Below are 57671 nucleotides of genomic sequence, written 5' to 3' on the forward strand. Positions count from 1 at the left end.
CATCTGAACAAATAAAAATCCCACTCACTTCATCTATATGTAATTCACCGTGTTGTAAATAATGGATGGCTTCTTTCATTCCGTTTGCAACGGAATACCCGCCCTCCATATTTGCAAGATAACGGTTGTATTTTAACTGTTCTCGAACATCTTGAAAAACATGTTCTTCTGGCACAAATAAACCTTTTTTACGATCTTCTTCTCTCTTCTTTTTAGCTCGTTTACTAATTCCTTTAACTGTGTCTTTCGTTACTACTTGCATCGTTCCATTTTGAAGAATTGCAACGATCATACAGTCCCCTAACTGCGCATATTCAATTTTCTCACCATTTATTTGAACTGCTGCAATACATGTACACCACAAATGCTCTTTTTTTCTCGTATCAACCTTATATTCTAGCATCTTGTTCTGCAATAACTCATTTGCTCTTGCAACTGCGACTTGTAAACTAAGATTTTCCCGTAATGAAGTAAAATGTCTTGCAAATAAATGTGAAGCGATGTATGCTCCATTATGTTCCTTTTCGTCACGAAACGGAACGAGCGGTGTTGCACCATCACATACACCATAAATATTTTTGTCTTCATTACAAAAATAAGAATCCTCACACTCTTGCTTCAACGGGCTTTTTTGTTGATAAGTCGTTATCCTCATTTCTGTATCCCCTTTCAAATTACAAAACAATCAAATTGTTTCGATTAATCTAATTTTCCGAAATAAACTGTTTTTACCCAAAACTTTCAATATCATATATAATCTTGAAATAATATGAATTTTTTAGTGAAGGACGGGAAAAAGATGATCAGATTTCTCGGTGTTATTATTGGTTCTTTTATTATTGCGATTGCCTTTAATCTTTTCCTTATCCCCCACAAAATTTTAAGTAGTGGAATTGGCGGAATTGCTATTATTTTAGGGATTGTAACTCCTGTAAACACAGGTATTATTAACTTCGTATTAAACTTACCTATCCTTATTTTAGGATACATAGGTCTTGGAAAAAAAGTAATTTTTAACACAGTTATCTCTGTAATTGTATTATCTGTTGCATTATACTACGTTCCAGTAAAAATCGTAGCAACAGATCCACTTTTATCATCTATCTTCGGAGGTGTTATTGCCGGAGCTGGTATTGGTCTTGTTTTTAATTGTAATGGATCCACTGGTGGATTTGATATTATCGGTATGTTGTTATCTCGTAAACGTGACATTAAACTTGGTGGATTCCTTATTGTTTTAAATGCAGTCGTTGTAGTAATTGCAGGATTCTTCTTCACTTGGGATGTTGCACTTACAAGTTTACTTTCAATTTATGTAACTGGTAAAGTAATTGATGCTGTTCATACGAAACATCGTAAAGTTACACTTATGATTGTAACAAATGAAGCGGAAAAAATGAAAAAACAGCTTCTTTCAACTGTTGTACGTGGTATTACATTACTTGATGGAGAAGGTGCTTATTCAAGCGAGAAAAAACGTGTACTTATGACAGTCGTTTCTCGTGAAGAATTAGCAAGTATGAAACTAACAATTTCTGAAATTGATCCGCATGCGTTCGTTAATATTACAGAAACTGTAGAAGTATTAGGGCTTTTCAGAAGAGGTTAAAGACTAGGTGGGAAGCCACCTAGTCTTTATTTTGCATAAATTCAATTCTATTTCCAAATGGATCAGACACATAAAATCTAATCACATCTGGCCGGGCATGATCATCAATCACTTCAATCCCTTGTTCTATAAGCATTTGCTTAAATTCATTAATTTGAGTCACATAAAAAGCTGGATGTGCCTTTTTAGCTGGTGTAAAATTCTGTTCCACACCAATATGGATTTCTTGATTCCCACACTTAAACCAACATCCACCTCGTTTTTTTAACTCTTCTGGCTTTGGAATTTCTTCCATACCAATTTTTTTACCATAGAATGCACGTGCCTCTTCTTCACACCCTACAGGTGCAGCTACTTGTACATGATCGATTCCTTGAATATAACTTTTCATTTTCTCTCCCCCTCTTCTATTCTAATATTATAAAGAAAACACACCCCTGTAACTTACAAAAACTTTATAAAACAATATAAGCTTCCCTTATTACCACCTTATATTCCTTTTGCAAAAAATAAAGAAAATAAATTTTTTTCTGTAACTTCCATTTTTTATAGAAATACACATTACATCTATATTATAGTTATTATTAGACAAATCTTTTAGATGCTAGTTGTACGGAGGAAATATTATGAGTCGTAAAAAATATTCATCAACTCTAAGAAAACGTCATCCGAACATTTCTGGACGTTTGCGAAACCATATACAAGATCGTTCTTTAGCAGAAATGTACGCATCTCTGTTCGAACATAATCCTGATAGTATTATTTCATTGAATTTAGAGGGAATTATTCTACATATCAATCCTTCTGCAGAAAGAATACTAGGCTACACTTCTTTAGAATTAGAACGGAAAAACATTATCTCTATTTTAGAAGCTCATATTTCTGAGCAAGTATTACAATATATAAAGAATACCGAAGCAGACAATCAGCAAGAGTATATCCTATCTATTTATCATAAAGATGGCTACTTATTAGACGTCGTAACAAAACTAGTTCCTATTTTTGTCCAACATCGTCTAACAGGTGTCTATGCGATTATGAAACCTCTTGAAAAATCAGAAAGAATCGAAAAAATGTTACAAGAAAGCGAGAAAAGATTACGTACATTAATGAATGCAATGCCTGCGTTTGTTATATTTAAAGATCATGAAGGTCGCTGGCTTGAAGCAAATGACTATGCACTTTCCTGCTTTAATTTCCATCATGTACCTTATCATGGGAAAAAGGACAGTGAACTCATCCAATATAATGCAGCGTACCGAGAAGCTTTTTTACACTGTGAAGAAGTAGATGAACTAGCATGGCAACAAAGACAAATTCTTCACGGGGAGGAATTTATTATACACAGAGATGATTTCGACCTCATCTTAAGTATATCAAAAGTCCCTCTTTATCATCCTGACGGTTCCCGTAAAGGCCTTATCGTGATGGGAAGGGACGTTACCGAGCTAAAAGAGACTGAAAAATTATTACGGAAATCAGAAAAGCTCGCCGTAGTTGGACAACTGACAGCTGGAATTGCCCATGAAATTCGAAATCCACTCACTTCTCTAAAAGGTTTTTTAACATTGCTACTTCCTGAAATAAATGAGGAGAATAAATGGTATGTAGATGTTATGCTAAGTGAAATATCACAAATGGAATCCATTACGAGTCAATTTATGGCGATGTCTAAACCTCAAGTTTTATCCGTTCAAACTTACAACATACAAACTTTAATTGAAGAGGTAGTCACATTTCTTTTACCGACTGCCATCATGCATAGCGTCCATATTATTATGGATCATTTTAACCATAAACATGACATTCAATGCGACGGTAATCAATTAAAACAAGTTTTTATTAACATATTAAAAAACGCAATAGAAGCGATGCCAAATGGCGGTAATATTTTCATTCAAATCAAATCGTTAGACAATAATTTCATCGTAATTCGTATAATTGACGAAGGCTGTGGCATTCCAGAAGATCGTATATCACGTTTAGGTGAACCATTTTATAGTTTAAAAGAAAAAGGTACCGGCCTAGGACTCATGATGTGTTACAAAATAATTGAAGAGCACCATGGTAAATTACACATTTCAAGTGAACTAAACAAAGGTACCATCGTTGATATTCAATTACCACTTTCTTCATCCCATCTTGCAATCCAGTCTTAAATAAAAAAGAAGCATCTGCTAACGATTAGCAAATGCTTCTTTTTTATTTCCTTCTATAATACTGTATTGTCATACCATTCTTTTGCTTTTTCTACTTCACCCATTGTTAATTGATGCCCTCTATTTTCCCAATGCATTGTTACATTAGCGTTTGCATTTTCTAATAACGTCTTCAATTCTTCTGACTCAGAAGGCGCACAAATTGGATCATTTGTCCCAGCTGCGATAAATACCGCTGTTTCTGCTAAATTAGGCAATTGGATTCCTCTTCTAGGCACCATTGGATGATGAAGAACAGCAGCTTTTAACGCATCTTCATAATGGAATAATAAGCTCGCTGCAATGTTCGCTCCATTTGAATAACCGATAGCTATAATGTTATTTCTATCAAATTCATATGTTTTTGCCGCTTCGTTTAAAAATTCATTTAACTCCTTCGTACGGAAAATTAAATCTTCTTCATCAAAAATACCTTCTGCTAATCTACGGAAGAAACGTGGCATCCCATTCTCTAATACATTTCCACGAACACTTAATACCGAAGCTCCCGGATCAATTATTTCTGCAAGTGGTAATAAATCTAGTTCATTACCGCCCGTACCATGAAGTAATAACAACACTGGTTTTGAAGTATCTTTTCCTTTTTGAAAAACATGTTTCATCATAATCCTTTTCCCCTTTCAATTACTTTAATCTAAATTTCTCACTTCAAATGGTAAAAGTGTTTGTTCAATCTGTTTTCTATTTGGTTCATATCGCTCCGGTAACTTTAATTCCTCACCCATCGTCTCTAACGATTCGTCATGAGCAAAACCAGGAGGATCTGTTGCAATTTCAAATAAAATTTCACCGTGTTCTCTAAAATAAATTGCATTAAAATAATTTCGATCTTGTACAGGAGTTACACCGTACCCAAAGCGAGATACATGTTCTCTCCAATCTAGTTGATCAGCATCGTCGCTCGCTCTCCAAGCAATATGATGAACTGTACCAACGCCCATCTGACCGCGTCCAATTGTTGATAATTTTAAATCAATAATATTTCCAATATCAGCAGAAGAACGGAATCGGACAAATTCACCCTCTTCTCCAATTTTCTCAAGACCCATAACGTGTTCTAACAATTCAGCTGTTTTTTGAGGTTGTGCAGATAAAAGAACAGCACCGCCAAATCCTTTAATTGCTACTTCTGGCGTAACTTCTCCAAAAGTCCAATTATTTAATTCGTCTTCTTCTCTTTCAACTAATTCTATATGCAAACCATGTGGATCATCAAATTCTAAATATTGCTCCCCAAATCGAGTCATCTTTGTATATGAAACATCAAACTTTTCTAGTCTACTTTCCCAAAACTCCATTGCACCTTTTGGTACGACATATGAAGTAATGCCTACTTGACCGTCTCCAATAATTCCTTGGCGAGCACCTGCCCATGGGAAAAACGTAATAATTGTTCCAGGTTTTCCTCCTTCATTACCAAAATAAAGATGGTATGTACCTGGATCATCAAAATTCACTGTTTGTTTCACTAAACGTAATCCTAATACACCAGCATAAAAGTCTACATTTTCTTGTGGATGCCCTACAATTGCTGTAATATGATGAATCCCCATTGTTTTCTTTTCCATTTCTGCCACTCCTTTTTATTTCATTATAAAAATTTGTTTTACATTCAAATTCATTATTCATTTTGTCCATACTGCAAAGTAAAATCCGCTATTATAATTTTATCTCGAATCCGAGATAAACACTTTAAAATTACACATTAACATTCGATCCACTGGAATTATCTCGAATTCGAGATAATTCACAAAAATATATTTGTTCGATTTATAATCATAATAAGTCTTTATTTAGAATACGATTTATCTCGAACTCAAGATTTATTATAAGTTACTTATTTTTCATTGTCAATCAGTTCCTTATTTAAATTATTGTTCTCTTGATTAACTTTATTATCGAATAAAAAAGTCATACAAATGTATGACTTTTAACACATATATTTTATCTCCTATTTACTATAGGGAACAATTCTGACAGCGGTACAATTCCTCCTCTTTCATCCTTAAATATAATATGCTCCCTCGTTAAATGGCGCGGGCTTTTCACCCCCGCTGCTGCCGCTAATGAAAACAGACTATATCTCATACTAATAATGTAATTCATCACTCGCCATTTCTTCTCATACGGATCTAACGCTTTTTGGTAGTGCGGATTCGTCGTTGCAACCCCAGATGGACACTGTCCGGAATTACATTGAAGCGCCATAATACAGCCGCTCGCCATCATAAATCCGCGGGCTGAATTTACAGCATCCGCTCCAATTGCTAAAGCAATTGCCACCTTATCCGGTGTTATTAACTTCCCAGAAGCAAACACTTTGAATTTATCACGGACACTATAATGATTCGCTGTATCAATAAATGTAAGTAATGCTGGAATAAGCGGCAGTCCCATACTATCTGCCATCGATTTATACGTTGCCCCTGATCCGCCTTCTGAACCGTCTATTGTAATAAAATCTGGATAAATGTTTAATTCTTTCATTGTTTTTATTAAATCTTCCAAAGGCTCCTGCTGACCAATTACAATTTTCATCCCGACTGGTTTACCACCACTTTCTTGCAACTGCTGAATAAAAGAAAGTGTATCCACTGCATTATTTAAAAATGAAAATCGATTCGGCGAATTAATTGTCTCTCCTTCTCGTACATTCCTAACAGAGGCAATTTTCTCATTTACTTTTTGTCCCTCTAGATGACCACCACGTATTTTCGCACCTTGCCCAAATTTTAATTCGAATGCCTTGATATTATTTTCTTTCGCTTTCTCCATAAATTTCTCCATTGAAAAATTGCCATTCTCATCACGGTATCCAAATAATCCAGGGCCAATTTGTGCAACGATATTCGCACCTGTATGTAAATGTTCTGGAATTACGCCACCTTCTCCAGTATTAATCCACGATCCGCCTGCCATTTTCGCACCAAAACCGCTCGCTAAAATATAATTCTCTCCAATCGCACCGTAAGATGTTGCTGATGCTCCAAACATTCCATGTAATTCCCATTGGTATTTGCGATTTTCACCGACTATAATTGCATCGTCATCTTCATATAACCAAAGATTTGTTGTATCCGCTGTCAATTTCTCTCTTCTTGAAAATAACCCTTCTTTATGAATCACATATTTTTTCCCCTCACGTTCTTGCCTAAGATTCACACTTAATTCATCTGTTAAAATTGGAAACAATGTATTCGCAATATAATAGCCCGATGCATCAAAATCTCGTTTCGATCCAAAACCAAGTATTTCAGAACGATATTTCGCTAAAAACATAACACTTTGAAAATCGTAACGTGAAAAAGGTTTTCCATCCGTATCATGATCAAACCAATATTGCCGAAATTCCGGCCCTATCTTTTCAAGTAAATAGCGCATTCTCCCTAAGTATGGATGAAGTTTTAATATAGAGTGATGCGTTCTTTTTTTTATAAAAAATGTAATAATAAAAAATACGATTAAAAGCAACATCAAAAAAAGCAATATACTAATAATAACGAGTAGCGTTTCACTCATCCCGCTTCCCCCTATGAAATTCCATAATAAAAGGAGAACACTTTATATGTTCTCCTTTTATCTTTATTCACACTAATGTAGCAAGATGCTCTTTCGCGTCATATTCAACTAAACTTTCAGCATGTTTAATTCGATGAACAAAATCTGGATTAGCGATTAATGGTCTTCCGAATGCCACTACATCAATCGTTCCTTCTTGCAACGCTTCTTCAGCCTCTTTCGGATTTAAATTACCAACCCCAACAATCGTACCATCCCAATATTTTCTTACTAATTGATGAAAATTTTTGCCATCAGCAATCACTTGCGTATAATTCATCGTTGAAGGGTGAATCATCGTTAATCCAACTTCTTTGAACATATTTACAAACGTTTCAATTGCAAGTTCTGGATTTCCCCACATATAAGTAGGATTATCACCTTTGAAAGCAGAGAAGCGCAGAAGTGTTTTATCAGCTCCAACTGCTTCTATTACAGCCTCAGTTACTTCTTTCATAAATGTTAACCTTTGCTTTAAATCGCCACCATATTTATCTGTTCGCTTATTCGCAAATTCATAAGTAAATTGATCTATTAAATATCCGTGCGCACCGTGAATCTCTACACCATCGAATCCTGCTTCAATCGCATTTTTCGCTGCTTGTGCGTATTGACCAATAACCTCTTTTATTTCTTCTATTGTCATTGCTTCTGGTGTATCAAACGGTTTACGGAAACGCGGAACATTTCCCTCTGCAGCGATTGCTGACGGTGCTTGTGGTAATTGACCACCAATTATTTCGTGATGGCTCATACGTCCAACATGCCATATTTGAGCAATAATAGTCCCGCCTTCTTTATGTACTGCTTCCGTAACAGGTTTCCAAGAATCTATTTGTGCTTGTGTATACATACCTGGTACCCCTGGGTTCCCTTTTGCTCTTGGGCTAATGACAATTCCTTCTGTAATAATTAACCCGATGCTATCAGCAGCACGCTTGCGATAATACTCAACTACGTCAGCACCAACTACACCCGTTTCACTGTCTGCAAAGCATCTCGTCATCGGTGCCATCGCTATGCGATTACGAAGAGACCAAGACCCAATTTGTATCGGATTAAATAACTTCATTTCTTCAACGTTTTCAAAAGTTCCACCAGCGTTTATATTCGTTCCTTCATAAATACTTGCCGTTTTATTATTTGAACTTGTCATTTTTCTTCCCCCTAAAAAAATCTTACTATAATTGCATCATACTTACTTTTAAATAGTAGCGTCAATTTATACGACTTTGCCATAAAACATTCGAATATCATAAAAATAGAATGCTATAAATAAAATGAAAAAGGTTTCCTTAGTAGGAAACCTTTTTAGTTGACCATATATGGCTGTCAATTCGTCTATCTCTTTAACATAAAGAATCCCTTATCAATAGAAGTGAAAATGGTTCCGTATTCTTCTAAAAATAATAACTCATATACCTAAAACAATGAAAGCCCTACCTCTCTTTCATCCTTACGGCTCCTCGTCCGTGCCAGTGTGAATCAGGATTGCAAAAATCAAGTAACTATTTTATCGAAGTATTGAATTAAACTTCGAACATTCGTAAAAGAAATTTAAAATAAAAATGGATTTGATTGTAGTAATAACAAAAGAGGTTAATGCTTTAAAAGTGGTTTGAAAGAGTTGAATGTCTTTGAAATGATTAATTGCCTATAATTATGTTCCCAAAAAATTCAAGATCTTTTTTGGGATGCAATACATTATTTGTAATGAACCTTAACAAAAGCTTTTTATTTGATTTTCTGTGATACCTTCAATTAATCCAAGTTCACTAATCAAAAATTCATGTGCGTTATCTAACATTTTCTTTTCGCTTGCATTAAGTGCTTTTTCTTTCTGTATACGCATTAAATCACGCACAACTTCAGCACCTTCTTGCATTTTACCCGTTTTTATTTTATCAGTGTTCACTTTATACCTTTGTTTCCACGTAAGTAATCTATCTGATTCCCCATGCTGAAAAATATCTATTATGTGTATTAATGCCGTGATATCCGTAACTGGTCGTATATTTGAATTCAATATTTTCCCTTCAGGAATCATTATTTCCATATTATTAGCCGACATTTTTATAACATAATATTGTTGTTTTTTTCCTGCGATTTCTTTCTCTTCTATGGCTTTAATTATACCTGCTCCCTGCATTGGATACACAATGTTATCGCCAATTTGAAACAAATAATCCACCTCCATATATGGTAACCTTCTCAAGTTTAACATATATTCATTTTTTTAGCAAAATTTTTATTTTATCATAAAATTATTTCCTGTGTCAATTCATTCAAAACAATTTAATTAATCCACAAAATAACACTGCAAAACCGCAATTCCTCCAACTTTTTCATAAGCACCCATTTTAATTTTACAAACCTCTTACAATACAAAAACACATTACTACAATATAAGTAGTAATGTGTTTTTATAAGACATAGCTAAAAATTCACTTTTAATTTCCAACCTATATACTAACTTGCTTACGAATCGTTTCTCGCGCTAAAAGAAAACTCATAATTACTTGCGCAGCTACTCTGCTCGTCATATCCCTGAAATCAAGAGTTGGATCAATTTCTACTATATCCATCCCTTGCACGAGGGGTTCTTTGCCAAGAAATTCAATCGCATCAAGTAAAGTTGAGCTATCCATTCCTCCAGGGCCAATTGCTGGACAACCTGGCGCGAATGCTTGATCTAGTACATCCATATCAAGAGAAATGTAAATAGAAGTCACACCTTGTTTTCTTAATACTTCAATGCTTTCTGTCATAATATCTTTTATTTCTCTCTCTCGTACATCTTTCATTGTATACACTGTCACACCGTGCTCTTTTGCATATTCATGGTACGCACGTGCATTAGAAAAATTACGAATACCGATTTGAACGAGTTGTTTTCCTGTAATGACACCATTTTCTAGTAAACTACGGAACGGTGTACCATTTGATGGACCACCATCATCTAAATTACGCAAATCATGATGAGCATCAAATTGAATAATACCGACCTTTCCTTTACTATTTGCAAATCCTGTTATACTCGGAAAACTAATCGAATGGTCCCCGCCAAGAACGATTGGTATCATGTTCGGATTTACTTTCGTTAGATGCCCAACTGTTTTCGCAATTCGGTTATGACTTTCTTTTATATCTGTCACATGCATTGTAATATCACCGCAATCATATAAGACACTTTCTTTCATATCGTGTTCTTCTGTAATTGCATACGTGCTATATGCATCTAACATCGCACGAATTGTTTTTGGAGCAAAACTTGCTCCTGAATGACTAATAGATGGTTTAGAAAGGGGTGCTCCAATTAAGGCAGCACCGAATATTTCCACGCCTTCCTCCCAATCTTTAATCATCTCACTCCATTTCGTCACTTCACGATCAATAAACTTTGCATTTTTCTTTAAATAGTGGCCGTGCTCCACGATTGTTCACCTCTTGTATATGCGATATTACCATTCTTCCATACTGTATTCACATGACTTACGCCGTAATGATACGGTACGTAAGCATAATTGTAAGCATCCCATAAAACCAAATCTGCCTTGCGACCAATTCTAATTTTCCCAGCTACATCGCCTCGATTAATGGCATAAGAAGAGTTAACGGTTACGGCATTCCAAACTTCTTCTGGTGTCATTTTCAGCTTCAGCATTGCGATGCTCATAATAAGCTGAATGTTTTCAGTTGGACAGCTACCTGGGTTAAAGTCTGTAGCTAACGCAACTGCAACACCTTCATCAATCATTTTACGACCGCGAGCAAAGCTTTCTTTATTTAAATAGAAAGTTGTTCCTGGTAATAGCGTTGCTACTGTATTAGAGTTTGCAAGCATTTCAATTCCTTTATCAGAAGCGCCAACTAAATGGTCCGCTGATGCTGCACCAATTTCAGCTGCTGCTTCCGCACCACCAAGAGGGTCGATTTCATCTGCATGAATTTTCACGTCAAAGCCAAGTTCTTTCGCTTTTAATAAAAACTCTTTTGATTCTTCTACAGAGAACACACCTGTTTCGCAGAAAATATCAACGAATTCCGCTAATTGCTTCTCTTTCATTTCTGGCAGTAGGTCTAGCATCCATTGTAAAAATTCTTTTGATCTTCCTTTATACTCTTTCGGAACTGCATGGGCACCTAAAAATGTTGAAACTAAATCGATTGGGTGCTCTTTTTGTAATTGTGCAGTTGCCTCTAATTGTTTCCATTCCGTCTCATCATCTAATCCGTAACCACTCTTCGCTTCTACAGTTGTCACACCGAAAGATAGCATACGGTCTAAATGGAATTTCGCTTTTTGAACAAGTTCTTCTTTCGATGCTTGTTTCGTTGCGTTTACAGTCGAAAGAATGCCTCCACCTTGTTCTAAAATTTCTAAGTACGGAACTCCTTGTAATTTTAGCGCGATTTCATTTTCACGAGATCCACCAAATACAAGATGAGTATGCGGGTCAACAAGACCAGGAGAAACCATTTTACCGCCGCAATCAATAACTTCTTTCGCTTGTATTCCTTTTGCTTCTTCCGCTGTTCCAACGAAAGTGATTACGCCATTTTCAATTCCAACCACACCGTTTTCAATAACAGGAAGCGTGTTCATCGCTTCCCGTCTTAACAAGCCATCTTCTTGATCCATTGTTAGTAATTGACCGATATTTATTAGTAAAGTGTCCAGCATGTTTTCTCCTCCTTATTTCATCATTGGAATGTTAACGCCTTTTTCTTTCGCTGTTTCAACAGCTAAGTCATATCCAGCATCTACGTGACGAACAACACCCATTCCAGGGTCAGAAGTTAATACGCGCTCAATACGTTTTGCTGCCGCTTCTGTTCCATCTGCAACGATAACCATTCCAGCGTGAAGTGAATACCCCATGCCAACGCCACCACCGTGGTGAACAGATACCCAGCTTGCACCGTTTACACTATTAATTAATGCATTTAAAATTGGCCAATCTGCTACTGCATCACTACCGTCTTTCATAGATTCCGTTTCACGGTTTGGAGATGCTACTGATCCGCAATCTAAATGGTCACGGCCGATAACGATCGGTGCTGATAATTCACCATTCGCCACCATTTCATTAATAATGCGGCCAAACTTCGCACGCTCACCGTAACCTAACCAACAAATACGTGATGGAAGTCCTTGGAACTCAACTTGTTGACGTGCCATACGAATCCAGTTACATAAATGTTCATTATCAGCGAACTCACGTAAAATTACTTCGTCTGTTTTATAAATATCTTCTGGATCACCAGAAAGTGCTACCCAGCGGAATGGTCCCTTTCCTTCACAGAATAATGGACGAATAAATGCTGGAACGAATCCTGGGAAATCGAAAGCATTTTTCAAACCTTCATCAAAAGCAACTTGGCGAATGTTATTTCCATAATCAAATGTAATTGCGCCTTTTTCTTGCATCGCAAGCATTGCTTCCACATGTTTTGTCATGCTTTCTTTTGATAATTGTACGTAACGTTCTGGATCTTCTTCACGAAGTTTTGCTGCTTCTTCTAATGTGTAGCCTACTGGAATATAACCGTTTAGTGGATCATGAGCAGATGTTTGATCCGTAACTAAATCTGGCGTAATATTACGCTTCACTAGTTCTGGTAAAATCTCCGCTGCATTTCCTAATAAGCCAATAGAAATCGGTTCTTTCTTCTCTTTATACTCGTTCGCAACAGTTAATGCTTCTTCTAATGATTCTGTATACATGTCACAATATCTCTTTTCAATACGACGATCGATGCTGCGCTTATCAACATCAATAGCAATGATAACACCGCCGTTCATCGTTACAGCAAGAGGTTGTGCACCACCCATCCCACCTAAACCGGCAGTAAGTGTTAATGTACCTTTTAATGAACCACCGAAATGTTGACGAGCCGCTTCACCAAACGTTTCATATGTTCCTTGTAAAATACCTTGTGTCCCAATGTAAATCCAGCTACCTGCTGTCATTTGTCCGTACATCATAAGACCTTTTTTCTCTAGTTCACGGAAGTGATCCCAGTTCGCCCACTTCGGTACTAAGTTTGAGTTCGCTAACAGTACGCGAGGTGCATCTTCATGTGATTTAAAAATGGCAACTGGTTTTCCTGATTGAACAAGTAATGTTTCATCGCTTTCTAACGTTTTTAATGAATCTACAATCGCCTGATAGCTTTCCCAGTTACGAGCCGCACGGCCAATTCCGCCATATACAACTAATTCTTCTGGCTTTTCAGCAACTTCAGGATCTAAATTGTTCATTAACATACGAAGTGCAGCTTCTTGAACCCACCCTTTCGTTTGTAACTCCGTACCTCTTGGCGCGCGAATTGTTTGTTTTACTTTTTCCATTTCAATCTCTCCCTTTTCTCATTTTATAGTGCTGCTTTTACATCTAATCTTTCTTTTATCGAATCATTCGTTTTTAACCAATGCGTAATATTTTCAATATCTGTTGAGAATATACGGTCATTTGTAATAGAAGGTACTTGCTGACGGCCTTGATGGTAGAAGCTCTTCGTCACTGTACTCATGTTTTCAATTCCGCGATATTCCGCTGCTTGCATCGCACAAATCATCTCAATTGAAAGAACACGTCTTACATTTTGAATAATTTGATGTGCATGGCGTGAAGCGATTGTTCCCATACTTACGTGATCTTCTTGGTTAGCTGATGACGGGATTGAATCAACACTCGCCGGATGTGCTAACGTTTTATTTTCAGAAACAAGTGAAGCAGCTGCGTATTGCATAATCATTGCACCAGACTGCAGTCCTGGTTCTGGACTTAAAAATGGAGGTAAATCATTTAATTGCGGATTTACTAAACGCTCAATACGACGCTCTGAAATATTTGCAAGTTCCGCCATTCCTACTTTTAAGAAGTCCATCGCAAACGCAATCGGTTGACCATGGAAATTACCACCCGAAATTACTTTTTCTCCGCCATCAAAGATAAGTGGATTATCTGTTGCTGCATTCATTTCAATTTCTAATTTTTCTTTCACATAATTTAAAACTTGCCAAGAAGCACCGTGTACTTGCGGGATACAGCGAAGTGAATATGCATCCTGTACACGTAGTTCTCCTTGTTTTGTTGTTAACTTACTATCTTGAAGGATGTCACGAATTCTGCTCGCGACTTCCACTTGCTCTTTATAACCACGTGCTTTATGAACATTTTCATCAAATGCATCAATAATGCCTTGTAATCCTTCAATTGTCATCGAAGCAATTAATTCCGCTTGATATGCAGTTGCTTCTGCTTCTATATAAGAAAGAACTCCTTGCGCTGTCATCGCCTGCGTACCATTGATTAATGCAAGCCCTTCTTTCGCTTCAAGTTCAATCGGTTCAAGACCTTCTTCTGTAAGAGCAACCATCGCATGAACGCGTTTCCCCTTATAGAACACTTCACCTTCGCCTAATAATACAAGCGCAAGATGAGATAAAGGTGCTAAGTCTCCACTCGCACCAAGTGAACCTTGTTGCGGAACGACTGGGTGAATTTTGCGATTTACAAACTCAAGAAGCATATTTACAACAAGCGGTCTAACGCCAGATACTCCTTTAAGCATCGTGTTCGCTCGTAAAATTAACATACCGCGAGATACTTCTTCCGGGAATGGATCACCTATCCCGCATGCATGTGACTGAATTAAATTATGTTGAAGTGCCTTTACATCCTCTTTTTGAATAAGCACATCACTAAACTTTCCAAATCCAGTTGTAATACCGTAAACAACTTTTCCGTCTTCTACGATTTTCTCAACTACTTCGCGGCACTCCGCCACCTTTTGCATACTAGTTGGGCAAGCTGTTACACCTTCCCCTTCAAGTAATAACTTCTTCATTTCTTCAACTGTCAATGTATGTCCTGTTAACGTAATCATTCTTTTTTCCTCCTTAAAAAGGCAAAAGGGGACCTTATCTTTTTAAGACAGACTTCTGTCCTAAAAAGTAAGGCCCCCTTCTAACTAATAGACTATGGGCAAATCATATGTGATTAATTCCTAAACCAATCGCCTCATGCTCAGATCCTTTTACAGGTGCACCAATCGTTCCATAAAGTGCAACAGCAACCCATTCGCCTTCTTTTTTTCCGTCGTATGGTGTACCGCGCACAATTGCAAAACGAAGTCCTACTGTACGAAGAACGTCTGCTAACTGAATTTGACCTCTCGTCACTCCGTACAAAGCTTCCATTATTGCATGATAAAGTGCATGTGTTTCTCTGTAAACATCCGTTTCAATAACTCGGTTGCTTTTAGCCGCTGTTTCCATTGCCGCTACGACCTTTTGCGAATTCATAGAACCCACTTTCCCTGTACAATATTTCCAACCTTTTGGAATAGATAATACAGGGCTTTCATTCTCATCCGCAAGTGCCAACAGCATGGCCATACGACCAATTCGATGTGTTCCTTGAAGAAGCATGTGACTCTCTCATTTCTTTTAATTATTTGAATATTTCTTAATTTAAGAATAAATGAAAACGGTTAAATCGTCAATAGTTTAAACTCATATTCAAACATTTTTTCACCTCCCCTAATTTTATGTACACAAATTATTTACACAAAATTTCCAGGCATGCTATATTTTCACTAACAGATGAAAAGGGGCGAAATTTCAGTGGCGAAACGAAAAGATATTCATTTTCGAATTGAAGAAAATTTACTTGAAAGGTTTGAGGCAGCACTCCATTACGAAGGCTTAAAGAAGACAGATGCATTAACACATGCGATTCAGCAATTTTGCACGAAGGTGGAATCCGAAAAAATGAATGATGTAAAACGCCAATACAGCGTCAGCAACCATTTACAAACACGTATCCATACGCATAAACGTTTCGAAGAGAAACAAGTGAATTTAGATGAAGTCGTCCTTGAACATTTACAACTTCAAGGAAAAGAAAACATATTAGAAGTTGGGTGCGCGAGCGGAAAATTCCTTTCCCTTTTACAAACTAACGGTCATAAAGGCCAATTAACCGGATTTGATCAATCGAAAGCCACGCTTTCTGAAGCCGCTAAAAAAAGTACTAGAATTGAATGGAAACAGGGTGATGCTAGTAAACTTCCATTCGAAGATAATTGTTATGACTGGATAATCGCAAGACATATGTTATACCACGTGAAAGATGTAAAAAGAACCATTCAAGACTTTTATAAAGTCATTCGTCCTGGCGGTACACTTTTAGCTACAACAAATTCTAACGTTTCATTACCTCGTATAGTTGAAATGTGTAACAAGATGTTAGCCGCATTTGATTTACCGCAAACATCAGCAGCGGTTTCTCCATTTTGTTTAGACAATGGTAAGGAGATATTACAATCTGTTTTTCCAACTGTTGCAGAAACAGTTATTCATAATGCACTCGTTTTTCATCACGCTACTCCGATCGTAAACTATTTTCTAGCATGTTCCCATCACTGAATATACCAGACAATATGTATCTTCACGCCGAAATGAAGGAATGGCTACAAAAAGAAATAGAAAATGAATTATCACTTCATAACGGTATATGGCATGATCCGAAAACGGTAGCGATTTATCGATGTAAAAAAGAAAAAAGCTAGCAAATGCTAGCTTTTACACGTTTTCTCATAAAAGTTTCTCCATCACTACATTGCCTTTACCACAATAAAAATTTGTATTATGTTCGTCTGCTACTCCAAAATAAGAAGCAATCGCTATTCCGAATGGTACAAATGCATGCCCTTGTGCTGTAATGATATTTGAGTGCTGCACAACTTCTTTATACACGAAATTTTCTACTGGAAAACAATCGAATCTTTTATAATCTATGGTCGCTGTATAAGATCCCCCTTTCAATAAGCCTGCCTTTGCCAATGCATACGGTCCAGCACAAATTGCTGCCACTAATTTTTCCTGTTCATAAAATTGCTGAATGATTGAAAAAAGAGGTTTTGCATCTTTCAACTGTACTTCTTCTCCACCTGGAATAAGTATCCCCTCATACTCATCTACACGCACTTCACTTAATTCTATATGCGGCTGCACTTGCAACCCCGTTTCACTTATAACCAGTTCCTTAGTTAAACCTGCTGTAATGATTTCATATTTATTTTTCAGCAATGCCGTTGCTACCGTTATTTCAAACTCGGCAAATGTTGGGTACACAAATAAAAGTATTTTTTTCATAACCCTCTCTCCTTCAACCATTTCATAAAATATGCCTCTAATTCGTCCACTGTTAATCTATTCGTGTCCACATAAGTTACAGGAAATTGTTTATACCATTCTTTTTCAGTTTCTACTAATTTAAGTTGTTCTTCAAATGTACTTCGGTTTCTTACCCTATCATTATTTTTTCTATCATATACATTCTCTTTCGAAACGTCTAAATAAAAAATTGCATCCGAACGGCATTTTCTTAGTTCACATAAATCATCTTGCAATTCTGTTTCTATATCCCACTCTTTCCCTATTAATTTCGGATAAAAAAGTGTATAGAACTCAATATCTTCTGGCCCACGATCAAAAATCACCGTTGATTCCTGGATATTTTGAAACTCTTTTATTTTTGCTTCAATGAACATTTTTTGATTTGTTATAAAACCATCTTTTGAATTCATATCTAAATTTAATTCTTTTCGCTTTTCTACAATTCGATATGGATTTTCATATATAACCGATAACCCATGTTGCTCTAGCCTTTTAGCTACTGTTGTTTTCCCACTTGCCATCGGTCCTTGTAGTGAAATTACATATGCCATCCCACTCATTCCCTTTCCATATAATATATTGATAATATACAGAATTTTGAAAACTATCAACAAAATATATATCATCTTGTTTCTTATTCTTATGTAACTTATAATAAAAGATAGAGATTATGACGAACGCAAAAATAATGTAAGCTTGGAAATCCAAGCTTACATTATTTTTTGCTTTCCCTTTTCTAATAAAAAGAGTATACTAGATTAGAACGTATGTTCTTAACGATTACATACAGTAAGGAGATAGAACAATGGTATACGACACAAAAGCAATTTCTTGGAATGAATCTTTAAAACAACTTCAACGCCGCTATACAAACAAACAAGTTGACCGAAAAGAATTTGAAGATATTGAACTAATGGAATTCTTCCGCGATAACGACTACATTTCTTTACCTACACATATAAGCGGCCTATCAACAGCACGTTTTACTTCTTACTCTATTTTCACAACTGAAGATAAAGATCGTAAAGTTGGCACACTTATTATTGAGTATGTTGAAGACGATAATAATAATTTATGTGTTGAACAACTATACTTTGTTTAAATGATTACGCTTGGTCAAAATGACCAAGCGTTCTTGCTTTCTATGAATCTCAATGTTTATAATATGAATAAAAGAAAATCGAAATCATTTAAGGGGGGATATACTTGCTCGAAGGATGGTTCAGTTGGTTCATTGTATTATGGACTGTCATTTTATTAGGACTTATGTCTATCGGTGGATACTTTATGTTCAGAAAATTTTTAAAACGATTACCAAAAGAAGATGGTATGTCCATTTTAGATTGGGAAGAACACTACATAAATAAAACGAGACATTTATGGGCTGACGAACAAAAACAATTGCTAGAAGAGCTTGTAAGTCCTGTTCCAGAACTATTTCGCGACGTTGCCAAATCCAAAATCGCTGGTAAAATTGGAGAACTTGCATTACAAGAAAATGCCTCTCAAATTACACAAGACTTAATTATTAAAGGATATATTATTGCCACACCAAAGCGTGATCATAAATTTTTAGTAAAAAAGCTACAAGAAAAAGAGATTGATTATTCAAACTACAAGTCTTTACTCGCAAAATAACTTCACATTATTTTCGATAAAAAAGACAGCGCCTTTGACGCTGTCTTTTTTATTTTATACATATACAGTTTTAAGTTAGCTTCATATCTTTTTCATTATAAAAACCATCTTCTTTTTCCATTTCCTTCTGTAATTTCGTAAAGGAACGGTACATCGCAATTCTCCATGATACAATCATCGCAAACGCAAGTAAGAAGAACATGCCGCTAAGTTGTCCTAAATCAAGAGATTGACTTAAGTATGTTTTAAATACAATCCGTACTACAAGTAATCCAATTAATATAAAAACAAATGCTTTTGAACGCTTCAAGTAAATCTCTTGTCCTCTAATTTCAAATTTAGATGTTTTAATAAGAAAAATAGAGAAAATCAAACCAACACCAATTGCTTCTAACATTTCTGCTGGAGTTAATCGAAATTCAGGAAAAACATACATCAATGCTCCCGTACTCATAAAAAATGGCGGAAGTATAATTTTTTTCAATGTTGCAGGTTTCTTAGCTGCTTTTAAACGAATAAACATCGCACCGACAGCCATACAAACAGCAACGATACTTGATAAAAGAACTATGTTCATATTTTCTCATCCTTTTTTGTGGCTATATGCAAAATATACTTTCATTATATGCTTTTCCGTTAGTATTTCCAACATTTTCACAGAATAATACTAAAAACCGGTAAAACCACCAAATAAACTTGAGAAATATACGATAATTTTCGTCATCCAATTAAAGTATAAGAAGATACCCATGACAATCATAATGTATCCTCCGACTTTCATAAAGGCCATACTATTTCTTTTAATCCAAGACATTTTCGTAATAAAGAATGAAAGTACGAAAAATGGGATAGCAAATCCAAGTATGTAAGCAATCATATAAATCATTGCTGATTCTGGGTTTGTTGCTGCTAATCCAATTACGGACACTAAAATAGGTCCAGTACATGGCGTCCATCCTGCAGCAAAGGCCAATCCAATTAGAACTGATCCAAAATAGCCACTCGGACGATTTTTAAATGTAAATTTACGATCTTGCATTAAAAACTTCGGCTTAAATACCCCAACAATAATAAGACCGAACACGATGATAAATATACCACCTAGCTGTCTAATTAAATCTTTATAATCTGTAAAGATTCCTCCGATAAAACTTGTACCAAATCCAATTGCAATAAATATAATTGAAAATCCAAGTAAGAAAAACGCTGTATGTATCATACTTCTTTTGCGAAGCATTGCATTTTCTTCTTTCAATTCAGAAACCGACATACCTGTTATGTACGATAAAAATGCCGGATAAAGCGGTAAGCAACATGGGGAAATAAATGATAAGAACCCAGCGCCAAACGCTAAAAAAATACTAATATCTTGCATAATTCCACTCCTCTCCTTACATATTGTAGCAAAAACACATAAAAATACTATGAACAATTCGTGAACTCACTTTTACAACGTGGTAATAAGAAAAACCACTCTTTCTCACAGTTTCTAATAAAACGTTTTCATTTCCTTCTATTATATAGAAAAATCTCAATTGGATTAGGAAACTCCTTTAATTGTTATTAACATAACAAAGGTAACATAGTTTCTCAAATGATTAGCACGTATACGTACGTTTATATGCATATTGATTTAAAAAATTTTTTTCAAATGCTGTCTTTATACAATACAAAGCTGATTTTACAATACTTTTATAATTAACAATTTCAAGATTATGCATAAATATCATACTTTTATTATTATTCTATAAAATGTCGCACTTTTCTTTTATTTGACCCTACATTTTTAATTTTGTATACTTCCCTCTAGATATATTTTCGTTACGGAACAACTTCACATAGATGGGAGGAATTTTTCATGCTTCGTTATTCTCTTTTAGTTTTATTAGGAGCGTGTAGTTATGGAATTTTAGCTATTTTTGTTAAACTTGCATATGCAGAAGGATTTTCACTTGGAGAGGTAATTGGCAGCCAATATTTGTTCGGTTGGATTATTTTGCTGGCTATTACACTTCTATTTTCTAGACACCGCGTTCCATTAAAACAAGCATTAATTTTATTCGTTGCAGGAACATCTGCAAGTTTTACTGGAATTTTTTATTATGCTTCATTAAAAACTGTACCAGCTTCTATCGCAATTATTCTTTTGTTCCAATTCGTTTGGGTCGGTATTATTATTGAAGCTATTGTAACAAAAACATTACCTTCAAGGGAAAAAGTTATTTCGGTTATTTTCTTACTTGTAGGTACATTTTTATCAAGTGGTTTACTGGAAAAATCGGCAGGTACTTTCGATACAACAGGAATCATTTTAGGGCTATTATCTGCTATTACATTTGCAACATACATTTTTGTGAGCGGAAAAGTTGCTGTTGAAGTACCTTCATTACCACGTGGTGTCCTGTTAATGGCTGGCGCTTTAACTTTAGTTATGATCGTATTCCCGCCAACATTTATTATGAACGGTGCCATTTCTCAAGGACTTTGGAAATACGGCTTAGGATTAGGAATATTTAGTATCGTTATTCCGTCTATTGCCTTTACAATTGGTATTCCAAAAATCGGTTCTGGCTTAGCGACTATTCTTGGTGCAGCAGAGCTACCAGTTACAACAATTATGTCTGTATTCGTTTTAAAAGAAGCTGTACTATCTTCACAGTGGATAGGTGTATCACTTATTTTAATCGGTATTGCAATTCCGCAAATTGCATATGCAATGCGTGGACGTTATCAAAAACATCATACACATAAAAAAGTGGCAGCATAAAGTGAAACTTTAATTAGTGGGGATTTTGTTCATCCCCACTAATTATTAGCTCACATCACTCGGGCATTAACGAGAGAGGATTTTCATTTGAGAATCCTCTCTTTTATTGTTGTATACTTATAGTAAATACTTCGCTTAAGAAAGAGGGCATAATACGTGGCATCTATTCCAAATCAACTAACAGAAAAACTTATTTCCATTCGCCGACATTTACATGAGTATCCAGAACTATCATATGAAGAGTTTGAAACAACAAAAGCGATAAAAAATTGGTTAGAAGAAGCAAATATTGCTATTATTGATTCCAATTTAGAAACAGGAATTATCGCTGAAATTTCTGGTAATCAAAATGGTCCAATTATAGCAATTCGTGCTGATATTGATGCCCTTCCTATTCAAGAAGAAACAAACTTACCATACACTTCAAAAATTCAAGGTAAAATGCATGCTTGCGGACATGATTTTCATACAGCAGCTATTTTAGGTACAGCTTTCTTATTAAAAGAAAAGGAATCTTCCCTAAATGGAACGGTTCGCTTTATATTCCAACCAGCTGAAGAAAGTAGCAATGGTGCTTGCAAAGTTATTGAAGCTGGACATTTACATGATGTACAAGCTATTTTCGGTATGCATAATAAACCTGATTTACCAGTAGGTACAATTGGCATTAAAGATGGTCCACTAATGGCTGGAGTAGATCGATTTGAAATTGAAATTCACGGTGTCGGGACGCACGCAGCTGTACCAGATGCTGGTGTTGACCCTATCGTCGCATCCTCTCAAATTGTTATGGCACTACAAACAATTGTAAGTCGAAATATTAGCTCTTCACATAATGCCGTTGTAAGTGTTACAAACATTCATTCAGGAAATACGTGGAACGTTATTCCTGAAAAGGCAACATTAGAAGGAACAGTTCGTACATTCCAAAATAAAACACGAGAAAAGATACCAGCTTTAATGGAACGTATTATTAAAGGAGTTTCTGATGCATTAAGCGTAAAAACAGAATTCCGTTTTTATTCAGGTCCTCCTGCTGTTCATAACGATACATCTCTAACCGACTTATCTACTCAAGTTGCCGAAAAAATGAATTTAAATATTATTTCTCCTAACCCATCAATGGCCGGAGAAGACTTCTCCTTTTACCAACAAGAAATACCAGGTTCATTCGTCTTTATGGGAACGAGCGGTACACATGAGTGGCATCATCCTTCTTTTACAATTGATGAACGAGCACTCCCTATAAGTGCAAAATACTTTGCTTTGCTAGCTGAAAAAGCTCTTAAACAATTCTCATAGAAAAAAAAAGCCGTTAAGGGGTACTTAACGGCTTTTCTTATTAAGTTAAATCGCGTTTTAAAAATACTGTATAGGAAATACTTAAAAATACAAATAAATACAGCAATAACATACATGAAGCAAATGGGAAGGTTACTCCTTCAATAAAGCTTCCATTCTTGGCAATACCGTATAAATCTGTGTTTGCCGGCAATAAATATTTCACCCAATTATATCTAGTTGCTGCTAGTAACGCAATATTTCCTGATAAAGCAAGAAACAGTGAAATACCGATCGCGCCCCCACTAGATCTTGTTAACACAGAAATCATAAATGCAAACGCTGCGTACACAAGAGTTGGCAACCACGATAAAATGTAATATTTACTTACTTCCACAAAAATATTTTGTTTTATAATATTTCCATCTTGAAAAATAAATTCACTCCATGCAGGCTGTTGGAATTTATAAATAACAAGTCCACTTAAAGCGGAGAAAATCATATTAAATATAAACAATAAAGCTGCAAATATAACGATTGCTAAAAATTTTGCTGTTAAAATTTTAAATCGACTCGCCGGACGGATTGTTAAAAATTTATATGTTCCCCAGCTATATTCATTCGCAAAAATTGTACTTGCATACACGAGGATAAATGGAAGCAAAATTGGAAATACGATAAAACCTGTATCTCTCATGAAAGAAAGTGGAGAACTGCTTGCTGGTGCTATATCCGTATCTAAATGCTTCATTTTAAGCTGATATTCCTTTACAAGCTCGTCCCCCGACCTTTCTGCTAAAATAGCTTCTTTTTTCATACCAAGCTTTTTCTCAATTTCTACCGTACGTTCTGTATAATCTGCTTTCCAACCCTTTGTTTCTGGTTCTAAATACTTTACCGTAACCCATCCTAATCCAATTATTAATACTGCAATAACCGCAAAAGGAATAATCGTTCTTTTACGCTTAAATATTTTATACAGCTCGTTATACACTAAATTAAACAATATCTTTTCCCCCTGTTAATTCTAAAAATTGCTCTTCTAACGTTTTTCTTTCTTCATATACACGATAAACTTGAATATTTTTCTCAAGCAAAGTACGAATAACATTTGGGATTTCTTCATCTTTTACATTGATAAGTAGATCATTACCTTTTATTACAACATCACATTCTAACATTTCCGCTGCTTTATTTGCATCATCTACACGTATACGGATCGTCTCCATCTCTTCACTATGACTATGCTGAATATTTTGCGTCGCTACATATTCTCCGTGTTGAATAATAATAACTCTGTCACACATTAATTCAACTTCTGAAAGTAAGTGACTAGATACAAGTACTGCTTTTCCTTGTTCATGTGCAATTTTCTTTATGTACATTCTCATTTCATGTATTCCACTTGGGTCTAGTCCATTCGTTGGTTCATCTAGTACCAATACATCTGGATTATGAATAAGCGCCTGAGCAATCCCTAAACGTTGTCTCATACCGAGTGAATATGCTTTTACTTTACGGTCAATTACTTGTCCCATTCCTAACAATTTCACTACTTCATCGATACGTTCTTCTGTCACATTCCCATTCATTCGGCCGAAATATGTTAAATTTTCGTAGCCGCTCAAAAAAGGATAAAATTCCGGTGTCTCAATTACTGCACCAATTTTCGCAGCAGTTTTTTCAAATTGCTGTTTTACAGATTGACCATCAATCCATACTTCACCTTCTGTCATACGGATCATACCGACCATCATTCTCATTAAAGTCGTTTTTCCAGCACCATTTGGTCCTAGCAGGCCAACAACTTCACCTTTTTTAACTTCGAAACTAATATTTTCTACAAGTGTCTTTGAACCGATTCGCTTCGTTAACCGCTCAACTTTTACAATTGATTGTTCATTTGTCATTCTATACAACCTTTCCTTCCCATTCTTTGTCAGGTCTTTTCACTCTAACACGATTATTTTCATGTGTAAAATAGAAAAAGGCATGATTTTTCATGCCTTTTTCTCAAACTGAAACAAATTTCCGTCTTTTAAACTTCGAACAAATCGACAACATTGCATCATCGATAATACGACGACAGCCATCATAATTATACCAACAACTGCTATTGCATATATTGTAATTGGTGCACTATTTATTCCTTGTATCCCTGCTATTTTCATAAAGATAATCGTGAATAATTTCAAAAATAACATCCCATGAACTAGACCGAAAACAAACGCTGCTCCATAAATGAATAATTGCTCCTGACATAATAAACATAGTATTTCATTTCTTTTCATATTCCCTACTACATAAGATTTAAATTCCTCTCTCCTCACTTGCAGAAGAGAATTCGTCATTTTATACGTAATAAAAATACATATAAAAATCAATACAATAAACAGCGTGTAAAAACACATTTGAAACAAAAATGTTGCCCCTACTTTCCCAGCCGCTAGTTCATTAAATTGTAGCGACATCATAAAAAACAAAATTGCAGTACACATGGCAATCCACATGAATTGCTTTATCCTTTTGGCAGCAAATGTTCTTATATTTTTTCTCGCTAACCGACATAAAGACATAAATTTCTTCCCCTACCTTATAACATACGCATTCTATACTACTAGTGTATAAAAATATGACATTACAAACATCGCACTATAATCTGAATCTTTTCTAAGTCTTTAGTCCTAGAAAGGCAAATGGGAATTTATTCATATTTAAATTATAATTGTAAAAAGAGGAGGGTTTATACTATGCGTATAAACGTATTATTTATCTTATCTTTACTTTTCTTTACTAGTTGTAACCAAATAAAAAATAATGAAGTTGCTTCTGTAGAAGCTTACAAGTTAACAAAGGAACAGTCTTCTATTTTACAAATGACGCCTATTCAAGAAGGAAATAGTATGTTTTATAACGTTACACTTAATAATGATAAAGATGAAATAAATGCTACGATTGATTATTATCAAAATGGTAAAAAAGTAAAAGAGATTACTAACATCGCTTCATCACATTTTCTAGAAAAGAAAATAAAACTCTCTTTCATACCACCACATTTCCAATTTGATAAAGATGTAGAAGAAAAAGGTCAATGGTATATTAATATTGACGGTGGTTCAACGCTTGCTCCTGAAGAAGCACCTCTAGGTGTAAATAGTTCTGTAACTACTACAATTCAATCTGCAAAAAATTTAAGATATAATCAGAAAACAATTTTAGCTACTGTAATCCAAACAAGTAAAGAAACTGTAAGCGTCCCTACAATTGATGAAGAAACAGGTATTGACCTACTCTTAAAAGAAAATGAACACGTTTATCTTTTCAGTATCGAGCTAAAAAAAGAAAAATAAAACGGAAATGCACTTAAGCTGCATTTCCGTTTTATTGTTTAATAAGGTGTACTTTTATATATTCGAATTAAATCTATTTACCGTTACTAATATTACTCATCTTCTACTTCTATTCGTTTCTTCTCTCTTGCAATTTTTAAAAACTCTAACAGCTCTGGATTACTATTCATTTTTTTATAAGCTACCGACATTTCTGCAACAAAATTAGAATCATATAACTCTTTATATACAACTTCTGTTTTATATAATTTATTTGCCGATACAGGGATTACTGTAATCCCAATCCCTGCTGCTACAAGCCCCATAACTGTTTGATATTCTGTTGCTTCTTGTACAATTTGAGGACTAAAGCCAACCTCTCGACAAAGAGATAAAATTGTATCATACAACGCCGGCCATACTGGTCTCGTAATAAATACAAACGGTTCATCGCGTAAATCTTCTATATGTATTTCATCTTTCTCTGCAAGTGGATGTGCCTTTGGCAAACATAAAGTACAAGATAACCTTTGAATTGGTTCTAACTCTAATAATTGTGTTGAAATTGGCGGCCGTAAAAATCCAATATCAATACGATTATCATGAAGTGCATGCACTTGATCTGGTGTAGATAATTCATGTAATGCGACAGACACTCTCGGAAATTTCTTTCTATACTCCCTGACGATAGACGGTAAAATATCATATATCGCCGCACCTACAAAACCAATTGAGAGTGATCCAACTTCTCCCCTTTGCGCACTTTGTGCAACTTCTACTGCTTTTTCAATTTGCTCAAACGCTTTTTTTACTTCTTTTAAAAACATTTCTCCTGCTTCTGTTAATTCAACCTTTCTCTTCGTTCTTGAAAATAACAAAACTCCCATTTCTTTTTCTAATTGCTGAATTTGTTGACTAAGTGGCGGTTGTGTCATTTGTAAACGAGCAGCCGCTCGTCCAAAGTGTAACTCTTCTGCCACAACAACAAAATATTGCAAATGCCGTAATTCCATTTTAGACACCCTTTTCACTTTCAATTAATACGTCTAATATATTAATAACATATAATTTATATATTAGACAAATATTTTGAATGAACGTATAGTAGAAATTGTTAATTCTTTTTTACAATTTTTATGTAAAAAAAGAAAGAGGTGGTTACTGTATGAAATGGTGGAAGTTAAGTGGACAAATTTTATTATTATTTTGTTTCGCTTGGACAGGTGAATGGATCGCAAAACAGGCACACCTCCCAGTTCCAGGAAGTATAATCGGTATTTTTTTATTATTAATTTCATTAAAATTTAACCTAGTTAAAAAAGAGTGGATACAGGACGGAGCAGACTTTTTATTAAAAGAACTTATTTTATTTTTTATTCCTTCTGCAGTCGCTGTTATTCGTTACAAAGATACACTATCACAATATGGAATCGATCTCATTTTAATTATTATGATTAGTACACTTTGTGTTACTCTCGTAACAGGACTATTAACAGAATTGCTACTTAAGCGGAAAGGATCAACGCAATGATCGGCTTTCTTTGTTTACTATTAACACTATTGACATATTGGATATCTAAAAAAATGTATCAACGTTGGAATTGGAGCTTACTTTCTCCTCTCCTTGTCTGTCCCATTATTTTAATCGCTTTATTGCTTGGACTAGACACACCTTATGAAACATATGAATCTGGTGGTCAATGGCTAACAGAATTATTAAAACCTGCAACAGTTGCTTTTGCATGGCCAATCTATAAATACTTTGATTTATTAAAGAAATACGGAATCGCCATCTTACTTAACGTCATCGTTGGTTCATTTTTATCAGTTATTACTTCGGCACTACTAGCAAATTATTTTCAAATTGATTCGTCACTAGAACATAGTTTAGCACCGCATATTGTAACGACACCAATCGCAATGGCTATTTCAGAAATGATTGGTGGCATGTCACAATTAACAGCTGTATTTGTCGTTTTAACTGCCTTAACAGGAGCATTACTCGGCCCTTCCCTTATACGTATTTGCCGCATTAAAACCGCGCTCGCAAAAGGTATTATGTTAGGAACGAGCGCAAATGGAACTGGTACATCAAAAGCATTCGAAATCGGCCCTGTTGAAGGAACAATCGCAAGTTTATCCATGCTTTTAACAGCGGGTGCTAGTTTAGTTATCGTTCCGCTTTTCTTATCTTGGATACATTAAAAAGCAAGTATTTACATACTTGCTTTTTCATTTATATATTGACATATTAACTCGTAATCCTCCGGAAAAGCTAACGATAATTTTTCAACTTCCTGTATCCCTTTCCAGTCAATTTCATGTATTAACTCATCAGGATCTTGAATTTTCATACTACCGCCTATTTTTTTAACAAAGTAATAATGAACATACACTGGAATTCCGTATGTAATACCTTCTTTTTCGTATATTTTATTTACAACTTCCACATTGTAGCCTGTTTCCTCCCAAACTTCCCTGATACAACATTCTTCTAGTGTTTCTCCCTTTTCAAGTCCTCCACTTGGTACAGACCACCTTTTTTCTTCCCCTTCTTTGCCTTGCAGCACCATTAAAATTTCATTTCTGTCATTCATACATATAGCTGCCGTACCTATCCATCTCTCCATAAACATCCCTCCCCTACTAAAATTCGCCTTCTTTTTTATTTTTCCCTTGAAAAAAGAGGAAAAAAATAAAACGGTGACGAAAGAATACATCAACTTCATAGGCAGTCCCTTCTTAGAAATTAAAAACGGAAGGATGAAATTATGATTTCTAAATATGTTGTGGAATGTGTCTTTTGTGAAGAAAATCGAAAACCTCGCCAAGCTACCGTCACAGTTCCCGCCACTTCTCAACTACTAGCTATTCAAAAAGTGCGGGCTGAATGTAAACGCCGCTTTGGAAAAACGTTATTATTGCAAACAGAGGTTAAAGAAGAAATAGTTTTAGAACAAAAAGAAAGCTGACCATCAGTTGGCCAGCTTTCTTGTCCGATCATATTTTCACATGAAGATTAGGGGCATCCTCTTTAAGGATCGGGATTTTCCCATTATGTACGTTCCATAATGGTCATCGAACAATATATTTCTATGCAATTAAGTATTGAATAGAATAGGGCAAAACTTGTTCGCATTTTTAGAAAAGGGATAGGGATATAATTCAAGTAGTACTTCGAATACTCGAACTTTATACTCATAATATTAATGCAAATTCTTTTATATGGGAAATATGAATTACTTATATAATTCATTCGTAAAATATATTAATACCTTGCTATAGTAGTTTTATTCCATCAATAACATACATCCGGCTAAAACTGGCGTCATAATCATTGAAAATCTCAACAGCATGCGTGGTGCATAATTTGTAAACTTCGCACCGATATATGCTCCTAACATCGTCCCAATTAATACTTGCAATAACAATATATAATCTAAATACCCTTCCGAACTATATCCAATCCCGCCTCCAATTGCAATCGGTAATATAACAAGCATAGTCGTTCCTACAGATTGCTGTATCTTTAATCCTAAAAGAACCATTAGTCCAAGTTGTATAAAAGGGGCTGAACCAATCCCGAATGAACCAGCCAACATTCCAGTAACTAATCCTAAACATATACATCTCATCAAGTTGTTTTTTGAAAGTTTTTTCTGTCCACATAAGGGTGGCTGTTGCTTATTTCGAGACATAATCAATTTAATAAACATAAAAATTGCTGATAAAAATAACATCCCAGCTGTAAACCAATGGAGAAGATGTGCTGGTATAAGCGAACCAAACTTTGAACCGATATAAGAACCAAGCGCTCCAAATCCACCAACAATCCCGCCTATCATAAGTACAACATTTCCTTCACGATAATGACTTATAACTCCAGATAACGTCGTAAATGCCATAGCAGTTAAAGATGTTGCAAGTGCAACGTGAATAGGAATATGAAATACTAAAGTGAGTATCGCGATAATAAATCCAGCTCCCCCTGCTCCAACAAATCCTAATAAAATACCCATTAATAACATCGTTATAATAATTGCCACATACTCTCCCTCCAGTATCCCAATTATCTACTATACGCCCTCTTCCATACAAATAAAAAGCATCCTATCCGGATGCTTTCACTACTTTTCTATATTGAAAATATGTAATCAATCTTGATTAATTAAAATAACAGCAGGACCAGCAACGACTACTCCAGCTACTTCTATCTTTTCAAATTCCTTTACTGTAATAGATATAACACCTTCTCTTTCCATCAATTCTTTACTCAGGACTTCAGTCGGTATCGTCTTCACCGTCTTACCTCCTTTTCATTTATACAATATGATAAAGCGACACTTTAATCAGTGGGGGTTTTGGCCACCCCCACTGATTATTAGCCCTCATCAACCAGGCTTTTGCGAGATAAAAACAACCCAATACATCCATATATATGCATCACCTCCACTTTCATTCCTTATTCCATCCAAAATTCATATTCCCTTTCTATAACATATTGAAAAATAAAAAGAAGCTATAACATATAGCTTCTCTCTAAGTTTCTTTACCCTCTCTGTACCTTATATGTCAAAACTCTACCATCTCTATCAAATTGGAAAATAAGCTGTTCACTATCTATTGGAATGAAGCCACGTTCTGTCCCAAGATAGTACAAAGTGATGACCCCTTCTTCCTCATTTCTCGTTTCAGTAGGCGTTCCTAACAATTGTGTAATTTCTTCATTTGATTTCCCTATTAATTTATATTTTTGCATGAAATCATCTACCATATGTACCCGTTTCTCTTCGTCATTTAACCACCGATCTCGATTAAAATTGGAAGTGTACTCATTCATACTTAATTGTACAGCACACACTATTAATGGAATGATCCCTACTATCATTACACGTAACATTTGTTTCTTTTCTTTATTACGACTTGTAGAAGCACGTAAGATGACTCTTTGAATCATGACTAATAAAATAAATGGCATAACTACTACAAAAATACTCTTTACACTTAATGACATATGAACTATATCGATAACGAAAATAAACGCAATGTACATGACTATATACAAACAAAAATAAACATACAAAATCCCATGTAATAGAGCACCCAGAAAAATCTCCCCCTTTTTAATTCACCTGGCAAAGCATTTCTCTTATCTTTTGTAACTCTTGCGCTGTATATATTACTTCCCCTGTTAAAACTTCATTTTTGAAAAACGCTACGATTTGCTCCCTATCTTTTAATCTAGGTGTGTCCTCATTAGAGAGATCTAGTACTTCTTTACCACTCTCATTATAAAAATATACAATTGGCTTTACGTTTTCTTTTACAATATCAACTTGCAATTCTTTCAAACAATTGTATAAAATTTGAGATTGTTTCTTCGCTTTATATACTGGATTCCCTTCATTTTTCACTTGTATAGTTAACGAATCTTCACCTGTAATACATTCAAGCGTCTCTTCTTTTTTAATTTCTTGTTGATACTTACCTATTTCATCAAGCATAAATGAATATATACTAGCATTCTCTTTCGTTACACCATGAATTAATTTTCCTGTCCACTCTCTCGTCTCAAGTAAATACATACCAGTTTTATATAAGATAAGATGATGGATTCGAATATCGTTTATTCCAAGTTTATCTCTAATAAAAACATTCGGCATAATATGAAATTCATCTTCTTGTATGATTTCTTGTTCTAAAAATCCTTGCTTCATATAATGTAATGTTTCATGCGTATTTACTTCAGCGCTATTTTTAGTATACTCTCGTAAATCTGCAATTAACTTTTGAAACATATGTATTTCATTACTATGTTTATCTTGCATTTCACTACGTTCTTTACTATGTTGCATAGCTAATTGATTTTTCATCATACGCATATTTTCAAGTTCTCTAGCTGTACTAACTTGTAAATCATTATACTTTTTCTGTTCCATATTTTTTAACGTATTTTGTTGCTCTTTATGTTCTGTAACCGTGGCTGCAATTTCACTTTCATACGTTTCAATCGCTTGCTTTTTTTCAAATTCCACCTGCTGGCTCTCTGATTCCAACTGTTTATTTTTATAAAACAGTACGAATACTGCAGCTAATAATATTAAAATTACACCTATTAGCACATAATCCATATTTTTACTCCTTTATTTCAATTTTTGATTATTTTTTATAAATATCCCCATTGTATTATACTATGCTTTTAATATACAACTTGTGAAAATTACTTTTTTCATAGAGTGACACGTTAATCAGTGTTTTGTTCTATCACCCACTCATTATTAGCCCTCACCAATCGGCCTTTTACGGGCAACTCCCACCTATCTTCCTCGCATTCGCCGAGATTCTTACTGCCTGCAAATCGCGGGATAAAAGGTATCTCAGGCGAGATACCTTTTACGTTGACTTTATTATACACCATACTGAATATAACTCGAATCATAATATATCCATTCATTTCCACCTAATCCGAGCCAGCCATCTTGCTTACACCATACTCGATATGCCTCACCATGATGTAACTGTCTTATAACATTTCCACTTAATGATGGAGCATCCCGTAGATTCACATTGTCACCAGTAATAGTCGCCACATAATGTTTATACTGAATATAACTCGAATCATAGTATATCCATTCATTTCCACCCAAAGCAAGCCAACCATCTTGTTCGCTCAAAACTTCATATGATTCACCTCGATTTAGCTGGCGAATTACACTAGATTGTAAAGATGGTCCAGTCCGTAAATTTACATTATCGCCATTAATTACAGCAACACCGTAAACTGGAGTTGCATTATTAGGCGGAGAAACATTCCCTCCACCACTCGATCCATTCCCTTGCAAAGCTTCTAATGAAACTGCTGCTGATACATCACAATTTCCTACACCTGAAATTTGACCAGAATCAGTGTATTGCCACGCTGTCCACTCTGTCCATCCACCAGCATCAGCAGGCGGTGTACTAGAATATCTAGCAATCCAAAGTGGAATATCACTTAACCCGTTAATTCCAAACTCATTAATATACCAAACTCCTGTATATAACATTACATTTTTTCCAGTAGCCTGTTTCACATAATTTATGAAACTTCTTGCCCAATTAGATATAGCGGTACCAGTTAAATTACTATTACTCGGATCTGTTGGTGACTCTAAATCTAGAACTGGCATTAAGTCTGTTTGATTGCTTTGTAATATACTCACAAAATATTTCGCTTCTGAAATTGCATCATTTTGTTCTGGATGTGCAAAATGGTATGCACCGATTAATACATTCGCATTTCGTGCCGCTTGTACATTTTGAACAAAAGTAGGATCAAGATAATTTACACCTTCTGTCGCTTTTGCATATGCTGCTGGAATGCCAGATGCCTTCACTGCATTCCAATCAATACTCCCTTCCCAATGAGACACATCGATAAACGTAACATTTGAACTCGATCTGTTTTGCATATAAAATCTCCTATCAAATTTTTTCATTCCGTATACATACAATATGTACAACTTTACTAAATGGACACGACATGTATGCTATAAAAACAAAGAGTAAATATATTTTATATACAAAGTAAAAAAGACCTTGTATATTACAAGGCCTTTTGCAAGCTTCCTTTATTTTGTAGTAAATACATATTATAATACAACCCTTGCTCACTCAGTAACTCTTGATGTGTTCCCCTTTCTACTATCTCTCCATCATGCATAACGAATATTTGATCTGCATCTTGAATTGTAGATAACCTGTGAGCAATCGCTATCGTCGTTCTACCTTTTCTCATTTGCTGCAACGCTGTTTGAATAGCCTCTTCTGTTTCTGTATCGATATTAGCTGTTGCCTCATCTAATACTAACACTTTCGGATTAGTTGCTATCGTTCTAGCAAAAGCAATTAATTGTCGTTGACCACTAGAAAATGCAGCTCCTCTTTCTACTACTTCTGTTTCATACTGCTTTGGTAATTTTTCAATAAACGTATTGGCTTGCACAAATTGCGCAGCTTCTTTTACTTCTTCATCTGTAATTTCTTCATTGTACATACGAATATTTTGCTTTACATTTCCTGCAAATAAAAATGCATCTTGCAATACGAGTCCTATTCTCTTTCTAATTTCTCGTTCTTCAAATTTCTCTAAATCTACATCGTCTATTACAATGTTTCCCGACTTAATATTATAAAATCGCATTAGTAAATTCATAATGGTACTTTTTCCGCTACCAGTATGCCCAACAAAAGCAACCGTTTGCCCTTGTTTCACATGAAAAGATACATTTTTTAAAACATCACGCTTTCCATCATACGAAAAAGTAACATTTTTAAATTCAATATCTCCATTAACTACTTGAGGATTCCCATCCCCTTTTTGAACCGGCGCTAAATCTTTCTCATCTATTAAATGAAATACACGTGATGATGAAACAAGTGCCTGTTGGAAAAATGATAATTTCATCATCATCTCATTTACAGGTTGGAAGAAACGATGAATATAGTTAACAAACGCATATAAAACTCCTACTTCAACGGGACTCTTTAAAGCGTCAATTCCGAATAAACCAAGTACTAATGCAATTGCTACAATATGAACTAAATCCGTTGCTGGACGTAAAAGTAATGCGTCTAACTTTAACGTGCGTCGTCCTGCACTATAATGTTTATTATTCACTTCTTCAAATTCTTTTCTCATACGTTTTTCTTGTCTGAATACTTGAACAATATTCATTCCTTGAATGGACTCATTTAACTTCGCATTTAATACGCTTAATTGATTACGTACTTCTAAATAAAAAGCTGCACTTTTCCGGCGATATAGCACCATAATAGCAAACATAATTGGAATTAATATAAGAGAAAATAGTGCTAATTTTACATCTAATAAAAACATCGCCACTAAAATCCCTACTAAAAACACTACATTTTTTACGAATGTTGATAGTACACTTACATAAAAATCCTTAATCGCTTCCGTATCATTTGTTATGCGAGATACGAGTGTACCTATCGGCGTACGATCAAAGAAACTTAATGACAATTTTTGAACGTGTTCATACACTTCAACTCGCATATCTTGAACAATCTTAAAAGCTATATTTTGAAAGTACAATAAATCTAAATACGTAAATAATACTTTTAATAAATGTGCAATTATATACACTACAAATAGAGTAACAAGTGCTGATTGATCAAAGTTACGCGGTACTAAATGTTCATCAAGAAATTGTTTAATTAAAAAAGGACCCATCATTTCAGTTACAGTTGCACCAACTAGGAATAAAAATGCTAATGCTAATAACCTTTTATATGGTCTCATATAAGAAAGTAATCTTCTTAAATCACTCCGCTTTTTCTCAGCCATCATACGCCTCCTTTCTCTACTAACGCCTCTAGTTGCTGGCTTTCGTACATTTCTTTATACCAACCATTTTCTCCCATCAATTGTTCATGTGTTCCTCGTTGCACTACCGCTCCTTCATTAATCACAAGAATAATGTTTGCATGCTGAATTGCACTTAAACGGTGTGCAGTAATAATCGTCGTTTTTTCTGCTCTTTCCCGTTTCAATGCGGATAATATAGTTTCTTCGGTTTTTGCATCGACAGCTGATAAACAATCATCTAAAATTAAAATTTCAGCATTCGTTAATAAAGCACGCGCAATTGAAATCCGCTGTTTTTGACCTCCTGATAGTGAAACACCTCTTTCACCTACTACCGTATCATACCCTTCTGAAAATTGAACGATATCATTATGAATACAAGCAATTTCAGCAGCACGCGCAATTTCTTTATATGTAGCATCGACCTTTCCGAATGCAATGTTCTCTCCAATACTCGCTGAAAATAAAAAATGATCTTGCGGCACGTATGAAATTGCAGAACGTACACCATGAAGTGTTACATCTCGAATATCCCGTTCACCAACTTTTAATTCACCATTAAAATGATCATATTCTCGAATTAAACATTTTAACAACGTCGTCTTCCCTGCACCGGTACGTCCCACAATACCTAGCGTTTCACCTTTTCTTAAATTAACATAAATATCTTTTAAGTTTAATAGTTCATTTTTCTTATAAGAAAATGAATCAATAGCAAATGAAACATCACCACTTGCTATAGTATTTATAGCGTTTTCCTTATTTACTACATCTGAAGTTTGTGAAAGTATTTTCTCCACACGATCATACGAAGCGCGTCCACGTTCCATAATATTAAACAACCATCCAAAAGCTAACATTGGCCATACAAGAGTCCCTAAGTATGTTGTAAACGTTACTAGCTCTCCTACAGTTAATTCGCCCCGTACTACTAATAAAGATCCGTAACAAACTGCGATTAAAAACGAAAACCCGACAATAAGTGCAATCGTTGGATCGAATAACGAGTCAATACGCGCGACTAACATATTTTTATGTACGACATCTTCTGATTTCTTCCGAAATGCTTCCAAATCCTCTTTCTCTTGTCCAAGCGAGCGAATTACCTTCATCCCACTCATACTTTCTTGTACTTTATCGTTGATTTCAGAAAACGATTGCTGCGCTTTATGAAATCTTCTATGCAATAAAGTTCCATAATAATTTGTAGAAATCGCTACAATTGGCATCGGAATTAAACTTAATAATGTCAACTTCCAACTAATTGTAAACCCCATCGCTACAAGTACACATCCTCCAACTGCTAATGAGTCAACAAGTGTTAAAACACCCGATCCAGCAGTTTGCTGAATTGCCTGAATATCATTGGTCGCATGTGCCATCAAATCGCCTGTACGACGTGATTGATAGAAAGTTGGACTCATCTTTGTAAAATGTTCATATAAATTCTTTCGTAATTGACGGGCTAATTTTAAAGAAGATCCAAAAATCATAATACGCCACAAATAACGCAATATGTACATAGTAATCCCTACAACAACTAACAGAATAACCCACTTCAACAATTTTTCAGATGTTAATGTTCCATTATTAATTTCATCTACTACAATACCTAGTACTTTCGGGGCTACAAGTTCAAGAAGCGCGACACCAAATAACATAATAATCCCGATTATGTACGCTCGTTTCTCTTGTTTAAAAAACCAAGCTAAATTAAAAAATACTTTCATATTTATCCTCCTCCCTTAAAATGAGCGATGTTTTCAGTTTAACAAAAATACAGAATTTTTAAAAGTTTTAAACACTTTAAAATTCCAATAGGAAAGGGCACTCTTATCGAGTGCCCTTTAGCGCTTATTTTGTTTGTTGCTTGCTCATCGCGCTCATCATTTGATTGATTTTCTTTTGGGAAGGTTTTTGTCCCATTTGCATCATCATCATTTTTAACATTTGTTCATTAATTGGTGGATTTTTTTCTAAGTAGTTCATCATGTATTTGCGGGCAATGAAAAATCCTAACGCCACGCCTGCTACTAGTGCTACTACGCCCACTAGAATACCTAACCAAATTGGCATATATTTTCCTCCTTCATGTTGTCTACCTTACAGTGTACTAAAACCTTTTCAATAAGACAAGATAGAATTCGACATTTTTTACACATATGTTCGTACTTGTTTTAAAGGATTCAACCATCCGTATTTTGTATTTTCATAATCCATAGCTAAAAATGTTAGTTCACACTTTCTTAACACCTCAAAGAAAGTCGTTTCCATAGAGACATTTCCAGAGGTATTCATGCGAATATAGTGTGGTTTCACTATTATTTCGCCATATTCCGCTCCCGTAAAAAGTGTATGCGTATGATGTGTTCTATCATATTTACCAAGAACACGCAAAGCTTGCTCTAATTTATGATGAATTTTCATTACTTGTAATGGCATCGTTATATACATCATTTGTTTATATAACACTTTTTTCTCCGAAAGGGACCCAGATTCTGAAAATCGAGCAAATAAATCAAAAAACAAATATTCACGACCAAAATAAGCTTTCGCAATATCCTCTTGAATTAAATACAATTCATACGTTTTCATTTTCAGCCTCCCAATCTGGACAACCTTTTCTCTTCATTATATAGAAGAAAATTTGCAATGATTGTCTGACTGCGGAGAGATAAAAAACTTTTTCTGTCGAAAAAACTCATTTACATAGAAAAACCTCTCCATGCCGGAGAGATTTTTCTAAAATCATTAAAGCATTTCTTTTACTTTACGAACAACGTTCTCTACAGTAAATCCATACTCTTCCATAATCTTCTCACCAGGAGCAGAAGCACCGAATGTATCGATACCTAACACATCTCCTTCAAAACCTACGTAACGGTGCCATCCGAATGTAGCACCCATTTCGATTGCGAAACGTTTTGTTACTGCTTTTGGTAATACAGATTCTTTGTACTCAGCAGTTTGAGCTTCAAAGCGATCCATAGATGGCATGCTGACAACAGCTGCGTCAACGCCGTCTACTGCTAACGCTTTTTGTGCTTCAACAGCTAGACTTACTTCAGATCCAGATGCAAGTAAAATTACATCAGCTGTTTCTTTCTTGCTTGCAGAAACTACATATGCACCTTTTGCAACTTTTTCATACGTATCGTCTTTTGCGCCTTCTAATGTTGGAAGATCTTGACGAGTTAATACTAAAGCAGTTGGTGTTTTTGTAGATTCTAAAGCTAATCTCCAAGCCGCAACAGATTCGTTACCGTCAGCTGGACGAATAACAGATACATTTGGCATTGCACGAAGCGCTGCTAATTGCTCAACTGGCTCATGTGTTGGACCGTCTTCACCAACAGCGATACTGTCGTGTGTGAATACATACGTTACTGGCAATTGCATTAATGCTGCAAGACGAATTGCTGGACGTAAGTAATCAGAGAATACGAAGAACGTACCACCGTAAGTTTTTAAACCACCATGTAGTGCAATACCGTTCATTGCTGCACCCATTGCGAATTCACGTACACCGTACCAAATGTTTTTACCGCTGTAATCTTCTCTTGTAAAGTCTTTTTCGTTATTCATGTATGTTTTGTTAGAACCAGCAAGGTCAGCAGATCCACCGAAGAATGATGGTACAGACTCTGCAATTGCATTAATTACAGCACCTGAAGAATTACGTGTTGCTGCTTTTGATCCTAATTCATAAGTTGGTAAGCTTTGTTCCCAACCTTCTGGAAGAAGACCGTTCATTGCTGCTTGCAGTTCGTTTGCTAATTCTGGATATGCTTGTGCATATTCACCTAACATCGTGTTCCAAGCTGCTTGCGCTGTTTCACCAACATCTTGTACTGTTTTACGGAAGTTGTCATATACTTCTTCTGCTACATGGAAGTCTTGTTCAGCAGTCCAAGCGTATGCTTCTTTCGTTAATTTTGTTTCGTCTACACCAAGTGGAGAACCGTGTGAAGCTGATTTTCCTGATTTGTTTGGAGAACCGAAACCAATTGTCGTTCTTACTTCAATTAGCGTTGGGCGTTTTTCGTCAGCTTTCGCTTCTTCAATTGCTTTCGCGATTGCTTCAATATCGTTTCCATCCTCAACACGGATTACTTGCCATCCGTATGCTTTGTAACGATCTTCTACACTTTCAGAGAATGAACGATTTAAATCGCCATCTAATGAAATATCGTTTGAATCGTAAAGCACAACAAGACGACCTAATTGTAAATGAGCAGCTAATGAAGATGCTTCAGCAGAAACGCCTTCCATTAAATCTCCATCACCACAAATAGCGTATGTATGATGATCTACTACATTATACGCATCACGGTTATATTTAGCCGCTAAATGTCTTTCAGCCATTGCCATACCTACAGCAGTTGCAATACCTTGTCCAAGTGGACCAGTAGTTGCGTCTACACCTGCAGTATGACCGTACTCAGGATGTCCTGGAGTTTTACTTCCCCATTGACGGAAGTTCTTTAAGTCATCCATTGTTACATCATAACCAGATAGGTGAAGTAGGCTGTATAATAACATTGAACCATGACCTGCAGATAATACGAAACGATCGCGGTTAAACCACGTTGGGTTATTTGGATTATGTTTCATAAATTGAGTCCATAATGTATAAGCCATTGGTGCTGCACCCATTGGCATTCCTGGGTGACCAGAGTTTGCTTTTTCAATCGCATCGATGGATAATGTGCGAATCGTGTTGATAGAAAGTTGTTCGATTGAATGTGACATGCTATTCTTCCCTTCGCTTATATTAGTAAACGTTTTATACATTTATATGATAGCTTCCCACGCAAGATTATACAACATGTATCGACAAATATGTTGATGTTTTTTTGATTTTTTATAAAAAAACCAATGATTTCGGGAATGTATGGGTATTCAATATGACATACTTTTTTATTGTTTTTATTTTAAAAAGAAAGGGAATTGTCTGTATATTTATACAAATGTACAGACTTCTTTTAATAAATACTTAAAAAGACAAAAAAGCATCTGACTTCGATGCTTTTAAAATCCGTTAAACAATCCGTTTTCGAATCGAACTTGAAATAAAATCGATTATAATTACCATTAGAATGATGCCCAATAAAATAATTCCCACACGAGACCAATTCCGTGAACTTAATGCAAAAATTAATGGCGTACCAATACCACCTGCTCCAATTACACCTAAAATCGCAGCGGATCTTACATTAATTTCGAACCTGTATAACGTATACGATAGAAAATCTGGTAACACTTGTGGTAATACTGCATACCAAAGTATTTGAAACCGATTTGCACCTGTTGCTATTAACGCCTCGGTCGGTCCCTTATCTATATTTTCAATTCCTTCCGAATATAGTTTCCCTAACATTCCGATAGAGTGTAATCCCAAAGCTAGAACTCCGGCAAAAGAGCCTGGCCCAACAGCTTTTATAAATAAAAGAGCCATAACTAATTCAGGAAATGTACGAACGAAACTAAGTACAAATTTCCCAGCACCTGAAGTTAATTTTCCACTACTCATATTTGTTGCTGCCCAAAAAGCAAATGGAACAGATAAAAAGGCAGAAATAAATGTACCTAATACCGCAATTGCCAACGTATCAATCAAACCATGTAATAAATCTTCACCATCAGGCAAAGATACATACGACCAATCTGGGTTCAACACGCCTGTCATAATTGCTTTTGTAATTTCTCCCGCTGTATTCTTTATTCCCTCGAGTGGGACACCTGAAAAGGCCCATACATATATAACTGTTAGTGCTATAAAAATAATCCAGCGATTTACACTCGGTTTCTTCGGTTTTGGTACGATTATCGTCGTTTTACTCATTATAATTTCTCCCGCAACAATGTACTTATGTAATCAATTAACAATACAACAACAAGGGTATAAATAATAATGGAAGCAGTTTGTTGATATTGTAAAAATCCAAGTGTACGATCATAATATAAACCAATGCCACCTGCTCCTACTAAACCTAGAACGGCTGCGGCACGTACATTCACCTCAAATGTATAAAGTACGTAGGAAACAAAGTGCGCTTTCACTTGCGGAATGACCCCATAAACAATCCATTGCACCTTATTCGCTCCTACAGCTGTCATCGCTTCTAATGGACCTGGATCAATTGATTCAATTGACTCATACAATAATTTCGCTACGAGCCCAACCGAGAAACAAGTAAGAGCCAAAATACCTGGAAGTGGTCCTATTCCAAAAATCGCTACAAAAATAGCCGCTAATAATAAATCTGGTATCGTTCGTATAAAATTTAAAATCAATCGAGCTGGACTGTACAAAAATACACTAGTAAATACATTACTTGCTGCAAATAGTGCAAGTGGAATGGCTAAAATCGCTCCTAAAGTCGTTCCAATAATCGCCATGCGTATTGTATCTAACATTGCTGTTGTAATAACTTGAAAATAACTCCAATCTGGTGGCACCATTTCCTTCAATAAATCCACCATATTTGGAAAACCAACTACTAGTTTTGAAAATGATGCGTCGACCTGTACACTACTACCCCACAACAGTAAAATAACTAGAATAACCGTTAACATATGTTTCAATTTACTCGGCGGCTTCGGTATCGATTTCGAATATATCGTCACGTTATTCATTTAGCTGCCACCTCTAATAGTGAGCTTTTCTGAGCTACGTCCCCATAAATTTCAGCAAATTTTTCATCCGTTGCCTCATCTACTACACCATCAAAAACAATTTCACCTGCATGTAATCCAATAATGCGTGTAGCATATTGCCTCGCTAAATCAATAGAATGTAAGTTTACAATTGTCGTAATTCCAAAATCTTCATTAATTTTTTTCAAATCATCCATTACTTGCTTTGTTGTCAGTGGGTCTAACGAAGCAACAGGCTCATCTGCCAATATAATTTTCGCTTCTTGTGCCAATGCTCTAGCAATCGATACACGTTGCTGTTGTCCTCCTGATAATTCATCTGCTCGTGCATATGCTTTTTCTAAAATATTTACCCTGTTCAAAGCCCGAAATGCAAGTTCCAAATCTTCCTTCGGAAACAAGCCTAACGTTGTACGTAATGTCGAATGATATCCAACACGCCCGGCTAATACATTCTTCAGTACCGTGGATCGCTTTACAAGGTTAAAGCTTTGAAAAATCATACCAATATCTCGGCGCATGCGTCGTAACTCTTTGCCTTTTGCAGCAGTAATAGACTCACCTTCAATAATAATTTCTCCTTCTGTAATCTCATGAAGGCGATTTACTGATCTGAGGAGTGTAGATTTTCCAGCCCCAGATAGCCCGACCATTACAACAAATTCACCTTTTTGAATTTTTAAATTTATGTTTTTCAATCCTTTCGTACCATTTGGATACACTTTGGAGACATTTTGAAACTCTATCACACATCTTACCTACCTTCTATGTATTATCAATAACTGAAAAACGGCAAACTAACTGAAATCACACACTTTCCAGTTAGTCGCCATTTCCATATGTATTATTGTGTTTTCACTTTCTTTCCATAGTCACGAACGATATCAAATTTACTATCATCAGATTTCACATATCCTTCGTGTGAGTATACCTCTTTAATGATTTTGTGCCCTTCTTCATTCTTTCCTATTTCAATGAAAGCATCTTGTAATTTCTTGCTCCACTCCGCATCTAAATCAGAACGTACAGAAATCGTATCGTTTGGAATTTTCTCCGTAAATTTTACTATTTTCGTTTGATCGAATATATTCGGATAATCTTTTTTTACAATATTACGAGCATCTTGGAATACAACAGCTGCATCAATATCACCATTTAAAAGAGCAATAAGTGACTGATCATGACCTTTTAATGTAACAGGTTTCACATCCTTTAGCGGATCGACTCCCTCTTTTAACAATACAGCAGCAGGCCATACATACCCTGCTGATGATGTTACATCTTGATAACCAATTTTTTTACCCTTTAATTCTTTTACACTGTTAATATTAGAATCTTTCTTAACAACAAACTCTGATTTATAAAAATCTACTAAGTCCTTTGTGGGAGCTCCAGTTTCATCATCTACCCCAAAACGTTGCGCCTGTAATATTACGTTTGCAGCCTTTTTCTCATGCGCTAACACATACGCTGTTGGAGGTAAAAATCCTACATCTACTTGTTTTGATGCCATAGCTTCTACAATTGTATTGTAATTCGTTGAAATACTAACTTTTACCGGAATGTTTAATTTATCACTTAATAGTTTTTCCAATGGTTTTGCTTTTGCCTCTAACGTATCTGCATTTTGAGAAGGAACAAATTGAACATTTAACGTCTTTGGTACATAACCTTTTTTCGTATCCTCATTTTTACTTGCACTTGATTCCTTCGTTCCACAGCCACTTAATAACCCCGCTGCTAGTACAACTGTTGTGCTCATTGCAAAAACTTTTTTCAACATGTGAATGCCTCCATTTTTCGTTGTTATAAAATAACCTTCCGTAAACATGAAGAAATATATCACATATTTTTACAAACAATTACCTATTTACAGAATCTTTACACATTCTATACATTCTCATTAAAATTCTTTTCATATATTTGATATGATTAATTGAAAGATAACAATAGAAAAGGTGAATGGTATTGAATCAAAATCAAATTGTAACTTTAAATATTTTATTAACAAGCGATGTACATGGTACTGTGTATCCAATTCACTACCAAGATAACTCCAAAGCAGAAATTGGTTTAGCTAAAATTTCTACTCTTATAAAAAAAGAACGTTCCAAAAATACAAACGTTCTTTTAGTTGATAACGGTGATTTCATACAAGGAACACCATTAACTTATTATTACGCTACATACGAAAAAAATAAGAAAAATCCAATGTCCTTATTGGCCAACTATTTAAATTATGATGCTGCAATTATCGGCAATCATGAATTTAATTATGGAATGGATATATTAAATCATGCTGTAGAAACTGCAAACTTCCCGTACTTATCAGCAAACATTTTAGATAAAAACATAAAAGAACCTTATTTCGGGAAACCTTATATAATAAAACATATTGAATCAAATATAAAAATTGCTATTTTAGGGACAACAACACATTACATCCCGAATTGGGAACAGGCCCATCATATTAAAGATTTACTATTTGAAGATGCATTAGAAACAATAAAAAAGTGGGTTCCTTACATCCGTAAACATGAGCAGCCCGATTTACTAGTCGTAGCCTATCACGGGGGATTTGAACGCGATTTTCAAACAGGAGTACCGACTGAAGTTTTAACAGGTGAAAACCAAGGATACGCAATGTATGATGAAATTGATGGTATAGATATTTTACTAACAGGCCACCAACACCGAGAAATTGCTCAAACTTTAGATAATGGTGTAACAATTTTACAGACCGGATGCAATGGACACTCCGTTGGAAAGGTAAAAGTAATATTCGAAAAAACAGAACAAAAATGGGTAAAGAAAAATAGTTACGCACAATTATTGCCTGTGCAAGGAATCGAGGCCGACAAAGATGTTCTTTCCTTGGTCGCCGATTATGAAGAGAAAACACAAAAATGGCTTGATCAGCCTATCGGCATCATTCATGGAGACATGCGAATTTCAGATGCTATGCAAACTCGTTTGCAAGACCATCCTTTTATTGAATTCATAAATAAAATCCAGATGGATATAGCTAACGTTTCTATTTCTTGTACAAGTTTGTTTCATAATACATCTCCAGGATTCCCGAAACATGTCACAATGCGGGATATCGTTTCCAATTATATTTACCCAAACACATTAAAAGTTATTCGAGTGACTGGAGCTGATATAAAAGATGCTCTCGAACTTTCTGCTTCTTATTTCACATTAAATACAGTTGGAAATATAATTGTTAATCCTGCATTCATAGAACCAAAACCTGCGCATTATAATTACGATATGTGGGAAGGGATTTCGTATGTATTAAACATTTCAAAACCAATTGGTGAAAGAGTAGAGTCTTTACAGTATAAAGGCGCTACACTCGATATAAATGAAGAATATGACGTTGTTATGAATAATTATCGAGCAAACGGCGGAGGGAACTTCTTCATGTTTCAAAATAAACCAGTAATAAAAGATATTCCAACAGATATGTCTGAACTTATTGCTAACTATATATTGAAGCATAAAAGAATAGAAGCAACGAGAAATAACAACTGGAAAGTTATTAAATAACAAATAAAAAAAGATGGGCTTCGCCCATCTTTTAATTTAATTTTGCATTATCTTTCTTTTTTAAAGCTTTTAATTTCGCTGGTGTAACATCTGTACCTTCTTCGTTAACGACTTTAATTCCTTTAAGTTCGTTTAACATATTTTGACGAAATCCTTTTAAATATTGTTCTCGTAGCGATTGACGCTCACGTTGTTCTTCTTCAGTTAAACCTTCAGCTTTTGCTTTTTTCGCTAAGAAGTTAATGCGTTCAACGAGTTCGTGATTAAGCATCTCGAATCCCCCTTCTAATCAAAACTGATTATTATCATACAATAGTTACTCTTCTTTATCAAGCAATTGCTTTGTATACTCTACGTATCTACGATGTACAGTCGCTTTTGAAACATTATGACCAAATCCACGAAGCGTTGCCGCAATTTCTTCGAAAGTGAGTTCACTCTTGCGCAAACGTACAATTTCCTCAATTGGCACTTCTTTTTTCTCTCGCCCTACGCTTAAATGACGATTTTTTAAATTATTTTCTGGCCGATAGCCTTTTTCTACCGCGCGTTGCATACCACGTTTAATTTTCAAGTTATGAATCTTTCTTTGATATTCTTCAACAATACTAATTATATCTAATACCATCGAATCAGAATCCGACAATTGTAATTCACCATTATGCGTATGTGTATATACTTTTATTCCCTCTTTATGTAAACAATGCATTAATGCAATCTTCGCATTCCCTCTACCAAGACGTGTTTCATCTTGTATTAGAAGTACATCAACTTGTTCATCTCGAATTGTATCTAATACTTCTAATATGCCATCACGTTCAATTGTATAGCCACTAGCCTGTTCCTCAATCACTTTTGTCACATTCATTTCATAGCGCTCAGCTAAATGCAATAATTCATCCTTTTGACGCAATAACGATGTTTCTTGTGCTTCTTTTGTTGTACTCACACGTGCATAAACAATTGCATTCATTTTGAACCCTTCTTTCTCGCTATATTTTCTCTCTAGTGTATCATAAATCTCCCTTTTGTTCGAACTTATGTTTGTAGAATGTTTTTTCGCATGTTATACTTATTAATAAGAAAAACGAAAGAAAACGAGGTGTTAGAAAACATGGAAAAGTTAACGAAACGCCAGCAAGACATTCTCGACTTTATTAAGCTAAAAGTACAAGAAAAAGGATATCCACCTTCCGTACGTGAAATCGGTCAAGCAGTCGGCCTCGCTTCTAGTTCTACAGTGCACGGACATTTATCACGACTAGAAGAAAAGGGCTATATCCGACGCGATCCAACAAAACCACGAGCAATCGAAATTTTAGGCGATGACCGAATGGATACAGAAACACAATCTGTTATTCAAGTTCCAATCGTCGGAAAAGTTACTGCCGGTTTACCGATTACAGCAGTCGAAAGTGTAGAAGAGCACTTCCCACTTCCAGCTAGTATCGTTTCTGGATCAGATCAAGTATTTATGTTACGTATTTCTGGGGATAGCATGATTGAAGCTGGTATCTTTGATGGAGATTTAGTTGTTGTCCGCCAACAACAATCTGCATACAACGGTGAAATTGTCGTTGCCTTAACAGAGGATAACGAAGCAACTGTTAAACGTTTCTATAAAGAAAAAGACCACTTCCGTCTACAGCCGGAAAACTCGTCATTAGAACCTATCATTTTAAAACAAGTGTCAGTTATTGGAAAAGTAATTGGCGTATATCGTGATTTACATTAAAAATAATAAAAGAAGATAATTCCCTTATTTATATAGGGAATTATCTTCTTTTATATATTGGTAGATTTTAATTCATTCCAAAAAACTCGAATGAATGAATCTATCTTCTCATCTATTATTAACGTGTTTCTATAGTAACATCTCCAGCAGCCGTTTTGCCGCTAATCTTTTTACTCCCATTACCAATTGTTACGTTTTTATTTTCCTCATTAAAAATTGTCACATCTCCAGCAGGAGTTTGCCCAGTTATTACTGCATCTTTTGGTTTTTCCGATAAAGTAATAGTTATATCTCCAGCAGTTGAGCTTGCCTCTACATCATACTTAGGATCATGATCCATAATATATACATCCCCACTAGTCGTTTTTGCTGTTACTTTCCCCATAACCTTTTTAAAGTTCACCTCACCAGCTTTTGTAGATCCCTCTACGTTCTTAGCTGTTACATACTTCAAATCCACTTCTCCTGCCAGCGTTCCAACATTTACGCGGTCACTTTTCACATCACTTATTTCTATTTGTCCAGCTGCTGAATGTACTTTGATCTCTTGGTAAGAACGTTCTGGTACAAATATAGTCAATGTAGACGTTTGAAATCCGAAATTGTAAAAGGAAAAATCAAACGAAACATCTTTTTTTCTTTCCCCAATAACTTTTAATGTGTCACCATCTTCAGTAATACGAATTTCTTGTTTACTTACATCTCCTGTTTGCTTTACATAAAAAGAGGCATCCGGAGATTTTTGGACGACAATATCCCCAGCACCTAACTTAACTTCTATATTTTTTAATGTTTCGTTTTTAATTACGTCTTCTTTATCGCCTTTTTCTGCAGTTTGCACTGCTTTTTCATATGTTTGTGAAATCCCTATTACTCCAATAATGATACAAGCGATAGCTACTAACAATATTTTTTTCATCATCTACTCCCCTTTTATCATTTTGAAGTTCCATATCACATAACGTACGCACAATCTTTTAAACCACTTCGTACTATAATACGCTATCATACATAACAACAAACCTACTCCAACAAATGTTATACTAACGAAAAGATCCAACCATATAAAAGTGCCCATAAATACTTTTACGATAACGAAAAATGGTGTCACTACACTAGCAATCCCACCGACCCAAAAAGAAAATATAAAACCGATAATTGCAACTAAAGGGCCTAACACGATAATAAAATTAAATAAACTAAGTCCAATCGCCGCCATGACAGCTCTTGTAACATTTGAAGTCGATGGATCTTTTTTCATTTCATCGAAACGATACATCGCAAGTAATTCTTTTGCAATTACTTTAGGAGAACCAAGTCCTTTTATTATTTCTAATTCAGTTTTCCCCTCTTCTATCCCAAACTGAAAGTGCTCTTCATAATCAAATAAAATATCTTTCCTCTCTTCTTCCGGTAACTTTCTAAGCTGATTCGATAATTCTCTAAGGAATTGTTCTTTATTCATCCCAATTCACCCCTTCAATAATTTCTTGTACCCCTTTCGCAAAATCACTCCACTCTGTTACTAACAAATGAAGTTGCGTCTCCCCTTGCTCTGTTAGCTGATAATATTTACGAGGCGGTCCTTCCGTGGACTCTTTTAAATACGTTTGAAAATATCCCTCTTTCGTTAAACGACGTAATAATGGATATACTGAACCTTCCGATATTAAAAATTTATTTGAAATTTGCTGTACAAGTTCATAACCGTAACTATCTTTACGTTTCACAAGTGCCAAAACACATAGCTCTAACACACCTTTTTTAAACTGAACGTTCAAATGTAATCCTCCTTTCTTAGTTTAGTACTGTTCAATACACGGTACTAGATATATCCATAATATACCACTTGGTACTATTTATTGCAAGGTACTTGTTTATATGTATTCACTGACTTTAAAAACGCGCAAATAAAATCCCGAATAAGAATCTGTTGTAGTTCACCATTATTCGAGATTTTATTCGATTCGAACTGCATTCATACAAAGCTTCATTCAATTTTTCTCCTCTAAGAACCAACTTCCATTTGTGACCCTAGTAAATTTCGAAATACACCTTTTCTTTCTTTAGCTAGTTGATTAAATTCACCTTTTTGAACAATTTCACCTTTTCCTAAAACAATAACTTGATCTGCGTTGCGTATAGTAGATAAGCGATGTGCAATAACAACAATAGTCATTGTTCCTTTCAATCTTTCTATTGCTGATTGGATTTTCACTTCATTTTCAGTATCTAACGCACTCGTAGCCTCATCTAATACTAAAATCGACGGTTTTCTTAAAATAGCTCGAGCCAATACAAGTCGCTGATGTTCACCACCTGAAAGCCTCACCCCACGATCTCCAATCAGTGTATCAAGTCCATTTGGAAGCATTCGTACAAATTCAGTTGCTGCCGCAAATTCTAATGCAGCCCAAATTTGTTCTTCATTTACATTCGAGTCAATCATCATTAAATTCTCTCTTATACTAGCATTAAATAAGAACGGATCTTGTGGTACATAGCTAATAGCCCGTCTTAATGATAATAAATTATCAGTTGTAAGAGGGATACCATCTATTAACACTTGACCTTTTTCTGGTTGGATTAACCCCATTAACACATCAATTAATGTACTTTTCCCAGCACCAGAATGTCCTACAATTGCCGTCATACTATTTATTGGAATTTGTACATTAATGTTTTGAAGTGCATATAAAGCTTCTTGCTTATTATAACGAAAAGAAACATCCTTACACTCAATACCTTGTTTTATACAAATCGGCTTTATATGTTTTTGCATGTATATATCCTGCATTTCAACCGCTTCATTACACTCCTGTTGCAATTCCCATAATGACTTAAAGGCAGGAATGCTTGCAGCCAGTTGTTCTAAATTTGACTGAATCGTCATGAACCTTGGCCATAATCTTGAAAAAATGAGAATGATTAATAGTAACTGGGCCGTTTGCGCTTGAAACATATTTACTGACAAAAATATAAAAAATGCAATTAATATAGCCATTGAAATTTTATAAAACAATTGAGAGTTTGACCTTATTCTCATATACTCCATTTGTTCGCTACTCATCTTTTTTGTTATAGATTGAAACCAATCCAAACGTGATCCTTCCAAAGTATTGCTCTTTATATCTTTAATTCCATTGAAATGATCTGTTATACCAGAAAGATAGTCTTTTGCCAATTCTGAGGTCTTACCGCCTAGTATCCGTGCTTTTTTTATAAAAACACGAGAAGCTACCAAGAACAATAAGCCAAAGCCCAAAACAAATACAGTGACTTGGGGAGATAATAAAAACGCAAGCCCTACCTGTATGAATGTAAATAGAATAGTAGCTAGCAATTGTAAAATTAAATTAATCCCATAACTAACACGAGCTAATTCTGTAGTTAATATATTAATTAGATTTGTTTTCCTTTTTTCTAAAAAAAATCTCCACTTTGCTTTTAAAATCATACTATATGTTTCTACTCTTAACTTTCGTACAAAAACTTGTTGCGTTCTCGCATCTCTTAACGTTATATTTCTTTGCAGTATATTTTGACTTAACACTATTAATACATATATACCTAAAATAGAAATTAAACTTGTTGTTTTAGGGAAATTCTGCAAAATTCTATATACAGGTGCAATAAAAGAAGTCTCCTCACCTGTATTAATTATTCCAGTCATACTTATCATAGGAAGTAATAAAATAATACCTATCCCTTCAAGTAAACTTATTAACACCATACCAAATAAATTCACATACAGTATTTTTCCTGCTGAAGAATATAATTTCTTCATAAAATATATAATATAATTCATCGATGTTCCCCCAATAACAAAGCAAACTTCTTCGTTTTTCTCCAAATACATAGAAACGGACGTAAAGGAAAATATAAAAAATGAAGAAATTTAGGTAACGGCAATGTTTTCGCATCAATTGGATAAGGATATAGTTGGCTCATAATAAATAAAGTTTTTTGCTGATTAGACATTAACGAAAATAAATGTCGACTATGATAAGCAAGTACTTCTTCAGGAACCGGATCGGTATGCAAGTTTATCATTTGCTTGAAATAAAACAAGGCTTCTTGCGCTAACTGTTTTGAATGTTTTTGAGCTACTAATTCCATCATTCTTTCATCCATCCGTACACCTAGCAATTGAGATGACAAAATTAATGCTTGTCCTCCTAAATGTAGCATTTGATATGTTTTCATTAGTTTATGAATCTCACTCCAATTAAGATCTTGATTGACAATTTTTTTTATATCTACTAACCAGCGTAATCTGGACCAACCATGTCTAGCACCATGAGATACAAGAAATAAAAATAAATCTTCCTTCCCTAGCATATATACAGAATTACTCGTAAGGGTGCTTTTTCTCTTTCGCTTCCAAAGCTCTTCAAACCCAGGTTCCTTACTAGGTCCGGGATTTAACCGCCAATGAATCTCAAGCTTAATCTGTTTTGTCGGATGAAAAAATGTTATATGATGATGCCTCCATTTCCAATCATTTAATATCGTTTGAATATAATCGTCTTTTACATATCCCTGCTCTAAAAGTAGCATTTCTACTTTTTCTAAATTTTGAATTGGAATAAGAACGTCCAAATCACAGGATGTTCGTAAAGAAATATCTCCATATAAATCCTGAGATAGTACAGGCCCTTTTAGAAAAATCATACGAATCTCATTTTCATTACATATTTTATTTATTCGTTCCATTTCAGCACTTAAATAAAGCATTTGAAATGTATTTTTTTTATATTTTCTATTCAAGGATTGTACAATATGTGAAGGAATTATTTCCTCATCTACCTGTTTAAGTTTTTGATATATCACCGGATAAACGCGATGATGCACAACCTGTTCAAGAAATAATTCCCAATCAATATCCGAAAACCATTCATTGCTGTAAGTTTGCATTGTTTCATCATCTTTTAACTTCAAAATTGCAAAAAGAAGTTTCAATTCCTTAGACATGAACTCTACATTAAGACCAAAATCTTTCTCCATTTTACTCTCCTTTAATAGTGTTCTCACTTAGCCTCTTTGCAAATGATCCAACGACAGTGAATTTCTCCATTCCTTCCGATCCAGTAACATAAAAAGAACCGCTACGTAACCATGCATGTGCAATTAGTGCCCCACTATTATCCTTAGCAGTTCCTAAATAAAGAGTACTCTCAATGTCACGTTTTTCAAGCATTTTCATCCCAGCTATCGCTTTAACGAGACATTGACTTTCCCAAAAAGTATAACGACTCATAATAGAAATTGCTTCGGACACCTCCTTTAGTGTATCCTCGTGTTGCTGAATTTGCGCAACTGATGTTTCGTTCATGTAATCCCCTAAAGAAGGTGCAACTTTGGAAAAGGTAATACTTTTTAGTACACGCGCCCATCCTAAAAAAATAAAAGTCTCTAAAAATAAAAGCTTTGTTTCCATGTTCAGCAATAAAAATACCCTTAACCTTTTCACAATATTCATTAATCCCTTCCTAACAGTTCTATTGAAATTATAAATCTATCTATTAGGCTGATCTTTTATTTGAATTAACCCTTCTTGAAATAAACACTCTAAAAAGGTAAGAACTTGCTCTTCACAATCTTTTCGTTCAATATCATAGTTGGATACTAGCATAGTAACAAGCTGATTAATTATTATTGGCTTTTCAATAAGCTCCCATATTTCTCCGCCTATTTCACCTAAGTTATAGTAATTTCCTTTCTGGACATTTAACATAACTTTTTCCCCATCCATATCGCTTACTATATTACCTTTACTTTGGACAACGTTATGTTTTAATGATATTTTTCTCGAGTGGACAACCATCAACCATACTCCCTTTCTGTATAGTATTTAAAATAACTTCCACAAGCTCATGAGCTGTAAATCTTGAAGTCGGGCGACTTACTTGAAACATTTCCATTCCACTTGCAATATGAGTTGAAGTTTCAAAATGCCATTCCATCAATCCTAATTTAGAAATCAAAGAACTCCTAAAAGTATGACGGTATAATTTATACAAGCGTGCGAGCCCTTCTATACGGGTCATCTCAATATCTTCTCCCTGTGTTTTTACTAATTCAATAACACCAGCAAGAGGTAATGGTTCTGGAAAAAATTGAGAATTAACAGGAACAGCATACTTCGTTTCTCTTTCAAATAAAGCGCTAAATTGCGCTACTTCCATTCCTAACTCATTTATGCTCTCTTGCCATAATTTTTGTTGTGCGTAAGAAGGATGAACTATTGCAGTATTTTTATTCAAAAGAGACACAGCAACTACATCATCACTTAAAAGCTGATATCCTTTATTCAAAAAAGCCGAGGCTAACGTTGATTTTCCAGCCCCTGAATCACCAATTAATGCATACGCTTTTCCATCTATGGCAATTACACTCCCATGCAATGGGAGTGTTTTACGTTGCATTAAAAGCGCCCCCATACAAGTGCCCAGAATATATAGGCGAATTTTATCTTCTTCTGCGTCTGCCATAGGTGAAAAGGTGATTTTCTCGCCGGCTTGTACAGAAAATATTGCAGTTTGAGGAACATGAAACATAACTACATCATCCTCCACTACAATTGTTTTTTGCTTTTCTACGCTATATTTACTCCACTGTTCTGACAAATCCGTTATTTCAACTTGAACATCTGCCATCTCTTTTTTTTCATTCAGCTGAGACAATTCGGGTAATGGAATTTCACTTACTATTTTTAACCCGAAGGCTTGATATAACACATTCCCCACAGAATCAAACATCCTATCCCCCACATTGTCAATTTTTTGAAAGCTCTTATATAATAAAGCTATATAAGAGCTTTATTTTTCCAGTGACTTAACTGTACTTCACTGGGTCATCTGGGTCAGGTTGAACAGCATCTGGATATTTATGCCCAGGCCCAGCCATAGTCATATTAATATTAAGTACTTCTAATACAGGTTGTTTCCATTCCTTTTTCATACGTATCACCTCCTTTCATATTGCTTTTTTTATAAATCGATAAAAGATTAAGCTGCGCATTAAAACTCTAAAATCTAAATCAAATGCATATTCTGGTCGAGGTTCTTTACAAATTTTTGAGATAGCTTTCTTAATTACCTCTACATTTAGAAATTCAGAGATAACTGGATCTACACTAAGTTCTTCAACTTCCTCAATAAATTCATTCCAAAAAGGAGCCATACGGTAAACACCATCTGCACCTTGAATACCGCGAACCCGTTGATTCAATCGTACTTTATCAGGAAGGAAGCTCTTTGTGGCTCTCCGGATCAGGGCTCTATCTAAACCATTTTGAACATACTGTTCTTCTGGGACTGATAAACAAAATTGAATCAATCGTAAGTCATTTGTGGGATCACGATCCCATAAGGCATAACGTAATGATAATTTCGTTTCATACGTGCCATTTATGCTCCAATAATATGGTTTTTCAAACTGTTCTCTTTTCATGTCATATGCATTAGAAATAGAGGTGCCTGTTATATCGATTTCTTGTTCTCTAAGTCTGTCAAAAACATTCATTTCCCTTGCAAATTCCGGATTAATTATTACGGAATTTGCATCTTGTTTTCCTGAAAAAAGTAACTGATGCAAAAATGGAAATGCCTTTCGTCTTACCACTTCAAAAACACGTGATTTTTTTACTCCTATATTTCTACTATATAAATATAGTTCACGATAAAAACGAATCCAATGTAGCTTTTTCAATAACATTGCCTGGTAATCTAAAATAGGTCCCCATGATACTGTCCAATTACCTCTTTGACCACTAAGAAGTACTCCTATTCCCTGCTGAGCTGCTTTTTCATAAACTCCACTCAACCAAAAAGTATTCTCAAAAAATTTATATGGCATCTCCATTGTTTCCAGCCAATCATCAATTTCCGATAGTGGGCTTCTCTCTGGCAATTCTAAATAATAATCCTGTATATTCCCTACATGCTCTACAGTCGATTGAATAAATGGTCTTTCGTCAGCTATCCTACCTTTGTGTGTCCAATCTTCAAATCCTTCTACTGGAACATAACTATACGTATGTAATTTTTTATTTTCAGTCCGTAAATCCCTTGCAGCAAAACTAACGACAGAACCTGAGTCTAACCCTCCACTCAAATGGGCTCCGACTTGGTGGTGTGTTCGCAAACGTGCCTTCACTGCACTTTTATACACCTCTCGAAACGCCTCTTCATACTCTTCATTTGATTTTAAATTAAGCATTTTCCCAACAGTTGGTGTATAGTATCGTGAAAACTTCACTTCGCCTTCCTTTACCAAAATAGTGTGTGATGGAGGCACTTGTTCTATATATTTGTAAACTGTTAACTGTGGATCTACCGATTCGAAATTTACAGGTATAGCTAAAAATTCAGCAAGCCACTGCTCATTCAATTTTTTCTCAATATACGGTAGAGTAAATAACGGATTTATAATGGTACAAAAAGCAAATTTTTCCTCACCACGATAAAAATAAAGAGTCCGACTTCCTGAAAAATCTCTGGCACCAAAAAGAATTTGTTTTTTCTCATCCCAAATCATAAAAGCAAAATCGCCTACCAAATATTTCGGAGCCGATTCCCCCCATTTCTGATAAGAGAGTAAAATCAACTCACTATCTGTCATGTTTTTTCTATCCGAATAATCCACTTGTAATTTTTCAAATAACTCATCACGATTATCAATAATAGCATCTGCTGTAATTGCCAATTGCTTTTCATAATTATAAAAGGGTAATTGTTCACCAACTGACTCTGGTGTAATCCATTGTGCATGACATCCTAGAAAAGCATTTTCTTTGTGCCATATTTGAATATCGTCAGCAGGGTACTTTTGTAATTCACTCATTAATCGTGTGCCATGTTCAATTGATATAGGTTCATTATTAAAGTGAATAATGCCAGTTATAGCGCTCATTTCTTCCTCCTAATATATGAAAAGTTACTACAATTACTATTTACATATTAAATTCGTTAAACATACCCCTTTATCATTCTTTTTAAAGAACGAAATTATTTATTTTTATTACTTTCTCAATTACATGCTTTAATTTACTTTCAGACTTATATATTATAGACATTTCCAAATCTATACTCCTCCCTTTTTTTATGTAAATTGAAACTGAACACTAGAAAGGATTCATTATAAAGAACAATTAGTGGTACGTATACAAATCTAATTCAAATTCCATTTTCACTTACTTTTCTTTTAATTCTTCCATTCTACAACTTTTAAAATGCTTTGAATTACCCTTTGTTGATCTTCTGCTAACATATTAGATCCTGAAGGCAAACAAATTCCACTTTGAAATAGGTACTGCGACACATCTTCATTTTTGCTATGCGGATAATACTTCTTCTCTTTAAAGAGCGACTGCATATGAAGTGGCTTCCACATAGGACGCGCTTCAATGTTCTCTTCTGCTAAAATTCTCAACAATTTCCCAATAGAAATCCCAGATTCCTTTTCATCAATTGTCAATGTAGTAAGCCAACGATTTGGGCGAGTATGTTCTAATTCAGGCATAAAATAAAACCCTGGCATGTGAGATAGCGCTTCGTAATACCGTTTATATACAAATCTTCTAGCTCTCACCCTATCTTCTAACACTTCTAATTGTCCTCTACCAATACCAGCTAAAATATTACTTAGTCGATAATTATACCCTATCTCACTATGCTCATAATGTGGAGCTGGATCCTTTGCTTGTGTCGCTAAAAATCTCGCTCTTTCCAATGCTTCTACATCATTAGAAACTAGCA

General features: G+C 35.1%; 61 protein-coding genes and 1 pseudogene (2 of these 62 running past the window's edge). 13 read left to right on the forward strand and 49 right to left on the reverse strand.

The features are described from left to right. Positions 1 to 655 carry the 5' portion of a protein phosphatase 2C domain-containing protein gene (locus JDS98_RS19805; protein ID WP_001223366.1) on the reverse strand. The gene continues 149 nt to the left of window position 1, outside the view, so 655 of the gene's 804 nt are visible here — the first part of the coding sequence; it begins with the start codon at positions 653 to 655; its stop codon lies beyond the left edge, outside the window. Between the two features lie 144 nt (positions 656 to 799). On the opposite strand from JDS98_RS19805, the gene JDS98_RS19810 reads away from it, so the two are divergent. Next, complete coding sequence (locus JDS98_RS19810; protein ID WP_000617799.1) at positions 800 to 1609, forward strand: YitT family protein; 810 nt, start codon at positions 800 to 802, stop codon at positions 1607 to 1609. 19 nt (positions 1610 to 1628) lie between these two features. On the opposite strand, the gene JDS98_RS19815 is transcribed toward JDS98_RS19810, so the two are convergent. After that, a complete protein-coding gene (locus JDS98_RS19815) occupies positions 1629 to 2000 on the reverse strand; it encodes a VOC family protein (protein ID WP_000844356.1) in 372 nt (123 codons plus the stop codon). Between the two features lie 235 nt (positions 2001 to 2235). Between JDS98_RS19815 and JDS98_RS19820 the strand changes: the two genes are divergently transcribed. Continuing rightward, positions 2236 to 3768: a BA3702 family sensor histidine kinase gene (locus JDS98_RS19820; protein WP_016108908.1), complete on the forward strand. Its 1533-nt coding sequence runs from the start codon at positions 2236 to 2238 to the stop codon at positions 3766 to 3768. A gap of 53 nt (positions 3769 to 3821) precedes the next feature. On the opposite strand, the gene JDS98_RS19825 is transcribed toward JDS98_RS19820, so the two are convergent. The 10 genes from JDS98_RS19825 to hutP all read right to left on the reverse strand — a co-directional run bounded on the left by JDS98_RS19825 (position 3822) and on the right by hutP (position 15826). After that, positions 3822 to 4433, reverse strand: a complete 612-nt coding sequence (locus JDS98_RS19825) for an alpha/beta hydrolase (protein ID WP_000975464.1) — start codon at positions 4431 to 4433, stop codon at positions 3822 to 3824. A 24-nt stretch (positions 4434 to 4457) separates the two neighbouring features. Continuing rightward, positions 4458 to 5396 carry a ring-cleaving dioxygenase gene (locus JDS98_RS19830; RefSeq protein WP_199634232.1) on the reverse strand — a complete coding sequence of 313 codons (939 nt, stop codon included), beginning with the start codon at positions 5394 to 5396 and terminating at the stop codon, positions 4458 to 4460. Between the two features lie 376 nt (positions 5397 to 5772). Continuing rightward, positions 5773 to 7347 (reverse strand): FMN-binding glutamate synthase family protein, encoded by a 1575-nt coding sequence (locus JDS98_RS19835; protein ID WP_199634233.1) that lies wholly within the window; start codon positions 7345 to 7347, stop codon positions 5773 to 5775. A 67-nt stretch (positions 7348 to 7414) separates the two neighbouring features. Beyond that, positions 7415 to 8542, reverse strand: coding sequence for an alkene reductase (locus JDS98_RS19840; protein ID WP_199634234.1), 1128 nt, complete (start codon positions 8540 to 8542; stop codon positions 7415 to 7417). Between the two features lie 564 nt (positions 8543 to 9106). Continuing rightward, positions 9107 to 9568: a CarD family transcriptional regulator gene (locus JDS98_RS19845; RefSeq protein WP_000486323.1), complete on the reverse strand. Its 462-nt coding sequence runs from the start codon at positions 9566 to 9568 to the stop codon at positions 9107 to 9109. Between the two features lie 280 nt (positions 9569 to 9848). Continuing rightward, positions 9849 to 10820 (reverse strand): formimidoylglutamase, encoded by a 972-nt coding sequence (hutG, locus tag JDS98_RS19850; RefSeq protein WP_087968859.1) that lies wholly within the window; start codon positions 10818 to 10820, stop codon positions 9849 to 9851. Then, positions 10799 to 12070 carry an imidazolonepropionase gene (gene hutI / locus JDS98_RS19855; RefSeq protein WP_085450461.1) on the reverse strand — a complete coding sequence of 424 codons (1272 nt, stop codon included), beginning with the start codon at positions 12068 to 12070 and terminating at the stop codon, positions 10799 to 10801. The genes hutG and hutI overlap by 22 nt, the downstream gene beginning before the upstream one ends. 12 nt (positions 12071 to 12082) lie before the next feature. Then, positions 12083 to 13741 carry a urocanate hydratase gene (hutU, locus tag JDS98_RS19860; RefSeq protein WP_199634235.1) on the reverse strand — a complete coding sequence of 553 codons (1659 nt, stop codon included), beginning with the start codon at positions 13739 to 13741 and terminating at the stop codon, positions 12083 to 12085. A 23-nt stretch (positions 13742 to 13764) separates the two neighbouring features. Continuing rightward, on the reverse strand, positions 13765 to 15282 hold the full coding sequence (gene hutH / locus JDS98_RS19865; protein ID WP_199634236.1) for a histidine ammonia-lyase: 1518 nt from the start codon (positions 15280 to 15282) through the stop codon (positions 13765 to 13767). 103 nt (positions 15283 to 15385) lie between these two features. After that, positions 15386 to 15826: a hut operon transcriptional regulator HutP gene (hutP, locus tag JDS98_RS19870; RefSeq protein ID WP_000926519.1), complete on the reverse strand. Its 441-nt coding sequence runs from the start codon at positions 15824 to 15826 to the stop codon at positions 15386 to 15388. A gap of 195 nt (positions 15827 to 16021) precedes the next feature. On the opposite strand from hutP, the pseudogene JDS98_RS19875 reads away from it, so the two are divergent. Continuing rightward, positions 16022 to 16968 (forward strand): annotated as a pseudogene (locus JDS98_RS19875) (class I SAM-dependent methyltransferase). A 25-nt stretch (positions 16969 to 16993) separates the two neighbouring features. On the opposite strand, the gene JDS98_RS19880 reads toward JDS98_RS19875, so the two are convergent. Next, positions 16994 to 17554: a DJ-1/PfpI family protein gene (locus JDS98_RS19880; RefSeq protein ID WP_000722206.1), complete on the reverse strand. Its 561-nt coding sequence runs from the start codon at positions 17552 to 17554 to the stop codon at positions 16994 to 16996. Further along, the gene (locus tag JDS98_RS19885; protein WP_199634237.1) at positions 17551 to 18138 is read right to left on the reverse strand and encodes an AAA family ATPase; all 588 of its coding nucleotides are present in this window, start codon (positions 18136 to 18138) and stop codon (positions 17551 to 17553) included. The genes JDS98_RS19880 and JDS98_RS19885 overlap by 4 nt, the downstream gene beginning before the upstream one ends. Before the next feature lie 245 nt (positions 18139 to 18383). On the opposite strand from JDS98_RS19885, the gene JDS98_RS19890 reads away from it, so the two are divergent. After that, entirely contained in the window at positions 18384 to 18680 is a 297-nt protein-coding gene (locus tag JDS98_RS19890) for a hypothetical protein (protein WP_000262403.1), read from the forward strand. Between the two features lie 104 nt (positions 18681 to 18784). Then, positions 18785 to 19216 (forward strand): DUF2621 domain-containing protein, encoded by a 432-nt coding sequence (locus tag JDS98_RS19895; protein ID WP_000889376.1) that lies wholly within the window; start codon positions 18785 to 18787, stop codon positions 19214 to 19216. Between the two features lie 70 nt (positions 19217 to 19286). Here the strand turns inward: JDS98_RS19895 and JDS98_RS19900 are convergent, their stop codons facing one another. From JDS98_RS19900 to JDS98_RS30620, 3 genes are all read right to left on the reverse strand, one after another. Next, the gene (locus tag JDS98_RS19900) at positions 19287 to 19793 is read right to left on the reverse strand and encodes a CcdC family protein (RefSeq protein WP_001028440.1); all 507 of its coding nucleotides are present in this window, start codon (positions 19791 to 19793) and stop codon (positions 19287 to 19289) included. A 90-nt stretch (positions 19794 to 19883) separates the two neighbouring features. Further along, positions 19884 to 20591, reverse strand: a complete 708-nt coding sequence (gene ccdA / locus JDS98_RS19905; protein WP_001152675.1) for a cytochrome c-type biogenesis protein CcdA — start codon at positions 20589 to 20591, stop codon at positions 19884 to 19886. A 16-nt stretch (positions 20592 to 20607) separates the two neighbouring features. After that, positions 20608 to 20757, reverse strand: coding sequence for a peptidase T (locus tag JDS98_RS30620; protein WP_073990665.1), 150 nt, complete (start codon positions 20755 to 20757; stop codon positions 20608 to 20610). A 317-nt stretch (positions 20758 to 21074) separates the two neighbouring features. Between JDS98_RS30620 and JDS98_RS19910 the strand changes: the two genes are divergently transcribed. Continuing rightward, a complete protein-coding gene (locus JDS98_RS19910; RefSeq protein ID WP_000947021.1) occupies positions 21075 to 21983 on the forward strand; it encodes an EamA family transporter in 909 nt (302 codons plus the stop codon). 156 nt (positions 21984 to 22139) lie between these two features. Continuing rightward, positions 22140 to 23285 (forward strand): M20 peptidase aminoacylase family protein, encoded by a 1146-nt coding sequence (locus tag JDS98_RS19915; RefSeq protein ID WP_199634238.1) that lies wholly within the window; start codon positions 22140 to 22142, stop codon positions 23283 to 23285. Positions 23286 to 23325: 40 nt separating this feature from the next. Here the strand turns inward: JDS98_RS19915 and JDS98_RS19920 are convergent, their stop codons facing one another. The 3 genes from JDS98_RS19920 to JDS98_RS19930 form a co-directional block, all read right to left on the reverse strand. After that, on the reverse strand, positions 23326 to 24270 hold the full coding sequence (locus JDS98_RS19920; RefSeq protein WP_000482778.1) for an ABC transporter permease: 945 nt from the start codon (positions 24268 to 24270) through the stop codon (positions 23326 to 23328). Continuing rightward, positions 24263 to 25174 (reverse strand): ABC transporter ATP-binding protein, encoded by a 912-nt coding sequence (locus JDS98_RS19925; RefSeq protein ID WP_000180632.1) that lies wholly within the window; start codon positions 25172 to 25174, stop codon positions 24263 to 24265. The genes JDS98_RS19920 and JDS98_RS19925 overlap by 8 nt, the downstream gene beginning before the upstream one ends. A gap of 90 nt (positions 25175 to 25264) precedes the next feature. After that, positions 25265 to 25840: an FtsX-like permease family protein gene (locus JDS98_RS19930; RefSeq protein WP_097958444.1), complete on the reverse strand. Its 576-nt coding sequence runs from the start codon at positions 25838 to 25840 to the stop codon at positions 25265 to 25267. 174 nt (positions 25841 to 26014) lie between these two features. Between JDS98_RS19930 and JDS98_RS19935 the strand changes: the two genes are divergently transcribed. Then, a complete protein-coding gene (locus tag JDS98_RS19935) occupies positions 26015 to 26614 on the forward strand; it encodes a hypothetical protein (RefSeq protein ID WP_001222410.1) in 600 nt (199 codons plus the stop codon). A gap of 92 nt (positions 26615 to 26706) precedes the next feature. On the opposite strand, the gene alsR is transcribed toward JDS98_RS19935, so the two are convergent. Then, the gene (gene alsR / locus JDS98_RS19940; RefSeq protein WP_000423218.1) at positions 26707 to 27606 is read right to left on the reverse strand and encodes an acetoin biosynthesis transcriptional regulator AlsR; all 900 of its coding nucleotides are present in this window, start codon (positions 27604 to 27606) and stop codon (positions 26707 to 26709) included. A gap of 152 nt (positions 27607 to 27758) precedes the next feature. Here alsR and JDS98_RS19945 point away from each other — a divergent pair, with 152 nt between their 5' ends. After that, complete coding sequence (locus tag JDS98_RS19945; protein ID WP_000872363.1) at positions 27759 to 28124, forward strand: CidA/LrgA family holin-like protein; 366 nt, start codon at positions 27759 to 27761, stop codon at positions 28122 to 28124. Beyond that, a complete protein-coding gene (locus JDS98_RS19950) occupies positions 28121 to 28798 on the forward strand; it encodes an LrgB family protein (RefSeq protein WP_098821720.1) in 678 nt (225 codons plus the stop codon). Before JDS98_RS19945 ends, JDS98_RS19950 begins: the two co-directional genes overlap by 4 nt. Positions 28799 to 28809: 11 nt before the next feature. Here the strand turns inward: JDS98_RS19950 and JDS98_RS19955 are convergent, their stop codons facing one another. Then, positions 28810 to 29223, reverse strand: coding sequence for an NUDIX hydrolase (locus JDS98_RS19955; RefSeq protein ID WP_000442987.1), 414 nt, complete (start codon positions 29221 to 29223; stop codon positions 28810 to 28812). Positions 29224 to 29364: 141 nt separating this feature from the next. Between JDS98_RS19955 and JDS98_RS19960 the strand changes: the two genes are divergently transcribed. Beyond that, complete coding sequence (locus JDS98_RS19960; protein WP_000624210.1) at positions 29365 to 29565, forward strand: DUF3903 domain-containing protein; 201 nt, start codon at positions 29365 to 29367, stop codon at positions 29563 to 29565. 318 nt (positions 29566 to 29883) lie between these two features. Here JDS98_RS19960 and JDS98_RS19965 read toward each other — a convergent pair whose 3' ends face one another. The 14 genes from JDS98_RS19965 to JDS98_RS20030 all read right to left on the reverse strand — a co-directional run bounded on the left by JDS98_RS19965 (position 29884) and on the right by JDS98_RS20030 (position 44406). Beyond that, on the reverse strand, positions 29884 to 30639 hold the full coding sequence (locus tag JDS98_RS19965) for a sulfite exporter TauE/SafE family protein (protein WP_098821721.1): 756 nt from the start codon (positions 30637 to 30639) through the stop codon (positions 29884 to 29886). A gap of 108 nt (positions 30640 to 30747) precedes the next feature. Further along, positions 30748 to 30894: a BC1881 family protein gene (locus JDS98_RS19970; protein WP_000849372.1), complete on the reverse strand. Its 147-nt coding sequence runs from the start codon at positions 30892 to 30894 to the stop codon at positions 30748 to 30750. Between the two features lie 248 nt (positions 30895 to 31142). Next, entirely contained in the window at positions 31143 to 31646 is a 504-nt protein-coding gene (locus JDS98_RS19975) for a hypothetical protein (protein WP_002109353.1), read from the reverse strand. 70 nt (positions 31647 to 31716) lie between these two features. After that, entirely contained in the window at positions 31717 to 32724 is a 1008-nt protein-coding gene (locus tag JDS98_RS19980; protein WP_000386795.1) for a nuclease-related domain-containing protein, read from the reverse strand. A 276-nt stretch (positions 32725 to 33000) separates the two neighbouring features. Next, positions 33001 to 34044 (reverse strand): GH25 family lysozyme, encoded by a 1044-nt coding sequence (locus JDS98_RS19985; RefSeq protein ID WP_001181410.1) that lies wholly within the window; start codon positions 34042 to 34044, stop codon positions 33001 to 33003. 134 nt (positions 34045 to 34178) lie between these two features. Then, complete coding sequence (locus JDS98_RS19990; protein ID WP_097958456.1) at positions 34179 to 35942, reverse strand: ABC transporter ATP-binding protein; 1764 nt, start codon at positions 35940 to 35942, stop codon at positions 34179 to 34181. Further along, a complete protein-coding gene (locus JDS98_RS19995) occupies positions 35942 to 37693 on the reverse strand; it encodes an ABC transporter transmembrane domain-containing protein (protein ID WP_199634239.1) in 1752 nt (583 codons plus the stop codon). Before JDS98_RS19995 ends, JDS98_RS19990 begins: the two co-directional genes overlap by 1 nt. A gap of 124 nt (positions 37694 to 37817) precedes the next feature. Beyond that, entirely contained in the window at positions 37818 to 38039 is a 222-nt protein-coding gene (locus JDS98_RS20000; protein ID WP_001123316.1) for a YneF family protein, read from the reverse strand. Between the two features lie 78 nt (positions 38040 to 38117). Then, positions 38118 to 38558, reverse strand: a complete 441-nt coding sequence (gene sirA / locus JDS98_RS20005) for a sporulation inhibitor of replication protein SirA (protein WP_000860638.1) — start codon at positions 38556 to 38558, stop codon at positions 38118 to 38120. 156 nt (positions 38559 to 38714) lie between these two features. Beyond that, complete coding sequence (gene tkt, locus JDS98_RS20010) at positions 38715 to 40715, reverse strand: transketolase (protein ID WP_199634240.1); 2001 nt, start codon at positions 40713 to 40715, stop codon at positions 38715 to 38717. A 289-nt stretch (positions 40716 to 41004) separates the two neighbouring features. After that, the gene (gene phnE, locus JDS98_RS20015) at positions 41005 to 41808 is read right to left on the reverse strand and encodes a phosphonate ABC transporter, permease protein PhnE (RefSeq protein ID WP_199634241.1); all 804 of its coding nucleotides are present in this window, start codon (positions 41806 to 41808) and stop codon (positions 41005 to 41007) included. After that, complete coding sequence (gene phnE / locus JDS98_RS20020; RefSeq protein ID WP_199634242.1) at positions 41808 to 42602, reverse strand: phosphonate ABC transporter, permease protein PhnE; 795 nt, start codon at positions 42600 to 42602, stop codon at positions 41808 to 41810. Before phnE (JDS98_RS20020) ends, phnE (JDS98_RS20015) begins: the two co-directional genes overlap by 1 nt. Further along, complete coding sequence (gene phnC, locus JDS98_RS20025; RefSeq protein ID WP_098821723.1) at positions 42599 to 43372, reverse strand: phosphonate ABC transporter ATP-binding protein; 774 nt, start codon at positions 43370 to 43372, stop codon at positions 42599 to 42601. The genes phnE (JDS98_RS20020) and phnC overlap by 4 nt, the downstream gene beginning before the upstream one ends. A gap of 95 nt (positions 43373 to 43467) precedes the next feature. Beyond that, on the reverse strand, positions 43468 to 44406 hold the full coding sequence (locus tag JDS98_RS20030) for a phosphate/phosphite/phosphonate ABC transporter substrate-binding protein (RefSeq protein WP_070173637.1): 939 nt from the start codon (positions 44404 to 44406) through the stop codon (positions 43468 to 43470). A gap of 185 nt (positions 44407 to 44591) precedes the next feature. On the opposite strand from JDS98_RS20030, the gene JDS98_RS20035 reads away from it, so the two are divergent. Next, positions 44592 to 46175 carry a bifunctional metallophosphatase/5'-nucleotidase gene (locus JDS98_RS20035; RefSeq protein ID WP_199631897.1) on the forward strand — a complete coding sequence of 528 codons (1584 nt, stop codon included), beginning with the start codon at positions 44592 to 44594 and terminating at the stop codon, positions 46173 to 46175. Between the two features lie 31 nt (positions 46176 to 46206). On the opposite strand, the gene JDS98_RS20040 is transcribed toward JDS98_RS20035, so the two are convergent. Together JDS98_RS20040 and JDS98_RS20045 are read right to left on the reverse strand one after the other, a co-directional pair. Further along, positions 46207 to 46446 (reverse strand): DUF896 domain-containing protein, encoded by a 240-nt coding sequence (locus tag JDS98_RS20040; protein ID WP_199631896.1) that lies wholly within the window; start codon positions 46444 to 46446, stop codon positions 46207 to 46209. 45 nt (positions 46447 to 46491) lie between these two features. Continuing rightward, entirely contained in the window at positions 46492 to 47148 is a 657-nt protein-coding gene (locus tag JDS98_RS20045) for a YneB family resolvase-like protein (protein WP_000991794.1), read from the reverse strand. A 141-nt stretch (positions 47149 to 47289) separates the two neighbouring features. Between JDS98_RS20045 and lexA the strand changes: the two genes are divergently transcribed. Beyond that, positions 47290 to 47910 carry a transcriptional repressor LexA gene (gene lexA / locus JDS98_RS20050; RefSeq protein ID WP_000413736.1) on the forward strand — a complete coding sequence of 207 codons (621 nt, stop codon included), beginning with the start codon at positions 47290 to 47292 and terminating at the stop codon, positions 47908 to 47910. A gap of 118 nt (positions 47911 to 48028) precedes the next feature. Here the strand turns inward: lexA and JDS98_RS20055 are convergent, their stop codons facing one another. From JDS98_RS20055 to JDS98_RS20105, 11 genes are all read right to left on the reverse strand, one after another. Beyond that, on the reverse strand, positions 48029 to 48832 hold the full coding sequence (locus tag JDS98_RS20055) for a DUF4097 family beta strand repeat-containing protein (RefSeq protein ID WP_070173639.1): 804 nt from the start codon (positions 48830 to 48832) through the stop codon (positions 48029 to 48031). After that, entirely contained in the window at positions 48833 to 49375 is a 543-nt protein-coding gene (locus tag JDS98_RS20060) for a DUF1700 domain-containing protein (RefSeq protein ID WP_001031393.1), read from the reverse strand. Further along, positions 49368 to 49691 carry a PadR family transcriptional regulator gene (locus tag JDS98_RS20065; RefSeq protein WP_001102631.1) on the reverse strand — a complete coding sequence of 108 codons (324 nt, stop codon included), beginning with the start codon at positions 49689 to 49691 and terminating at the stop codon, positions 49368 to 49370. The genes JDS98_RS20060 and JDS98_RS20065 overlap by 8 nt, the downstream gene beginning before the upstream one ends. 227 nt (positions 49692 to 49918) lie before the next feature. Continuing rightward, positions 49919 to 51718, reverse strand: a complete 1800-nt coding sequence (locus tag JDS98_RS20070) for an ABC transporter ATP-binding protein (RefSeq protein ID WP_199634243.1) — start codon at positions 51716 to 51718, stop codon at positions 49919 to 49921. Continuing rightward, positions 51715 to 52917, reverse strand: a complete 1203-nt coding sequence (locus JDS98_RS20075) for a nucleotidyltransferase domain-containing protein (protein ID WP_199634244.1) — start codon at positions 52915 to 52917, stop codon at positions 51715 to 51717. Before JDS98_RS20075 ends, JDS98_RS20070 begins: the two co-directional genes overlap by 4 nt. Position 52918: 1 nt before the next feature. Then, a complete protein-coding gene (locus tag JDS98_RS20080) occupies positions 52919 to 53392 on the reverse strand; it encodes a lasso peptide biosynthesis B2 protein (RefSeq protein ID WP_097958470.1) in 474 nt (157 codons plus the stop codon). Positions 53393 to 53428: 36 nt separating this feature from the next. Then, positions 53429 to 53737 carry a lasso peptide biosynthesis PqqD family chaperone gene (locus tag JDS98_RS20085; protein WP_097958472.1) on the reverse strand — a complete coding sequence of 103 codons (309 nt, stop codon included), beginning with the start codon at positions 53735 to 53737 and terminating at the stop codon, positions 53429 to 53431. Beyond that, positions 53700 to 54671, reverse strand: a complete 972-nt coding sequence (locus JDS98_RS20090; protein WP_097958473.1) for an aldolase — start codon at positions 54669 to 54671, stop codon at positions 53700 to 53702. Before JDS98_RS20090 ends, JDS98_RS20085 begins: the two co-directional genes overlap by 38 nt. A 76-nt stretch (positions 54672 to 54747) precedes the next feature. After that, complete coding sequence (locus JDS98_RS20095) at positions 54748 to 54873, reverse strand: paeninodin family lasso peptide (protein WP_000712621.1); 126 nt, start codon at positions 54871 to 54873, stop codon at positions 54748 to 54750. 15 nt (positions 54874 to 54888) lie between these two features. Beyond that, complete coding sequence (locus JDS98_RS20100; RefSeq protein WP_097958475.1) at positions 54889 to 56826, reverse strand: lasso peptide isopeptide bond-forming cyclase; 1938 nt, start codon at positions 56824 to 56826, stop codon at positions 54889 to 54891. Positions 56827 to 57117: 291 nt separating this feature from the next. Further along, positions 57118 to 57671, reverse strand: the 3' portion of a protein-coding gene (locus JDS98_RS20105; RefSeq protein WP_097958477.1) for an aminotransferase class I/II-fold pyridoxal phosphate-dependent enzyme. 610 nt of this gene lie beyond the right edge of the window; only the last 554 of its 1164 coding nucleotides appear in the window; its start codon lies beyond the right edge, outside the window; its stop codon occupies positions 57118 to 57120.

Source organism: Bacillus cereus group sp. N11, from assembly GCF_016483605.1.
In the GTDB taxonomy this organism is placed as follows: domain Bacteria; phylum Bacillota; class Bacilli; order Bacillales; family Bacillaceae_G; genus Bacillus_A; species Bacillus_A toyonensis.

What these genes read in the sequence shown, in the direction of transcription:
- JDS98_RS19810 (WP_000617799.1), top strand. Translation starts at nt 800, where the DNA reads ATGATCAGATTTCTCGGTGTTATTATTGGTTCTTTTATTATTGCGATT.
- JDS98_RS19815 (WP_000844356.1), bottom strand. Translation starts at nt 2,000, where the DNA reads ATGAAAAGTTATATTCAAGGAATCGATCATGTACAAGTAGCTGCACCT.
- JDS98_RS19820 (WP_016108908.1), top strand. Translation starts at nt 2,236, where the DNA reads ATGAGTCGTAAAAAATATTCATCAACTCTAAGAAAACGTCATCCGAAC.
- JDS98_RS19825 (WP_000975464.1), bottom strand. Translation starts at nt 4,433, where the DNA reads ATGATGAAACATGTTTTTCAAAAAGGAAAAGATACTTCAAAACCAGTG.
- JDS98_RS19830 (WP_199634232.1), bottom strand. Translation starts at nt 5,396, where the DNA reads ATGGAAAAGAAAACAATGGGGATTCATCATATTACAGCAATTGTAGGG.
- JDS98_RS19835 (WP_199634233.1), bottom strand. Translation starts at nt 7,347, where the DNA reads ATGAGTGAAACGCTACTCGTTATTATTAGTATATTGCTTTTTTTGATG.
- JDS98_RS19840 (WP_199634234.1), bottom strand. Translation starts at nt 8,542, where the DNA reads ATGACAAGTTCAAATAATAAAACGGCAAGTATTTATGAAGGAACGAAT.
- hutI (WP_085450461.1), bottom strand. Translation starts at nt 12,070, where the DNA reads ATGCTGGACACTTTACTAATAAATATCGGTCAATTACTAACAATGGAT.
- hutU (WP_199634235.1), bottom strand. Translation starts at nt 13,741, where the DNA reads ATGGAAAAAGTAAAACAAACAATTCGCGCGCCAAGAGGTACGGAGTTA.
- hutH (WP_199634236.1), bottom strand. Translation starts at nt 15,282, where the DNA reads ATGATTACGTTAACAGGACATACATTGACAGTTGAAGAAATGAAGAAG.
- hutP (WP_000926519.1), bottom strand. Translation starts at nt 15,826, where the DNA reads ATGCTTCTTCAAGGAACACATCGAATTGGTCGTATGGCCATGCTGTTG.
- JDS98_RS19880 (WP_000722206.1), bottom strand. Translation starts at nt 17,554, where the DNA reads ATGAAAAAAATACTTTTATTTGTGTACCCAACATTTGCCGAGTTTGAA.
- JDS98_RS19885 (WP_199634237.1), bottom strand. Translation starts at nt 18,138, where the DNA reads ATGAGTGGGATGGCATATGTAATTTCACTACAAGGACCGATGGCAAGT.
- JDS98_RS19890 (WP_000262403.1), top strand. Translation starts at nt 18,384, where the DNA reads ATGGTATACGACACAAAAGCAATTTCTTGGAATGAATCTTTAAAACAA.
- JDS98_RS19900 (WP_001028440.1), bottom strand. Translation starts at nt 19,793, where the DNA reads ATGAACATAGTTCTTTTATCAAGTATCGTTGCTGTTTGTATGGCTGTC.
- ccdA (WP_001152675.1), bottom strand. Translation starts at nt 20,591, where the DNA reads ATGCAAGATATTAGTATTTTTTTAGCGTTTGGCGCTGGGTTCTTATCA.
- JDS98_RS19910 (WP_000947021.1), top strand. Translation starts at nt 21,075, where the DNA reads ATGCTTCGTTATTCTCTTTTAGTTTTATTAGGAGCGTGTAGTTATGGA.
- JDS98_RS19925 (WP_000180632.1), bottom strand. Translation starts at nt 25,174, where the DNA reads ATGACAAATGAACAATCAATTGTAAAAGTTGAGCGGTTAACGAAGCGA.
- JDS98_RS19930 (WP_097958444.1), bottom strand. Translation starts at nt 25,840, where the DNA reads ATGTCTTTATGTCGGTTAGCGAGAAAAAATATAAGAACATTTGCTGCC.
- JDS98_RS19935 (WP_001222410.1), top strand. Translation starts at nt 26,015, where the DNA reads ATGCGTATAAACGTATTATTTATCTTATCTTTACTTTTCTTTACTAGT.
- alsR (WP_000423218.1), bottom strand. Translation starts at nt 27,606, where the DNA reads ATGGAATTACGGCATTTGCAATATTTTGTTGTTGTGGCAGAAGAGTTA.
- JDS98_RS19945 (WP_000872363.1), top strand. Translation starts at nt 27,759, where the DNA reads ATGAAATGGTGGAAGTTAAGTGGACAAATTTTATTATTATTTTGTTTC.
- JDS98_RS19950 (WP_098821720.1), top strand. Translation starts at nt 28,121, where the DNA reads ATGATCGGCTTTCTTTGTTTACTATTAACACTATTGACATATTGGATA.
- JDS98_RS19955 (WP_000442987.1), bottom strand. Translation starts at nt 29,223, where the DNA reads ATGGAGAGATGGATAGGTACGGCAGCTATATGTATGAATGACAGAAAT.
- JDS98_RS19960 (WP_000624210.1), top strand. Translation starts at nt 29,365, where the DNA reads ATGATTTCTAAATATGTTGTGGAATGTGTCTTTTGTGAAGAAAATCGA.
- JDS98_RS19975 (WP_002109353.1), bottom strand. Translation starts at nt 31,646, where the DNA reads ATGTACATTGCGTTTATTTTCGTTATCGATATAGTTCATATGTCATTA.
- JDS98_RS19980 (WP_000386795.1), bottom strand. Translation starts at nt 32,724, where the DNA reads ATGGATTATGTGCTAATAGGTGTAATTTTAATATTATTAGCTGCAGTA.
- JDS98_RS19985 (WP_001181410.1), bottom strand. Translation starts at nt 34,044, where the DNA reads ATGCAAAACAGATCGAGTTCAAATGTTACGTTTATCGATGTGTCTCAT.
- JDS98_RS19990 (WP_097958456.1), bottom strand. Translation starts at nt 35,942, where the DNA reads ATGGCTGAGAAAAAGCGGAGTGATTTAAGAAGATTACTTTCTTATATG.
- JDS98_RS19995 (WP_199634239.1), bottom strand. Translation starts at nt 37,693, where the DNA reads ATGAAAGTATTTTTTAATTTAGCTTGGTTTTTTAAACAAGAGAAACGA.
- JDS98_RS20000 (WP_001123316.1), bottom strand. Translation starts at nt 38,039, where the DNA reads ATGCCAATTTGGTTAGGTATTCTAGTGGGCGTAGTAGCACTAGTAGCA.
- sirA (WP_000860638.1), bottom strand. Translation starts at nt 38,558, where the DNA reads ATGAAAACGTATGAATTGTATTTAATTCAAGAGGATATTGCGAAAGCT.
- tkt (WP_199634240.1), bottom strand. Translation starts at nt 40,715, where the DNA reads ATGTCACATTCAATCGAACAACTTTCTATCAACACGATTCGCACATTA.
- phnE (WP_199634241.1), bottom strand. Translation starts at nt 41,808, where the DNA reads ATGAGTAAAACGACGATAATCGTACCAAAACCGAAGAAACCGAGTGTA.
- phnE (WP_199634242.1), bottom strand. Translation starts at nt 42,602, where the DNA reads ATGAATAACGTGACGATATATTCGAAATCGATACCGAAGCCGCCGAGT.
- JDS98_RS20030 (WP_070173637.1), bottom strand. Translation starts at nt 44,406, where the DNA reads ATGTTGAAAAAAGTTTTTGCAATGAGCACAACAGTTGTACTAGCAGCG.
- JDS98_RS20040 (WP_199631896.1), bottom strand. Translation starts at nt 46,446, where the DNA reads ATGCTTAATCACGAACTCGTTGAACGCATTAACTTCTTAGCGAAAAAA.
- JDS98_RS20045 (WP_000991794.1), bottom strand. Translation starts at nt 47,148, where the DNA reads ATGAATGCAATTGTTTATGCACGTGTGAGTACAACAAAAGAAGCACAA.
- lexA (WP_000413736.1), top strand. Translation starts at nt 47,290, where the DNA reads ATGGAAAAGTTAACGAAACGCCAGCAAGACATTCTCGACTTTATTAAG.
- JDS98_RS20055 (WP_070173639.1), bottom strand. Translation starts at nt 48,832, where the DNA reads ATGATGAAAAAAATATTGTTAGTAGCTATCGCTTGTATCATTATTGGA.
- JDS98_RS20060 (WP_001031393.1), bottom strand. Translation starts at nt 49,375, where the DNA reads ATGAATAAAGAACAATTCCTTAGAGAATTATCGAATCAGCTTAGAAAG.
- JDS98_RS20070 (WP_199634243.1), bottom strand. Translation starts at nt 51,718, where the DNA reads ATGAATTATATTATATATTTTATGAAGAAATTATATTCTTCAGCAGGA.
- JDS98_RS20075 (WP_199634244.1), bottom strand. Translation starts at nt 52,917, where the DNA reads ATGGAGAAAGATTTTGGTCTTAATGTAGAGTTCATGTCTAAGGAATTG.
- JDS98_RS20080 (WP_097958470.1), bottom strand. Translation starts at nt 53,392, where the DNA reads ATGAATATTGTGAAAAGGTTAAGGGTATTTTTATTGCTGAACATGGAA.
- JDS98_RS20085 (WP_097958472.1), bottom strand. Translation starts at nt 53,737, where the DNA reads ATGGTTGTCCACTCGAGAAAAATATCATTAAAACATAACGTTGTCCAA.
- JDS98_RS20090 (WP_097958473.1), bottom strand. Translation starts at nt 54,671, where the DNA reads ATGTTTGATTCTGTGGGGAATGTGTTATATCAAGCCTTCGGGTTAAAA.
- JDS98_RS20095 (WP_000712621.1), bottom strand. Translation starts at nt 54,873, where the DNA reads ATGAAAAAGGAATGGAAACAACCTGTATTAGAAGTACTTAATATTAAT.
- JDS98_RS20100 (WP_097958475.1), bottom strand. Translation starts at nt 56,826, where the DNA reads ATGAGCGCTATAACTGGCATTATTCACTTTAATAATGAACCTATATCA.